Annotated in this window: 48 protein-coding genes and 1 riboswitch (2 of these 49 running past the window's edge); of the genes, 25 read left to right on the top strand and 23 right to left on the bottom strand. The window is 56.3% G+C overall.

Annotated features, from left to right (window positions below):
* The 7 genes from dapB to folA form a co-directional block, all read left to right on the top strand.
* A protein-coding gene (gene dapB, locus UTM25_RS20335) for a 4-hydroxy-tetrahydrodipicolinate reductase (RefSeq protein WP_320715260.1) crosses the window boundary here: on the top strand, positions 1 to 128 show its end. Its footprint begins 694 nt before the window's first position; 128 of the gene's 822 nt are visible here — the last part of the coding sequence; its start codon lies off the left edge, out of view; the stop codon is at positions 126 to 128.
* Positions 129 to 581: 453 nt separating this feature from the next.
* Positions 582 to 1,730 (top strand): glutamine-hydrolyzing carbamoyl-phosphate synthase small subunit, encoded by a 1,149-nt coding sequence (carA, locus tag UTM25_RS20330; protein WP_010427050.1) that lies wholly within the window; start codon positions 582 to 584, stop codon positions 1,728 to 1,730.
* Positions 1,731 to 1,748: 18 nt separating this feature from the next.
* A complete protein-coding gene (gene carB, locus UTM25_RS20325) occupies positions 1,749 to 4,973 on the top strand; it encodes a carbamoyl-phosphate synthase large subunit (RefSeq protein WP_023310356.1) in 3,225 nt (1,074 codons plus the stop codon).
* Between the two features lie 138 nt (positions 4,974 to 5,111).
* Positions 5,112 to 5,345 carry a YgdI/YgdR family lipoprotein gene (locus UTM25_RS20320; RefSeq protein WP_023310357.1) on the top strand — a complete coding sequence of 78 codons (234 nt, stop codon included), beginning with the start codon at positions 5,112 to 5,114 and terminating at the stop codon, positions 5,343 to 5,345.
* Between the two features lie 103 nt (positions 5,346 to 5,448).
* The gene (kefF, locus tag UTM25_RS20315; protein WP_194400790.1) at positions 5,449 to 5,979 is read left to right on the top strand and encodes a glutathione-regulated potassium-efflux system oxidoreductase KefF; all 531 of its coding nucleotides are present in this window, start codon (positions 5,449 to 5,451) and stop codon (positions 5,977 to 5,979) included.
* Positions 5,972 to 7,837, top strand: coding sequence for a glutathione-regulated potassium-efflux system protein KefC (gene kefC / locus UTM25_RS20310; protein WP_194400789.1), 1,866 nt, complete (start codon positions 5,972 to 5,974; stop codon positions 7,835 to 7,837). The genes kefF and kefC overlap by 8 nt, the downstream gene beginning before the upstream one ends.
* Positions 7,838 to 7,951: 114 nt before the next feature.
* Positions 7,952 to 8,431, top strand: coding sequence for a type 3 dihydrofolate reductase (gene folA, locus UTM25_RS20305; protein ID WP_008502023.1), 480 nt, complete (start codon positions 7,952 to 7,954; stop codon positions 8,429 to 8,431).
* Between the two features lie 39 nt (positions 8,432 to 8,470).
* Here folA and apaH read toward each other — a convergent pair whose 3' ends face one another.
* From apaH to lptD, 6 genes are read right to left on the bottom strand one after another with little or no spacing between them, the layout of a single operon-like run.
* A complete protein-coding gene (gene apaH, locus UTM25_RS20300; protein ID WP_320715258.1) occupies positions 8,471 to 9,319 on the bottom strand; it encodes a bis(5'-nucleosyl)-tetraphosphatase (symmetrical) ApaH in 849 nt (282 codons plus the stop codon).
* 4 nt (positions 9,320 to 9,323) lie between these two features.
* Positions 9,324 to 9,701 carry a Co2+/Mg2+ efflux protein ApaG gene (gene apaG, locus UTM25_RS20295; RefSeq protein ID WP_023310361.1) on the bottom strand — a complete coding sequence of 126 codons (378 nt, stop codon included), beginning with the start codon at positions 9,699 to 9,701 and terminating at the stop codon, positions 9,324 to 9,326.
* A 3-nt stretch (positions 9,702 to 9,704) separates the two neighbouring features.
* Positions 9,705 to 10,526 carry a 16S rRNA (adenine(1518)-N(6)/adenine(1519)-N(6))-dimethyltransferase RsmA gene (rsmA, locus tag UTM25_RS20290; RefSeq protein WP_023310362.1) on the bottom strand — a complete coding sequence of 274 codons (822 nt, stop codon included), beginning with the start codon at positions 10,524 to 10,526 and terminating at the stop codon, positions 9,705 to 9,707.
* Complete coding sequence (gene pdxA / locus UTM25_RS20285; RefSeq protein WP_194400787.1) at positions 10,523 to 11,509, bottom strand: 4-hydroxythreonine-4-phosphate dehydrogenase PdxA; 987 nt, start codon at positions 11,507 to 11,509, stop codon at positions 10,523 to 10,525. Before pdxA ends, rsmA begins: the two co-directional genes overlap by 4 nt.
* Positions 11,509 to 12,795: a peptidylprolyl isomerase SurA gene (gene surA / locus UTM25_RS20280; RefSeq protein ID WP_023310364.1), complete on the bottom strand. Its 1,287-nt coding sequence runs from the start codon at positions 12,793 to 12,795 to the stop codon at positions 11,509 to 11,511. Before surA ends, pdxA begins: the two co-directional genes overlap by 1 nt.
* A gap of 53 nt (positions 12,796 to 12,848) precedes the next feature.
* Entirely contained in the window at positions 12,849 to 15,200 is a 2,352-nt protein-coding gene (gene lptD, locus UTM25_RS20275) for an LPS assembly protein LptD (protein WP_194400785.1), read from the bottom strand.
* A gap of 239 nt (positions 15,201 to 15,439) precedes the next feature.
* Here lptD and djlA point away from each other — a divergent pair, with 239 nt between their 5' ends.
* Positions 15,440 to 16,255, top strand: a complete 816-nt coding sequence (gene djlA, locus UTM25_RS20270; RefSeq protein WP_194400783.1) for a co-chaperone DjlA — start codon at positions 15,440 to 15,442, stop codon at positions 16,253 to 16,255.
* Between the two features lie 28 nt (positions 16,256 to 16,283).
* Here djlA and rluA read toward each other — a convergent pair whose 3' ends face one another.
* The 6 genes from rluA to araB all read right to left on the bottom strand — a co-directional run bounded on the left by rluA (position 16,284) and on the right by araB (position 26,427).
* Positions 16,284 to 16,943, bottom strand: coding sequence for a bifunctional tRNA pseudouridine(32) synthase/23S rRNA pseudouridine(746) synthase RluA (rluA, locus tag UTM25_RS20265; protein ID WP_194400781.1), 660 nt, complete (start codon positions 16,941 to 16,943; stop codon positions 16,284 to 16,286).
* 12 nt (positions 16,944 to 16,955) lie between these two features.
* Positions 16,956 to 19,862, bottom strand: a complete 2,907-nt coding sequence (rapA, locus tag UTM25_RS20260; protein WP_194400779.1) for an RNA polymerase-associated protein RapA — start codon at positions 19,860 to 19,862, stop codon at positions 16,956 to 16,958.
* A gap of 128 nt (positions 19,863 to 19,990) precedes the next feature.
* Entirely contained in the window at positions 19,991 to 22,348 is a 2,358-nt protein-coding gene (polB, locus tag UTM25_RS20255; RefSeq protein ID WP_194400777.1) for a DNA polymerase II, read from the bottom strand.
* A 74-nt stretch (positions 22,349 to 22,422) separates the two neighbouring features.
* Complete coding sequence (gene araD / locus UTM25_RS20250; RefSeq protein ID WP_039260840.1) at positions 22,423 to 23,118, bottom strand: L-ribulose-5-phosphate 4-epimerase; 696 nt, start codon at positions 23,116 to 23,118, stop codon at positions 22,423 to 22,425.
* Between the two features lie 86 nt (positions 23,119 to 23,204).
* Positions 23,205 to 24,707, bottom strand: coding sequence for an L-arabinose isomerase (araA, locus tag UTM25_RS20245; protein ID WP_194400940.1), 1,503 nt, complete (start codon positions 24,705 to 24,707; stop codon positions 23,205 to 23,207).
* A gap of 10 nt (positions 24,708 to 24,717) precedes the next feature.
* Complete coding sequence (gene araB, locus UTM25_RS20240) at positions 24,718 to 26,427, bottom strand: ribulokinase (RefSeq protein ID WP_194400775.1); 1,710 nt, start codon at positions 26,425 to 26,427, stop codon at positions 24,718 to 24,720.
* 337 nt (positions 26,428 to 26,764) lie between these two features.
* Here araB and araC point away from each other — a divergent pair, with 337 nt between their 5' ends.
* Positions 26,765 to 27,610 carry an arabinose operon transcriptional regulator AraC gene (gene araC, locus UTM25_RS20235; protein WP_023310373.1) on the top strand — a complete coding sequence of 282 codons (846 nt, stop codon included), beginning with the start codon at positions 26,765 to 26,767 and terminating at the stop codon, positions 27,608 to 27,610.
* A gap of 128 nt (positions 27,611 to 27,738) precedes the next feature.
* Entirely contained in the window at positions 27,739 to 28,506 is a 768-nt protein-coding gene (locus UTM25_RS20230; protein ID WP_023334483.1) for a DedA family protein, read from the top strand.
* Positions 28,507 to 28,550: 44 nt separating this feature from the next.
* On the opposite strand, the gene thiQ is transcribed toward UTM25_RS20230, so the two are convergent.
* The 4 genes from thiQ to sgrR all read right to left on the bottom strand — a co-directional run bounded on the left by thiQ (position 28,551) and on the right by sgrR (position 33,629).
* Positions 28,551 to 29,252: a thiamine ABC transporter ATP-binding protein ThiQ gene (thiQ, locus tag UTM25_RS20225; RefSeq protein ID WP_194400773.1), complete on the bottom strand. Its 702-nt coding sequence runs from the start codon at positions 29,250 to 29,252 to the stop codon at positions 28,551 to 28,553.
* A complete protein-coding gene (gene thiP / locus UTM25_RS20220) occupies positions 29,236 to 30,846 on the bottom strand; it encodes a thiamine/thiamine pyrophosphate ABC transporter permease ThiP (protein WP_194400771.1) in 1,611 nt (536 codons plus the stop codon). Before thiP ends, thiQ begins: the two co-directional genes overlap by 17 nt.
* Entirely contained in the window at positions 30,822 to 31,805 is a 984-nt protein-coding gene (gene thiB / locus UTM25_RS20215; RefSeq protein ID WP_194400770.1) for a thiamine ABC transporter substrate binding subunit, read from the bottom strand. Before thiB ends, thiP begins: the two co-directional genes overlap by 25 nt.
* Before the next feature lie 31 nt (positions 31,806 to 31,836).
* A riboswitch (TPP riboswitch) is annotated at positions 31,837 to 31,937 on the bottom strand.
* A 36-nt stretch (positions 31,938 to 31,973) separates the two neighbouring features.
* Positions 31,974 to 33,629 carry an HTH-type transcriptional regulator SgrR gene (gene sgrR / locus UTM25_RS20210; protein WP_194400768.1) on the bottom strand — a complete coding sequence of 552 codons (1,656 nt, stop codon included), beginning with the start codon at positions 33,627 to 33,629 and terminating at the stop codon, positions 31,974 to 31,976.
* Positions 33,630 to 33,717: 88 nt separating this feature from the next.
* On the opposite strand from sgrR, the gene sgrT reads away from it, so the two are divergent.
* Positions 33,718 to 33,870 (top strand): glucose uptake inhibitor SgrT, encoded by a 153-nt coding sequence (gene sgrT, locus UTM25_RS20205; protein WP_023310379.1) that lies wholly within the window; start codon positions 33,718 to 33,720, stop codon positions 33,868 to 33,870.
* Positions 33,871 to 33,989: 119 nt separating this feature from the next.
* Positions 33,990 to 35,168: a sugar efflux transporter gene (locus tag UTM25_RS20200; protein WP_194400766.1), complete on the top strand. Its 1,179-nt coding sequence runs from the start codon at positions 33,990 to 33,992 to the stop codon at positions 35,166 to 35,168.
* Positions 35,169 to 35,216: 48 nt separating this feature from the next.
* On the opposite strand, the gene UTM25_RS20195 is transcribed toward UTM25_RS20200, so the two are convergent.
* From UTM25_RS20195 to leuL, 7 genes are all read right to left on the bottom strand, one after another.
* Positions 35,217 to 35,798 (bottom strand): cytochrome b/b6 domain-containing protein, encoded by a 582-nt coding sequence (locus UTM25_RS20195; RefSeq protein ID WP_194400764.1) that lies wholly within the window; start codon positions 35,796 to 35,798, stop codon positions 35,217 to 35,219.
* Between the two features lie 106 nt (positions 35,799 to 35,904).
* Positions 35,905 to 36,795, bottom strand: coding sequence for a cation diffusion facilitator family transporter (locus UTM25_RS20190; RefSeq protein WP_194400763.1), 891 nt, complete (start codon positions 36,793 to 36,795; stop codon positions 35,905 to 35,907).
* Between the two features lie 162 nt (positions 36,796 to 36,957).
* Entirely contained in the window at positions 36,958 to 37,563 is a 606-nt protein-coding gene (gene leuD, locus UTM25_RS20185) for a 3-isopropylmalate dehydratase small subunit (protein WP_194400760.1), read from the bottom strand.
* A 10-nt stretch (positions 37,564 to 37,573) separates the two neighbouring features.
* Complete coding sequence (leuC, locus tag UTM25_RS20180; RefSeq protein WP_194400758.1) at positions 37,574 to 38,974, bottom strand: 3-isopropylmalate dehydratase large subunit; 1,401 nt, start codon at positions 38,972 to 38,974, stop codon at positions 37,574 to 37,576.
* Between the two features lie 2 nt (positions 38,975 to 38,976).
* Positions 38,977 to 40,068: a 3-isopropylmalate dehydrogenase gene (gene leuB, locus UTM25_RS20175; protein ID WP_023310385.1), complete on the bottom strand. Its 1,092-nt coding sequence runs from the start codon at positions 40,066 to 40,068 to the stop codon at positions 38,977 to 38,979.
* The gene (gene leuA / locus UTM25_RS20170; protein WP_029741222.1) at positions 40,068 to 41,639 is read right to left on the bottom strand and encodes a 2-isopropylmalate synthase; all 1,572 of its coding nucleotides are present in this window, start codon (positions 41,637 to 41,639) and stop codon (positions 40,068 to 40,070) included. The genes leuB and leuA overlap by 1 nt, the downstream gene beginning before the upstream one ends.
* A gap of 91 nt (positions 41,640 to 41,730) precedes the next feature.
* Positions 41,731 to 41,817, bottom strand: coding sequence for a leu operon leader peptide (leuL, locus tag UTM25_RS22660; RefSeq protein ID WP_071993742.1), 87 nt, complete (start codon positions 41,815 to 41,817; stop codon positions 41,731 to 41,733).
* A 606-nt stretch (positions 41,818 to 42,423) separates the two neighbouring features.
* Here leuL and leuO point away from each other — a divergent pair.
* The 13 genes from leuO to ftsW all read left to right on the top strand — a co-directional run.
* On the top strand, positions 42,424 to 43,368 hold the full coding sequence (leuO, locus tag UTM25_RS20165) for a transcriptional regulator LeuO (RefSeq protein WP_029741223.1): 945 nt from the start codon (positions 42,424 to 42,426) through the stop codon (positions 43,366 to 43,368).
* A gap of 380 nt (positions 43,369 to 43,748) precedes the next feature.
* Positions 43,749 to 45,473 (top strand): acetolactate synthase 3 large subunit, encoded by a 1,725-nt coding sequence (ilvI, locus tag UTM25_RS20160; RefSeq protein WP_029741224.1) that lies wholly within the window; start codon positions 43,749 to 43,751, stop codon positions 45,471 to 45,473.
* Between the two features lies 1 nt (position 45,474).
* Positions 45,475 to 45,966, top strand: a complete 492-nt coding sequence (gene ilvN, locus UTM25_RS20155) for an acetolactate synthase small subunit (RefSeq protein ID WP_023310389.1) — start codon at positions 45,475 to 45,477, stop codon at positions 45,964 to 45,966.
* A gap of 179 nt (positions 45,967 to 46,145) precedes the next feature.
* Positions 46,146 to 47,153 carry a catabolite repressor/activator gene (gene cra / locus UTM25_RS20150; RefSeq protein WP_194400756.1) on the top strand — a complete coding sequence of 336 codons (1,008 nt, stop codon included), beginning with the start codon at positions 46,146 to 46,148 and terminating at the stop codon, positions 47,151 to 47,153.
* A gap of 599 nt (positions 47,154 to 47,752) precedes the next feature.
* Positions 47,753 to 48,211 (top strand): division/cell wall cluster transcriptional repressor MraZ, encoded by a 459-nt coding sequence (gene mraZ / locus UTM25_RS20145; RefSeq protein WP_021240528.1) that lies wholly within the window; start codon positions 47,753 to 47,755, stop codon positions 48,209 to 48,211.
* A gap of 2 nt (positions 48,212 to 48,213) precedes the next feature.
* The gene (gene rsmH / locus UTM25_RS20140) at positions 48,214 to 49,155 is read left to right on the top strand and encodes a 16S rRNA (cytosine(1402)-N(4))-methyltransferase RsmH (RefSeq protein WP_023310390.1); all 942 of its coding nucleotides are present in this window, start codon (positions 48,214 to 48,216) and stop codon (positions 49,153 to 49,155) included.
* The gene (ftsL, locus tag UTM25_RS20135; RefSeq protein WP_008501989.1) at positions 49,152 to 49,517 is read left to right on the top strand and encodes a cell division protein FtsL; all 366 of its coding nucleotides are present in this window, start codon (positions 49,152 to 49,154) and stop codon (positions 49,515 to 49,517) included. The genes rsmH and ftsL overlap by 4 nt, the downstream gene beginning before the upstream one ends.
* A 15-nt stretch (positions 49,518 to 49,532) precedes the next feature.
* Positions 49,533 to 51,299 carry a peptidoglycan glycosyltransferase FtsI gene (locus tag UTM25_RS20130; protein ID WP_109845571.1) on the top strand — a complete coding sequence of 589 codons (1,767 nt, stop codon included), beginning with the start codon at positions 49,533 to 49,535 and terminating at the stop codon, positions 51,297 to 51,299.
* Positions 51,286 to 52,773 carry a UDP-N-acetylmuramoyl-L-alanyl-D-glutamate--2,6-diaminopimelate ligase gene (gene murE / locus UTM25_RS20125; RefSeq protein ID WP_194400754.1) on the top strand — a complete coding sequence of 496 codons (1,488 nt, stop codon included), beginning with the start codon at positions 51,286 to 51,288 and terminating at the stop codon, positions 52,771 to 52,773. The genes UTM25_RS20130 and murE overlap by 14 nt, the downstream gene beginning before the upstream one ends.
* Complete coding sequence (gene murF / locus UTM25_RS20120; protein ID WP_194400752.1) at positions 52,770 to 54,128, top strand: UDP-N-acetylmuramoyl-tripeptide--D-alanyl-D-alanine ligase; 1,359 nt, start codon at positions 52,770 to 52,772, stop codon at positions 54,126 to 54,128. Before murE ends, murF begins: the two co-directional genes overlap by 4 nt.
* Positions 54,122 to 55,204, top strand: a complete 1,083-nt coding sequence (gene mraY, locus UTM25_RS20115; protein WP_008501985.1) for a phospho-N-acetylmuramoyl-pentapeptide-transferase — start codon at positions 54,122 to 54,124, stop codon at positions 55,202 to 55,204. Before murF ends, mraY begins: the two co-directional genes overlap by 7 nt.
* Positions 55,205 to 55,206: 2 nt before the next feature.
* Positions 55,207 to 56,523 carry a UDP-N-acetylmuramoyl-L-alanine--D-glutamate ligase gene (gene murD, locus UTM25_RS20110; protein ID WP_194400750.1) on the top strand — a complete coding sequence of 439 codons (1,317 nt, stop codon included), beginning with the start codon at positions 55,207 to 55,209 and terminating at the stop codon, positions 56,521 to 56,523.
* A protein-coding gene (ftsW, locus tag UTM25_RS20105) for a cell division protein FtsW (RefSeq protein ID WP_023310395.1) crosses the window boundary here: on the top strand, positions 56,523 to 57,671 show its 5' portion. The gene runs 96 nt beyond the window's last position; the window shows 1,149 of its 1,245 coding nt (coding positions 1–1,149); it begins with the start codon at positions 56,523 to 56,525; the stop codon falls past the right edge of the window. Before murD ends, ftsW begins: the two co-directional genes overlap by 1 nt.

Genomic DNA, 57,671 nt, shown 5'->3' with positions numbered 1-57,671 from the left:
AAATTACGCATAAAGCCTCCAGTCGAATGACGTTCGCCAACGGTGCGGTACGTTCCGCTTTGTGGCTTAAAAACAAGAAAGATGGTCTTTATGATATGCGAGACGTGCTCGATCTCAACAATTTGTAAGCATTATTACCCATCGTGATGTGGTTATTGCAGTCGTAATTGTTTGATTGCATAGGGCAATATTTTATTGCCCTTTTATTTTATCTATTTCATGGTTTATTTTTTATTAAAGCTCTAAATATCTATCTCTTATAACGTTTTAACGTTACTGAAATGTAAATTTTGACCATTTGGTCCACTTTATGGTGCTGAGCTAGCTAACTTTTCATTAAACCAGGCGCGCAAGCGTTTTCCGCAGTGATTTACCTGATCTTTTTGTCGCTTAAGCAGTAATCCACTCGTAAGACTTGCAAAAGAGTAAACAAAATATCCGTTTTAAGTTGACTTTTACCCACCAAATCCCCAGAATGCCGCCGTTTGCCAAAAATCCGCTGGCAACACATTTGCATTGATCCATGACATGCTATGAATTAATATGCAAATAAAGTGAGTGAATATTCTCTGGAGGGTGTTTTGATTAAGTCAGCGCTATTGGTTCTGGAAGACGGAACCCAGTTTATCGGTCGGGCCATAGGGGCAACGGGTTCGGCGGTTGGGGAAGTCGTTTTCAATACTTCAATGACCGGTTATCAAGAAATCCTCACTGATCCTTCCTATTCTCGCCAAATCGTTACTCTTACTTATCCTCATATCGGCAATGTCGGCACTAATGCAGCTGACGAAGAATCTTCTCAGGTACATGCGCAAGGCCTGGTCATCCGCGACCTGCCGCTGATTGCCAGCAACTTCCGCAATACCGAAGACCTCTCTTCTTACCTGAAGCGCCATAACATTGTGGCGATTGCCGATATCGATACCCGTAAGTTAACGCGTCTGCTGCGCGAGAAGGGTGCACAGAACGGCTGCATCATCGCGGGTGATAACCTCGATGCGACGCTGGCGCTGGAAAAAGCGAAAGCCTTCCCGGGCCTGAACGGCATGGACCTGGCGAAAGAAGTGACGACCGCTGAAGCCTACAGCTGGACGCAGGGTAGCTGGACGCTGGAAGGCGACCTGCCGGAAGCGAAAAAAGAGAGCGAGCTGCCGTTCCACGTGGTGGCCTACGATTTCGGCGCCAAGCGCAACATCCTTCGCATGCTGGTTGATCGCGGCTGCCGCCTGACGGTAGTTCCGGCACAAACGTCTGCCGAAGACGTGCTGAAGATGAATCCGGACGGTATTTTCCTGTCTAACGGTCCTGGCGACCCGGCGCCGTGCGATTACGCCATCGCCGCTATCAAGTCCTTCCTGGAAACCGACATCCCGGTATTCGGTATCTGCCTTGGCCATCAGCTGCTGGCGCTGGCGAGCGGTGCGAACACCGTTAAGATGAAGTTCGGCCACCACGGTGGTAACCACCCGGTGAAAGACATCGACAACAACACGGTGATGATCACCGCGCAGAACCACGGCTTTGCCGTCGATGAAGCCTCTATGCCGGCTAACCTGCGCGTGACCCATAAGTCGCTGTTCGATGGCACCCTGCAGGGCATCCACCGTACCGATAAGCCAGCATTCAGCTTCCAGGGTCACCCGGAAGCCAGCCCGGGTCCACACGACGCCGCGCCGCTGTTCGATCACTTCATCGAACTTATCGAGCAATACCGTAAGACCGCTAAATAATCAGGAGCCGAGAAGACAATGCCAAAACGTACAGACATAAAAAGCATCCTGATCCTTGGCGCTGGCCCGATCGTCATCGGCCAGGCCTGCGAATTCGACTACTCCGGCGCGCAGGCGTGTAAAGCCCTGCGTGAAGAGGGTTACCGCGTAATCCTGGTAAACTCTAACCCGGCAACCATCATGACCGACCCGGAAATGGCCGATGCGACCTACATCGAGCCGATTCACTGGGAAGTGGTGCGTAAAATCATCGAGAAAGAGCGTCCGGACGCGGTGCTGCCAACCATGGGCGGCCAGACGGCGCTGAACTGTGCGCTGGAGCTGGAGCGTCAGGGCGTGCTGGAAGAGTTCGGCGTGACCATGATTGGTGCGACCGCCGACGCGATTGATAAAGCAGAAGACCGTCGCCGCTTCGACGTGGCGATGAAGAAAATCGGCCTCGACACCGCGCGTTCCGGTATCGCACACAACATGGAAGAAGCGCTGGCCGTCGCGGCTGACGTGGGCTATCCGTGCATCATCCGTCCATCGTTCACCATGGGCGGCACCGGCGGCGGCATCGCCTACAACCGCGAAGAGTTCGAAGAGATTTGCGAGCGCGGTCTGGATCTCTCTCCAACCAAAGAGCTGCTGATTGATGAATCGCTGATTGGCTGGAAAGAGTACGAGATGGAAGTGGTGCGTGATAAAAACGACAACTGCATCATCGTCTGCTCCATCGAAAACTTCGATGCGATGGGTATCCACACCGGCGACTCCATCACCGTTGCGCCAGCCCAGACTCTGACCGACAAAGAGTATCAAATCATGCGTAACGCCTCGATGGCGGTACTGCGTGAAATCGGCGTGGAAACCGGTGGTTCAAACGTGCAGTTCTCCGTTAACCCGAAAACCGGCCGTCTGATTGTTATCGAAATGAACCCGCGCGTGTCCCGTTCCTCCGCGCTGGCCTCTAAAGCGACCGGCTTCCCGATTGCGAAAGTGGCGGCGAAGCTGGCGGTGGGCTACACCCTCGACGAGCTGATGAACGACATCACCGGTGGCCGTACGCCTGCGTCCTTCGAGCCGTCTATCGACTACGTTGTCACCAAAATTCCTCGCTTCAACTTCGAGAAATTCGCGGGCGCGAACGACCGTCTGACCACTCAGATGAAATCTGTCGGTGAAGTGATGGCGATTGGCCGCACGCAGCAGGAATCCCTGCAGAAAGCGCTGCGCGGCCTCGAAGTGGGCGCGACCGGCTTCGACCCGAAAGTGAGCCTGGACGACCCGGAAGCGCTGACCAAAATTCGCCGCGAGCTGAAAGATGCTGGCGCAGAGCGTATCTGGTATATCGCCGATGCCTTCCGTGCGGGCCTGTCCGTCGACGGCGTGTTCAACCTGACCAACATCGACCGCTGGTTCCTGGTGCAGATTGAAGAGCTGGTGCGTCTGGAAGAGCAGGTCGCTGAGCTGGGTATCACCGGCCTGGACGCTGACTTCCTGCGCGTGCTGAAGCGTAAAGGCTTCGCCGATGCGCGTCTGGCTAAGCTGGCGGGCGTGCGTGAAGCGGAAATCCGCAAGCTGCGCGACCAGTACGACCTGCATCCGGTCTACAAGCGCGTGGACACCTGTGCGGCTGAATTCTCGACCGACACCGCCTACATGTACTCCACCTATGAAGACGAGTGTGAAGCGAACCCGTCCGTCGACCGCGACAAGATTATGGTGCTGGGCGGCGGTCCAAACCGTATCGGCCAGGGCATCGAGTTCGACTACTGCTGCGTACACGCCTCGCTGGCGCTGCGCGAAGACGGTTACGAGACCATTATGGTCAACTGTAACCCGGAAACCGTCTCTACCGACTACGACACCTCTGACCGTCTCTACTTCGAGCCGGTTACCCTGGAAGACGTGCTGGAAATCGTGCGCATCGAGAAGCCAAAAGGCGTTATCGTGCAGTACGGCGGCCAGACCCCGCTGAAGCTGGCGCGCGCGCTGGAAGCAGCAGGCGTGCCGGTTATCGGCACCAGCCCGGACGCGATTGACCGTGCGGAAGACCGCGAGCGTTTCCAGCAGGCGGTTGACCGTCTGAAACTGAAGCAGCCGGCGAACGCCACCGTCACCGCCATTGAAATGGCCGTTGAGAAGGCGAAAGAGATTGGCTACCCGCTGGTGGTGCGTCCTTCGTACGTGCTGGGCGGCCGCGCGATGGAAATCGTTTATGACGAGGCCGACCTGCGTCGCTACTTCCAGACCGCGGTGAGCGTGTCGAACGATGCGCCAGTACTGCTCGACCGCTTCCTCGACGACGCGGTGGAAGTGGACGTTGACGCCATCTGCGACGGGGAAATGGTGCTGATTGGCGGCATCATGGAGCACATCGAGCAGGCAGGCGTGCACTCCGGCGACTCCGCCTGTTCTCTGCCAGCCTACACGCTGAGCCAGGAGATTCAGGACGTGATGCGCCAGCAGGTGCAGAAGCTGGCCTTCGAGCTGCAGGTTCGCGGTCTGATGAACGTCCAGTTCGCGGTGAAAGACAACGAAGTCTATCTGATTGAAGTGAACCCGCGTGCGGCACGTACCGTACCGTTCGTCTCCAAAGCCACCGGCGTACCTCTGGCGAAAGTGGCGGCGCGCGTGATGGCGGGCCAGACGCTGGCGCAGCAGGGCGTGACCAAAGAGATCATTCCACCGTACTACTCGGTGAAAGAAGTGGTGCTGCCGTTCAACAAATTCCCGGGCGTTGACCCGCTGTTAGGGCCAGAAATGCGCTCTACCGGGGAAGTGATGGGCGTGGGCCGCACCTTCGCAGAAGCGTTCGCGAAGGCGCAGCTGGGCAGTAGCTCCACCATGAGAAAATCAGGCCGTGCGCTGCTCTCCGTTCGTGAAGGCGATAAAGAGCGCGTGGTTGACCTGGCCGCCAAGCTGCTGAAACAGGGCTTCGAGCTGGACGCAACCCACGGTACCGCGATTGTGCTGGGCGAAGCTGGCATCAACCCGCGTCTGGTGAACAAGGTGCATGAAGGTCGTCCGCACATTCAGGACCGTATCAAGAATGGCGAATACACCTACATCATCAACACCACCGCAGGCCGCCAGGCGATTGAAGACTCCAAGCTGATTCGCCGCAGCGCGCTGCAGTACAAAGTGCACTACGACACCACCCTGAACGGCGGTTTCGCGACGGCCATGGCGCTGAACGCGGATGCCACCGAGAAGGTGATTTCGGTTCAGGAAATGCACGCGCAGATTAGCAAGTAAGTAAAAATGCCCGGTGCCGTTCGGCTGCCGGGCATTCTCCCATCTTCAGAACCTTCTGGTTTTTCATCCGCATTCAGTCAGTTAGCCTAAAATGGTTAGGTCGATAACGAAATTCAACTGAGAGCAGGGGAAAACACCATGCAAAATAAATTACTGATCGCTTCCGTTCTGGCTGCCACGACAATGTTCACCGTTGCGGGCTGTTCGTCTAATCAGGCCGTAAAAACCACCGATGGCAAAACCATTGTCACCGACGGCAAACCGCAGGTAGATGACGATACCGGTCTGGTGTCGTATAAAAACGCCGAAACCGGTCAAACCGAGCAGATCAACCGTGACCAGGTGAAATCCATGGGCGAGCTGGATAACTAATTCAGAATTCTGACGTAAGCCCGTCAATAATATTCACTATTAGCCTGTTGAATTACTGACTACACTCTTTTGTTAAAAGAAAGCAGTAACAACAGGCTAATCAATGATTCTGATAATATATGCCCATCCTTATCCGCAGCACTCGCATGCGAATAAGCGGATGCTTGAGCAGGTAAGGACGCTTGATAACGTAGAGATACGTTCCCTCTATCAACTCTATCCCGATTTTAATATCGATATCGCCGCCGAACAGGAGGCGCTCTCCCGTGCCGATCTGATTATCTGGCAGCATCCGATGCAGTGGTATAGCACGCCTCCGCTCCTGAAGCTGTGGATTGATAAAGTCTTCTCCCACGGCTGGGCGTACGGACACAACGGCAATTCGCTAAAAGGAAAAAGCCTGATGTGGGCGGTCACCACCGGCGGCGGTGAAAGCCATTTTGATATCGGTTCCTTCCCGGGTTTTGACGTTCTGGCGCAGCCGCTGCAGGCGACTGCGCTCTATTGCGGTCTGAACTGGCTCCCGCCGTTTGCGATGCACTGCACGTTTGTTTGCGACGATGAAACGCTGCAGGCGCAGGCTCGCCATTATAAACAACGCTTACTTGAGTGGCAGGAGACGCACCATGGATAGCCATACGCTGATACAGGCGCTGATTTACCTCGGCGCGGCGGCGCTGATTGTACCCGTGGCGGTACGCCTGGGGCTGGGCTCGGTGCTCGGCTACCTGATTGCGGGCTGCGTCATTGGGCCGTGGGGCTTTCGACTGGTCACGGATGCGGAAGCGATTCTCCATTTCGCTGAAATCGGCGTGGTGCTGATGCTGTTTGTGATTGGCCTGGAGCTCGACCCGCAGCGCCTGTGGAAGCTTCGCGCCTCGGTGTTTGGCGGTGGGGCGCTGCAGATGGTGACCTGCGGCCTGCTGCTGGGCGGGTTCTGCATTCTGCTTGGCATGGACTGGAAAGTGGCCGAGCTCATCGGCATGACGCTGGCGCTCTCCTCGACGGCGATTGCCATGCAGGCGATGAATGAGCGGAATCTGACGGTTTCTCAGATGGGACGCAGCGCGTTCTCGGTGCTGCTGTTCCAGGACATTGCCGCTATTCCGCTGGTGGCGATGATCCCGCTGCTGGCGGCCAGCGGTTCCTCTACCACGCTGGGCGCTTTCGCGCTGTCGGCACTGAAGGTGGCGGGCGCGCTGGCGCTGGTGGTGCTGCTTGGCCGGTACGTGACCCGCCCGCTGCTGCGGTTTGTTGCCCGCTCTGGCCTGCGCGAAGTGTTCAGCGCCGTGGCGCTGTTCCTGGTGTTTGGCTTCGGTCTGCTGCTGGAGGAGGCCGGGCTGTCGATGGCGATGGGGGCGTTCCTCGCAGGCGTTCTGCTGGCGAGCTCTGAATACCGTCACGCGCTGGAAAGCGATATCGAGCCGTTCAAAGGACTGCTGCTGGGGCTGTTTTTCATCGGCGTCGGGATGTCCGTCGATTTCGGCACGCTGGTGACGCACCCGCTGCGGATCGTCATCCTGCTCGTCGGCTTCCTGGTCATTAAAATGGTGATGCTGTGGCTGATTGCTCGCCCATTGAACGTGCCGGGCAGGCAGCGCCGCTGGTTCGCCGTGCTGCTGGGGCAGGGGAGTGAATTTGCGTTCGTGGTCTTTGGCGCCGCGCAGATGGCAAACGTGCTCGATCCCGAGTGGGCGAAGGCGCTGACGCTGGCGGTCGCGCTGTCGATGGCGGTGACGCCTGTTCTGCTGGTGGTGCTGACGCGCCTGGAAAAATCGGGCAGCGAGCAGGAGCGCGAGGCCGACGAGATCGACGAGGAGCAGCCGCGCGTCATCATCGCCGGATTTGGCCGCTACGGGCAGATCGTGGGTCGTTTACTGCTGTCGAGCGGAGTGAAAATGGTCATCCTCGATCACGATCCCGACCATGTCGATACCCTGCGTAAATTTGATATGAAGGTGTTTTACGGGGATGCAACCCGCGTCGATCTGCTGGAATCGGCCGGGGCGGCAAAAGCCGAGGTGTTGATTAACGCCATTGACGATCCGGAAACCAGCATGCAGATGGTGGAGCTGGTAAAAGAGCATTTCCCGGCGCTGACCATTATTTCCCGCGCGCGCGATGTGGATCACTACATCCGTCTGCGACAGGCGGGCGTAGAGGCGCCAGAGCGTGAAACCTTCGAAGGCGCGCTGAAGTCTGGCCGCATGGCGCTGGAAAACCTGGGGCTCGGCGCGTATGAAGCGCGTGAACGCGCGGACCTGTTCCGCCGCTTTAATACCGAGATGGTCGAAGAGATGGCGGCGATGGCCGGCAGCACGGCCACCGAGCGTGCGGCGGTGTTCAAACGCACCAGTGCGATGCTGACGGAAATCATTAACGAGGACCGTAACCACCTGTCACTGATCCAGCGCCATGGCTGGCAGGGCACGGAAGAGGGCAAGCATACCGGCGATCCGGCTGACGAGCCCGAGAGTAAACCTTCCGCGTGAAGTGGAGTTGCCAGCAATATTAAAAAATTTCTTTATCTTTACCCTGCCGCCAGTCGACGAAAGATTAAGCTTTCCGTATAGTGGCGGCAATTTTTTGCATCCGGGAAATTTTCAATGATCAGTCTGATTGCAGCGCTGGCGGTGGACCGCGTTATCGGTATGGAAAATGCCATGCCGTGGAACCTGCCTGCCGATCTCGCATGGTTTAAACGTACTACGTTAAACAAGCCGGTAGTGATGGGCCGCCTGACCTGGGAGTCGATTGGTCGTCCATTGCCGGGCCGTAAGAATATCGTTATCAGCAGCCAGCCGGGCACTGACGATCGCGTCGAATGGGTAAAATCAGTAGACGAGGCGATTGCTGCATGCGGCAATGCCGAAGAGATCATGGTGATTGGCGGTGGGCGCGTGTACGAGCAGTTCCTGCCAAAAGCGCAGAAGCTCTATCTGACCCACATTGATGCAGAAGTGGAAGGGGATACCCATTTCCCGGACTACGATCCGGACGAGTGGGAATCGGTATTCAGCGAATTCCACGACGCGGATGCACAGAACTCCCACAGCTACTGCTTCGAGATTCTGGAACGTCGTTAAGTGATTTTCCCTCTCCCGGCCGGGAGAGGGAATAGCGTATCAGGAGGCAACGGCCTCACTTTCCCCTAAGTCCAGCTGTCGGTTGGACGGCTGCACAAAGTAAGCTTTATCTTCCCAGCGTAAGCAGGTTAACTCTCCGCCCCAGCAGCATCCGGTATCCAGACCGTAAATCCCTTCCGGTGTTCCTTTTCCTTCCAGCGCAGCCCAGTGACCAAATACCACGCTGTACTCGCTTGTCACCGGCCCCGGAATGGCAAACCACGGTTTCAGCGGAGCGGGCGCGCTTTCCGGCGTCTCTTTGGAATACATGTCCAGCTGTCCGTTCGGGAAGCAGAAACGCATGCGGGTGAACGCGTTGGTGATAAAGCGCAGACGGGCCAGACTGCTGAGATCCTCGCTCCAGTGGTTCGGCATATCGCCGTACATGGCATCGAGGAAGAAAGGATACGAGTCGCTCGCCAGCACCGCCTCAACGTCACGCGCGCAGGTTTTCGCCGTCTCAAGATCCCATTGTGGCGTGATCCCGGCATGCGCCATGACCAGCTTTTTCTCTTCATCGATCTGCAGCAGGGGCTGACGGCGCAGCCAGTTAATCAGATCGTCTGCGTCCGGCGCATCCAGCAGTGGGGTGAGGCGATCTTTAGGCTTGTTGCGGCTGATCCCGGCGAAAACCGCCAGCAGATGCAGATCGTGATTGCCCAGCACCATGCGGACGCTGTCGCCCAGCGATTTGACGAAACGTAATACTTCAAGGGAGCCGGGGCCACGCGCGACTAAATCGCCCGTCAGCCAGAGCGTGTCCTGTCCTGGCGTAAAGTCGACCTGTTTTAATAATGCGATCAGTTCATCGTAGCAACCGTGAACGTCGCCAATCAGATATGTAGACATTAGATTAATGAATGAGTGTGGTTACGGCGAGACGGAACACAGGAATGGCAACGCGGAAATCATTGCCATCGACGTCGACCATTTCATAATGGCCTTGCATAGTACCCATCGGCGTTTCAATCACCGCGCCGCTGGTGTACTGGTACTCTTCGCCAGGGGCGATGTGGGGCTGTTCACCAACCACACCTTCGCCCTGAACTTCGATTTCGCGGCCATTGCCATTAGTGATAAGCCAGTAGCGCCCGCGCAGCTGCACGGGCATCCGCCCCAGATTGCGAATGGTCACGGTGTAAGCGAAAACAAAACGTTCTTCGTCCGGTGAGGACTGTGATTCAACATAGACGCTTTGTACATGGACACATACGCGGGGCGAATCAATCATGGCTTAACTCTCCTTCGGCGGCGCATTATCGCTGATGTAATTAGCCAGCTTGCAGTACTGCTCTACGGAAATGTTCTCCGCACGCATTGCCGGGTCGATCCCCAGCTCGGCTAACACCTCAACGGTAAACGAATTGCTCAGGCTGTTACGGATCGTTTTACGGCGCTGGTTAAAGGCTTCTGTGGTAATGCGGCTCAGCACGCGCAGATCTTTAACCGGATACGGTTTCGTCTTGTGCGGCACGAGGCGCACAACCGCTGAATCCACTTTCGGTGGTGGTGTGAACGCTGACGGCGGTACTTCGAGTACCGGGATCACGTTGCAGTAATACTGTGCCATAACGCTTAAACGACCATACGCTTTACTGTTCGGGCCTGCAACCAGACGGTTAACAACCTCTTTTTGCAACATGAAGTGCATGTCGGCAATGGCATCAGTATAGCTAAAGAGGTGAAACATGAGCGGCGTGGAGATGTTGTACGGCAGGTTGCCGAAGACGCGCAGCGGCTGGCCCATTTTTTCGGACAGCTCGCCAAAGTTCATGGTCATGGCGTCCTGCTGATAGATGGTCAGCTTCGGCCCGAGGAACGGGTGCGTTTGCAGGCGTGCGGCCAGATCGCGGTCCAGTTCGATGACGGTCAGCTCGTCGAGGCGTTCGCCTACCGGCTCGGTCAGCGCGGCAAGGCCCGGGCCGATTTCGACCATCGCCTGACCTTTTTGCGGATTAATAGCCGAGACAATGCTTTCGATCACGAACTGATCGTTAAGGAAGTTTTGCCCGAAACGTTTACGGGCTAAGTGGCCCTGATGGACTCGATTAGTCATTGAGTATTAACAATCATTTTGATGGCGAAATTAAGCGCCGTAATAAAACTGCCGACATCCGCTTTCCCCTGGCCTGCCAGATCCAGCGCAGTACCGTGGTCAACGGACGTTCGAATAAAGGGTAAACCGAGGGTGATATTCACTCCGCGGCCAAAGCCCTGGTATTTTAGCACGGGCAGACCCTGATCGTGGTACATCGCGAGCACGGCGTCGGCATTATCCAGGTATTTCGGCTGGAAAAGGGTATCTGCAGGCAGCGGCCCGCTGAGGTTCATCCCCTTCGCCCGCATTTCGTTGAGTACCGGAATGATGGTGTCGATCTCTTCGGTGCCCATGTGCCCGCCTTCACCGGCGTGCGGATTGAGGCCACAAACCAGCACGTGCGGCTGCGGGATCCCAAACTTTGTCTGCAGATCGTGATGCAAAATCCCGATGATCTCGCGCAGGAGTTCAGGGGTGATCGCGTCAGGAATGTCTTTGATCGGCAGATGGGTGGTCACCAGCGCAACGCGCATCTCCTCCGTCGCCAGCATCATCACCACTTTCGGGCTGTGCGAGCGCTCTTCGAAGAACTCGGTATGCCCGGTAAACGGTATACCTGCTTCGTTGATGACGCCTTTGTGGACGGGGCCGGTGATCAGAGCGGCAAATTCGCCCTTCAGGCAACCGTCGCAGGCGCGCGCAAGGGTTTCAACGACATAGTGACCGTTTTCCGTGCTGAGCTGGCCCGGGATGACCGGCGTACGAAGGGGAACTGAAAGAAGGGTGAGCGTACCGGCTTGCTGGGGTGCAGGCTGTTGGCCTTCAACGTAAGGGATGAGCGTTAAAGGCAGACCGAGCAGCGTTGCCCGGTCTTGTAACAGTGTTGCATCGGCGCAGACAACCAGTTCTACCGGCCAGCTGCGCTGGGCGAGCTGGACAACGAGGTCAGGCCCAATCCCGGCGGGTTCGCCGGGCGTGATAACAACACGATGCTGTTTCATTAGTTGCTCAGAACTTTCACGTAAGCGCTGGCGCGTTGTTCCTGCATCCAGGTTGCTGCTTCTTCAGAGAACTTACGGTTAAACAGCATACGGTAGGCTCTGTCTTTCTGTGCCGCATCCGTTTTATCAACGTTACGGGTGTCCATCAGCTCGATCAGATGCCAGCCAAACGAAGAGTGGACCGGCGCGCTAATCTGGCCTTTGTTCAGCTTCATCAACGCATCGCGGAAGGCAGGATCGTAGATATCCGCAGCCGCCCAGCCCAGATCGCCGCCCTGGTTAGCTGAGCCTGGATCCTGAGAGAACTCTTTTGCAGCTTTCGCAAATGAGGTTTTACCGCTCTTAATGTCAGCTGCGATCTGTTCCAGCTTCACACGCGCCTGATCGTCAGTCATGATCGGTGACGGTTTCAGAAGAATGTGGCGAGCGTGAACTTCGGTGACGGAGATATTTTGGCTCTGGCCGCGCAGATCGTTCACCTTCAGAATGTGGAAGCCCACGCCTGAACGGATAGGACCGACGATATCCCCTTTCTTCGCCGTGCTCAGCGCCTGGGCAAAGATGGATGGCAGCTCCTGAATACGGCCCCAGCCCATCTGGCCGCCTTTCAGCGCCTGTTGATCAGCGGAGTAGGTGATCGCCAGCTTGCCAAAGTCGCCGCCGTTACGCGCCTGTTCAACAATAGAACGCGCCTGGCTTTCGGCTTCCGCAGCCTGATCGGACGTTGGGTTCTCTGGCAGTGGGATCAGAATGTGGCTCAGGTTCAGCTCTGTGCTCGCATCGTTCTGGTTACCCACCTGTTTTGCCAGCGCGTCAACTTCCTGAGGCAGGATGGTAACGCGGCGACGCACTTCGTTGTTACGCACTTCCGAAATCAGCATCTCTTTACGGATCTGGTTACGGTAGGTGGCGTAGCTGATGCCGTCATAGGCCAGGCGGCTGCGCATCTGGTCTAAAGACATATTGTTCTGCTTCGCGATGTTAGCGATCGCCTGATCGAGCTGCTCGTCAGTGACCTTCACACCCATTTTCTGCCCCATCTGCAGAACGATCTGATCCATGATCAGACGCTCCAGGATCTGGTGGCGCAGCGTGGCGTCATCCGGAAGCTGTTGACCGGCTTCGCCCGAATTGAGTTTCACCGATTTCATCAGACCGTCAACGTCACTTTCAAGCACGACGCCGTTGTTAACCACAGCAGCGACTTTATCAACAACCTGGGGGGCCGCGAAGCTGGTATTCGCAACCATAGCGACACCGAGCAGCAGCGTTTTCCAGTTCTTCATACTTTTTCCATTTCAATTAACCGCAAAGCGGATTACGTTGCAAATCAAGCACATTACAAGGCGCTACTGTACGGCAGAATATTCGAGCGCAGCATTTTCTGCGTACCCAGACCGTAGTTGGAACTCAGGCCGCGTAACTCGAAGTTAAAGCCAATCACGTTATCGTATTTGCTCTGATTGTTTTGAGTATCCCAGCCGTTAAGCTTGCGTTCGTAGCCGACACGCAGCGCGTAACAGCAGGAGTTATATTGCAGACCCACCATCTGGTCAGCAGGTTTATTGGCGTTAGTGTCGAAGTAGTATGCGCCTACGATTGACCAGCGGTCGGCGATTGGCCAACTCGCTGCGCCACCCACCTGCGAAATACCGTCTTTATAGCGTTCTGAGCCAGCATAAGATGGCAATGTTGCCTGAATATATTCCGGGCTGGCGTAACGATACGTCAACTGTACCATACGGTCTTCATCGCGACGGTACTCAATAGCAGCACTACTTGTGGCAATATTATCGAGGCGAGTGTCATATTGCACACCACCGCGCAGACCCCAACGATCGGTCATACGCCAGTAAGTATCTCCCGCCCAGACCAGCGATCCCGTTTTGTTATCTTTCTCCCAGTTAATGTTGTCATCACCGGTGCGTGACTCGGTGAAATAGTAGATTTGACCAACAGAAACGTTAAAACGTTCAACGGCAGCATCATCATAAACACGTGTTGTGACGCCGGTCGTTAACTGGTTAGCAGACGCGATGCGGTCAAGACCGCCGTAAGTACGGTCACGGAACAGGCCGCTGTAGTCAGACTGCAGTAAAGAGGAGTCGTAGTTCTGGATTTTGCTCTGGTCGCGGTATGGCACGTACAAATACTGCATACGCGGTTCAAGCGTTTGGGTATAACCATCCGCCAGCATAGCCATATCACGCTCGAAGATCAGCTTCCCGTCCATTTTGAACTGCGGAAGCGTTCGGTTGACCGACTCTTCAAGGTCGGCATTTCTACTGGCATTGTAATTATCGATATTTTTTTGCTGATAGTGAGTCGCCATCAGCTTGGCTTCGGTATTCAGGCTCGCCCAGTCGTTAGACCACGGCAGATTGATCGTCGGCTCAAGGTGAACACGCGTCGCTTCAGGCATGTCCGAATCCGTGTTAACGAAATGTACCGCCTGAGCGTAAACTCGGGTGTCGAATGGACCCACATCATTCTGATACCAGTTAACGTCCAGCTGTGGTTCTGCCCCATAGGTAGATGTGGACTGGTCAGAAAATACCTGGAATTGCTTGGTCGAGACGGTTGCGTCAAAGTTCTGTACCGCATAGCCTACGCTGAATTTCTGCGTGGCATAGCCATCGGTACTTGAGCCGTATTTGGACGAGAAGTCATTAAAATAAGACGAATCGCTAACTTTGGTGTAGTCAACATTAAAGCGCCATACCTTATCCATCACCCCGGCATGCTGCCAGTAGAATAACCAGCGGTGCTTGTCGCCTTCGGTCGGATGCTCGTCCTGGAAGACTTTATCCGACGGCAGATAATCCAGCTCCATCAGACCCGCACCGGCGTGGGTCAGATAGCGGAACTCGTTCTCCCACATGATGTTGCCGCGCTTGTGGATATAGTGCGGCGTGATCGTCGCATCCATGTTTGGCGCGATGTTCCAGTAATACGGCAGGTAGAACTCAAAGTAGTTCGAGGTGCTGTATTTGGCATTCGGGATCAGGAAACCGGAGCGACGTTTGTCACCGACGGGAAGCTGCAGATAAGGGCTGTAGAATATGGGAACAGGGCCCAGCTTAAAGCGGGCGTTCCAGATCTCTGCGACCTGTTCTTCGCGGTCATGGATAACCTCGCTCCCGACCACGCTCCAGGTATTTGAACCCGGCAGACATGATGTGAACGTACCGTTTTCCAGGATCGTATAGCGGTTTTCACCGCGCTGTTTCATCAGGTCAGCGTCACCGCGCCCCTGGCGACCCACCATCTGGTAATCACCTTTCCAGACGTTAGTATCTTTAGTATTCAGGTTTGACCAGGCTTTCGGACCTTTCAGGATGACCTGATTGTCGTCATAGTGCACATTACCCAGCGCATCCACCGTTCGTACCGGCTCGGCCGCACCTTCCGGCTGCTTCTGGTGCAATTGCACTTCATCTGCCTGCAGGCGGCTATTGCCCTGGTTAATATCGACATTGCCCGTAAACGTGGCATTGTCAGGGTAAGTCCCTTTCGAACTGTCGGCAGTAATGGTTACCGGCAAGCTATTTGTATCGCCACTCACCAGTGGGCGATTATAACTTGGGACGCCAAGCATACACTGCGAGGCGAGATCGGCCGCCAGCCCCTGTTGACTGTACAGGGCGGAGCCAATCATTGTGGCCAGGAGGGTGGGGATACGTTTTTTCATACGTTGTATTTTATTGTTCCGTCATCAGTGGCTACGGCTTACAAACGCTCAGAGACTATCTTACTCATCTGCGCAGTACCAGCGTTAATCCTGCCTGTTTGCGTGCCAGAGTGTTAGGCTCGCTATCGAATGACGAGTATGATAAAGCAAATTATAGGCGATGTCCTTCAATTGACCGTGACTTGAACACAGTGATGATGACGTTGCGTCGGCCAGGAATATGACTATCCGGGGAGTATATGCAGTATTGGGGTAAAATAATCGGCGTTGCGTTCGCCATCATCATGGGTGCCGGGTTCTGGGGAATTGTGCTTGGGCTTATTATCGGCCATATGTTTGATAAGGCGCGCAGCCGCAAAATGGCCTGGTTTGCCAATCAGCGCGAGCGTCAGTCACTCTTTTTCTCCACCACCTTTGAGGTCATGGGGCATTTAACCAAATCCAAAGGGCGTGTCACAGAAGCCGATATTCAGATTGCCAGCGTTTTTATGGATCGCATGAACCTGCACGGCGACTCCCGTCTGGCAGCGCAAAATGCGTTCCGCATCGGTAAGTCGGATAATTATCCGCTTCGCGAAAAAATGCGTCAGTTTCGCAGCATCTGCTTTGGACGTTTTGATTTAATTCGGATGTTTCTGGAAATTCAAATCCAGGCGGCCTTCGCCGACGGCTCACTTCACCCTAATGAACGTGACGTGCTGTACGTCATTGCGGAAGAGCTGGGCATCTCCCGCATGCAGTTCGACCAGTTCCTGCGCATGATGCAGGGCGGGGCACAGTTTGGCGGTGGCTATCATCAGCAGTCGTCCGGCGGTGCCTGGCAGCAGGCGCAGCGTGGTCCGACGCTGGAAGACGCCTGCAACGTGCTTGGCGTTAGGCCCTCTGACGATCAGACCACGATTAAACGTGCCTATCGCAAGCTCATGAGTGAACACCATCCGGACAAACTGGTCGCGAAAGGCTTACCGCCAGAAATGATGGAGATGGCGAAGCAAAAAGCGCAGGAAATCCAGAAGGCGTACGAGCTCATAAAAGAGAAGAAAGGTTTCAAATAAAAAAAGCCCGACGATGTCGGGCTTTTTTTTAGAAGTCCACCGGGGCTTTAAACGTCATCGCGTTACCGAAGGCTGGATGGGTTATGGTGAGCGTCTGCGCGTGCAGCTGCAGACGTGGCGCTAAGGCCAGCGCTTCAGGCGGCGCGTAGAAGCGGTCACCCAGAATCGGATGACCCAGGGCGAGCATATGCACGCGCAGCTGGTGCGAACGTCCGGTAATCGGCTTAAGCAGGACGCGCGCGGTATTATCCGGCGCGTACTCCAGCACTTCGTACTCGGTCTGCGCGGCCTTGCCGGTTTCGTAACACACCTTCTGCTTAGGCCGGTTCTGCCAGTCGCAGATCAGCGGTAAATCCACCAGGCCTTCCGCCTGCGCGGGGTGGCCCCAGACGCGGGCGACATACTGCTTTTTCGGCTCGCGCTCGCGGAACTGACGCTTTAACTCGCGTTCCGCCGCTTTATTCAGCGCCACCACAATCACGCCGCTGGTGGCCATATCCAGGCGATGGACTGACTCCGCCTGCGGATAATCGCGCTGAATGCGCGTCATCACGCTGTCTTTGTGCTCGTCCAGACGCCCCGGCACGGACAACAGGCCGCTGGGCTTGTTGACCACCATAATGTGTTCATCCTGATACAGAATGACCAGCCAGGGATCCTGCGGCGGATTGTAAGGCTCCATCACCATCTTGCGCTCCGTTTACTGATGCGTCACAACGATAAGACGCAGGGCATCCAGACGCCAGCCAGCCTGATTCAGGCTTTCCAGCACCTGCTGACGGTTGCTTTCAATCGCCGCCAGCTCGTCGTCACGGATGTTCGGGTTGACGGCTTTTAACGCCTCCAGACGGGACAGCTCCGCAGACAGTTTCTCGTCTGCTTCACTGCGCGCGGCGTCAATCAGCGCTCTGGCCGCTTTTTCAATCTGGGTTTCGCCCAGTTGCAGAATAGCGTGCACATCCTGCTGTACCGCGTTCACCAGCTTGCTGCCCGTATGGCGGTTTACCGCGCTCAGCTGTCGGTTGAAACTCTCGAATTCAACCTGTCCTGCCAGGTTCGTGCCGTTTTTGTCCAGCAGCAGGCGGACGGGCGTTGGCGGCAGGAAGCGGGTAAGCTGCAGCTGTTTCGGCGCCTGTGCTTCCACAACGTAGATCAGCTCTACCAGCAGGGTGCCCACCGGCAGCGCCTTGTTTTTCAACAGGGAGATGGTGCTGCTGCCGGTATCGCCGGAGAGAATCAGGTCCAGCCCGTTGCGGATCAGCGGGTGTTCCCAGGTGATAAACTGGGCATCTTCGCGGGACAGCGCCACGTCACGCTCAAAGGTGATGGTACAGCCATCTTCCGGCAGGCCCGGGAAATCCGGAACCAGCATGTGATCGGACGGGGTCAGGACAATCAGGTTCTCGCCGCGATCGTCCTGGTTGATGCCGACGATGTCGAACAGGTTCATGGAGAAGCCGATCAGGCTGGTGTCATCATCTTGCTCTTCAATGCTCTCGGCAAGCGCCTGCGCTTTTTCACCGCCGTTGGAGTGGATCTCCAGCAGGCGGTCACGCCCTTGCTCCAGCTGCGCTTTCAGCGCGTCGTGCTTCTCACGGCAGGACTTGATCAGCTCATCAAACCCTTCCGCGTTTTCCGGCGCGGCCAGGTAGCCGATCAGATCGCCATGCACTTGATCATAAATGGTGCGGCCCGTCGGGCAGGTATGTTCAAACGCGTCCAGACCTTCGTGGAACCAGCGTACCAGCACGGACTGCGCGGTTTTTTCCAGATACGGCACGTGGATCTGAATATCATGCGCCTGACCGATACGATCCAGACGGCCGATACGCTGCTCCAGCAGATCCGGGTTAAACGGCAGATCGAACATCACCAGGTTGCTGGCGAACTGGAAGTTACGGCCTTCAGAGCCGATTTCCGAGCACAGCAGAACCTGTGCGCCGCTGTCCTCTTCCCCGAACCACGCCGCGGCGCGGTCGCGCTCGACGATGGACATGCCTTCGTGGAACACGGCGGCGCGAATGCCTTCACGCTCGCGCAGAACCTGCTCCAGCTGCAGCGCGGTGGCCGCTTTGGCGCAGATCACCAGCACTTTCTGGGAGCGGTGCGCGGTCAGGTAGCCCATCAGCCACTCCACGCGCGGATCGAAGTTCCACCAGGTGCCGGTATCGCCTTCAAACTCCTGGTAGATTTGTTCCGGATAAAGCATGTCGCGGGCGCGCTCTTCCTGAGTTTTGCGCGCACCCATAATGCCGGAGACTTTAATCGCCGTTTGATACTGCGTCGGCAGCGGCAGTTTAATCGTATGCAGCTCGCGTTTCGGGAAGCCTTTGACGCCGTTACGGGTGTTTCGGAACAGCACGCGGCTGGTGCCGTGGCGATCCATCAGCATGTCGATCAGCTCTTTACGCGCGGATTCCGCGTTGTCGCTGTCGCTGTTCGCAGCCTGCAAAAGCGGCTCGATATCCTGCTCGCCAATCAGATCGCTCAGGGTGTTGAGCTCGTCATCAGAAAGACGCTTGCCCGCCAGCAGCATGGCGACGGCATCGGCGACCGGGCGGTAGTTATTTTGTTCTTCCACGAACTGCGCAAAGTCGTGGAAACGGTTTGGATCGAGCAGGCGCAAGCGGGCGAAGTGGCTTTCCAGACCCAGTTGCTCCGGCGTTGCGGTCAGCAGCAGAACGCCAGGCACGCGCTCGGCAAGCTGCTCGATAGCCATGTATTCGCGGCTCGGCGAGTCTTCGCTCCAGACCAGATGGTGCGCCTCGTCAACGACCATAATGTCCCATTCGGCATCGCACAGGTGCTCAAGACGCTGCTTGCTGCGGCGCACGAAGTCCAGGGAGCAAATGACCAGCTGTTCGGTTTCAAACGGGTTGTCGGCGTCGTGCTGCGCTTCGGCATAGCGTTCGTCATCGAACAGAGAGAAACGCAGGTTAAAGCGGCGAAGCATTTCAACCAGCCACTGGTGCTGCAGGGTTTCTGGCACCACGATCAGCACGCGTTCTGCAGCGCCGGAAAGCAGCTGTTGATGCAGGATCATGCCCGCTTCGATGGTTTTACCCAGGCCCACTTCATCTGCCAGCAGCACGCGCGGCGCGTGGCGACGGCCCACGTCGTGGGCGATGTTCAGCTGGTGGGGGATCAGGCTGGTGCGCTGGCCGCGCAGGCCGCTCCACGGCATGCGGTACTGTTCACTCTGGAACTTACGCGCGCGATAGCGCAGGGAGAAGCGATCCATACGGTCGATTTGCCCGGCAAACAGGCGGTCCTGCGGCTTACTGAACACCAGTTTGCTGTCGAGCAGCACTTCGCGCAGGACGACATTGGTCTCGTCGGTGTCCAGACGAGTCCCGATGTAGGCGAGCAGTCCATTCTCTTCTTTTACGTCTTCAATCTTGAGCTGCCAGCCGTCATGGCTGGTCACGGTGTCACCCGGATTAAACATCACGCGGGTTACAGGGGAGTCATTGCGAGCGTACAGACGGTTTTCACCGGTGGCAGGGAAGAGGAGGGTAACCATACGCGTATCGATAGCTACGACGGTTCCTAATCCAAGTTCGCTTTCTGTATCGCTGATCCAGCGTTGACCAAGTGTAAAAGGCATAGTTGTTCGGCTCTAATCTTTAATTGCAGGCAATAGTTCGACTACCGTCAAAAAAGACGGTCATCGAAAAATGGGTCCGGGAATGGAAAGGGCGCTATGGTACTGGATGGCAGCCATTTCGTCACGCGTCAAAATAGGCCAAGTTGCCCTGTCACTAGTGTAGCAAAATCATCGTCGATGAAGGGCAAAATTCCGTCGGCAACCGGCTGAAGCTGACGCGTCAGATAGTGTTCGTAATCCAGAGGAGAATGCTGATAATCCACGGGTTCCGGGCCGCTAATGGTCCAGACGTATTTAATGGTTCCCCGGTTTTGATACTGCGGCGCGCGGCCGCGGCGTACGTTTTCTTCATCCGCCAGACGCGCGGCGCGTACGTGCGGTGGAACGTTGCGCTGGTACTCCGCCAGCGGGCGGCGCAGGCGCTTGCGGTATACCAGCTGCGCGTCAAGTTCGCCCGCCATCAGGCTGGCTATCGTCTCGCGCACGTAGTCCTGATAGGGCTCATTGCGAAACACCCGCAGATAGAGCGTCTGCTGGAACTGCTGCGCCAGAGGCGTCCAGTCGGTACGTACCGTCTCCAGCCCTTTAAAAACCATCCGCTGCGCGTCGCCTTCCTGAATCAGCCCGGCGTAGCGTTTCTTGCTGCCCTGATCGGTGCCGCGAATGGTGGGCATTAAAAAGCGGGCGAAATGGGTTTCAAATTCCAGCTCCAGCGCGCTGGTTAACCGCTCTTTTTGCAAATGTTCCTGCCACCAGTCGTTCACGAAGGCGACCAGCGCGTTGCCGATTTGCGCGGCGTCGTCTTCTGAATGCGCGCCCTTAAGCCACACAAAGGTGGAGTCTGTGTCGCCGTAGATGACGTCATAGCCCCGGGACTCAATCAGCGCTTTGGTCTGGCGCATGATCTCGTGCCCGCGCATGGTGATCGAGGAGGCCAGACGCGGGTCAAAGAAGCGGCAGGCGCTGGTGCCCAGCACGCCGTAAAAGGCGTTCATAATGATTTTTAGCGCCTGAGAAAGGGGCTTGTTGCCGTGGCGCTTGGCCTCATCGCGGCCGTGCCAGATGTTTCCCACGATTTCAGGCAGACAGTGTTTTTCCCGCGAGAAGCGTGCGCCGAGGAAACCTTCCGTGCTGTGCTCATCATCCGGCTGGGCTATGCCCTCAACCAACCCGACGGGATCGATGAGGAAGGTGCGGATGATCGACGGGTAGAGGCTTTTGTAGTCCAGCACCAGAACGGAGTCATACAATCCTGGCCGGGAGTCCATGACGTAGCCACCGGGGCTGGCCTGCGGCGGTACGTCCCCGAGGTTGGGGGCGACGTATCCCGCCCGGTGCATGCGCGGAAAATAGAGGTGGCTAAAGGCGGCAACCGATCCACCATGCCTGTCGACCGCCAGGCCGTTTACCGTCGCGCGCTCCAGCAGGAACGGCATGATCTCGGTTTTGTTGAAAATCTGCGTGACCAGCTCGCAGTCTTTCAGGTTATAGGTGGCAAGCGCCGGTTTGTCTTCGTTAAAGCGTCGGTCGATCTCGTCCATTCTGTCCCAGGGGTTGTCGATGGATTTGCCTTCGCCAAGCAGCTCCTGCGCGACGGCTTCCAGGGAGAATGAAGAGAAGCTCCAGAAGGCGGATTTTAGCGCCTCGATGCCGTCGATAATCAGGCGACCGTTAGCCTGCGCAAAGAAAACGCCGTTCTTAAAACCGTGTTCGCGCCATTCCAGCTCGCTGTTTCCGCGCCCCAGCATCAGCGGGATGCGGTAGCGCTCGGCGTGCTTTTGCAGCACGCGCAGGTCGAACTGCACCACGTTCCAGCCGATCAGGACGTCGGGGTCGTTGTCGGCAAACCACTGGTTAAGCTTCTCCAGCAGCTGCGGGCGGCTGTTGACGTACTCAAGCCGGAAATCCAGCGCGGACGCATCGCCATTCGGCGGCCCGAGCATATAGACAACCCGATCGCCGCAGCCTTCCAGACCGATGCAGTACAGTTCGCCGTGACGGGTGGTTTCGATATCCAGGGAGACCCACTTCAGCGGCGGGCGGTAGTGCGGATTGGGCTTCAGGCGCGCGTTAACGAGGCTGCCGCTATGCGCGGTGCCGTCGACCCAGACGGGGGCGGTGATGAACCGCTCCATCAGAAAGCGTTCCGGTGGGCGGATATCCGCCTCGTAGAGCGTCACGCCCGCCTCGCGGAGCAGCTTTTCATAGCGCATCAGCTGGCGATGGGCGCGACAGTAGAGGCCGTAAACCGGCTGGCGATGGAAATCTTTCAGCTCAAGCGGGGTGATGCGCCAGCCGTTTTCGCCGCGCAGCAGCTGCTTCACCTTCTCGACGTGGGCTTCAGGAATAAAGGCCACGGATTCCTGCGGGGGCAGCGTAACGTGCAGCGGACCGTTGTCGGTTGCCAGCCAGAACGCGACCTCGATGCCCTGAGGGGTATCCCGCCAGTGTCGGGTCAGTAAAAAACCTTCTTGCACCTGCGCCACGCCGTTATCCCAGAAAACAAAACCAGGCCTGATTATAGCCTGGTTAAGATTTTAATGCTGGGTTTATATACAGTCTACTGCCCGTAATAGGCCTTCGCGCCGTGCTTGCGCAGGTAATGCTTATCCAGCAGGGTTTGCTGCATATCCGGCAACTGCGGCGCCAGCTGGCGACAGAAGATCCCCATATAGGCGACCTCTTCGAGCACGATGGCGTTATGCACCGCGTCTTCTGCGTTTTTACCCCAGGCAAACGGGCCGTGGGAGTGCACCAGCACGCCGGGCATCTGCGCCGCGTCGATCCCCTGTTTTTCGAAGGTTTCGACAATCACATTCCCCGTTTCCCACTCGTACTCTCCGTTAATCTCAGCATCGGTCATCAGACGCGTGCAGGGAATGGTGCCGTAAAAGTAGTCCGCGTGGGTGGTGCCGGTCGCCGGGATGGACTGGCCCGCCTGCGCCCAGATGGTGGCGTGGCGCGAATGGGTATGCACGATGCCGCCGATGGTCGGGAATGACCGGTACAGCAGGCGGTGAGTCGGCGTATCGGAGGACGGTTTTTTCTTACCTTCGACCACTTCGCCGGTCTCGAGGCTGACAACGACCATATCGTCTGCGGTCATCACCGTGTAATCCACGCCGGAAGGCTTAATCACGAATACGCCTTTTTCCCGGTCAACGGCGCTGACGTTGCCCCAGGTCAGGGTGACCAGATTATGTTTCGGCAGCGCCAGGTTGGCTTCGAGCACCTGACGTTTGAGATCGTCTAACATTGTTGTCTCCTGCCGGATGGCGCTTCGCTTATCCGGCCTACAGAACCGTAGGCCCGGTAAACGCAGCGCCACCGGGCATTCAGGACTTAGCGTTTTGAACCGTAATAGACTTCGTTCCAGCGCAGCGCGTCTTTGAAGGCGGGCAGGCGGGTATCGTTATCAATCACGGTCAGCTCGATGTCTTGCAGCTCGGCGAACTGACGCATGTCGTTCAGATCCAGCGCGTGGCTGAACACCGTGTGGTGCGCGCCGCCGGCCAGGATCCAGGCCTCTGAGGCGGTTGGCAGGTCAGGCTGTGCTTTCCACAGGGCGTTGGCCACCGGCAGTTTCGGCAGAGAGTGCGGCGTTTCAACCGCATCGACGCAGTTCACCAGCAGGCGGAAGCGATCGCCCAGGTCGATCAGGCTGGCGTTGATGGCCGGGCCTGTACGGGTGTTGAAGATCAGACGCGCCGGATCCGCTTTGCCGCCGATGCCGAGGTACTGCACGTCGAGGATCGGTTTCTCTTCCACGGCGATCGTCGGGCACACTTCCAGCATGTGCGAGCCGAGCACCAGGTCATTGCCGTTTTCGAAGTGGTAGGTGTAGTCCTCCATGAAGGAGGTGCCGCCCTGCAGACCGGTTGACATCACCTTCATGATGCGAAGCAGAGCGGCAGTTTTCCAGTCGCCTTCGCCCGCAAAGCCATAACCCTGCTGCATCAGACGTTGAACCGCCAGACCCGGCAGCTGTTTCAGGCCGTGAAGGTCTTCAAAGGTCGTCGTAAAGGCGTGGAAGCCGCCCTGTTCCAGGAAGCGCTTCATGCCCAGCTCGATGCGCGCCGCGTCCAGCACGTTCTGACGCTTGTCGCCGTTGATTTGTGCCGCAGGCGTCAGGCGATAGCTGCTTTCGTACTCGTCCACCAGCGCGCTCACGTCGCCGTCGCTGATTTCATTCACCACCTGCACCAGGTCGCCCACGGCCCAGGTATTCACGGAGAAGCCGAACTTGATCTGCGCGGCCACTTTATCGCCGTCCGTGACCGCCACTTCACGCATGTTGTCGCCAAAACGCACCACTTTCAGATGGCGGGTGTCCTGTTTGGATACTGCCTGGCGCATCCAGGAGCCGATACGCTGTTGCGCTTTGCCATCCTGCCAGTGGCCGGTGACCACCGCGTGCTGCTGGCGCATACGCGCGCCGATGAAGCCGAACTCGCGGCCGCCGTGTGCGGTCTGGTTCAGGTTCATAAAGTCCATGTCGATGCTGTCCCACGGCAGGGAGGCGTTGAACTGGGTGTGGAACTGCAGCAGCGGTTTGTTGAGGATAGACAGGCCGTTGATCCACATTTTGGCGGGTGAGAAGGTGTGCAGCCACACCACCAGACCGGCGCATTTATCGTCGTAGTTGGCGTCGCGGCAGATGTGGGTAATTTCGTCCGGCGTTGTGCCCAACGGTTTCAGCACCAGTTTGCACGGCAGTTTAGCTTCCGCGTTCAGCGCGTTAACGACGTGCTCCGCGTGTTTCGTCACCTGCTGCAGCGCTTCCGGTCCGTACAGATGCTGGCTGCCAATCACAAACCACACTTCATAGTTATTAAAAATGGTCATCATCGTGTCCTTAATGGGTCAGGGTTGCCGTAGTGTCCGCGGTGCTTTTGGCCGGGGCGGCGACAGGGAGATAGTGAAGTTCGGCGCTTTTTGCCCATTGCTGGTAGCGCTGATAAAGCTGTTCAAAGCGCTGTGCCTGCTGGGCGCGCGGCTGGAGCGTGTTTTCGACGGCGCTCGCCATATGCTGCTGTGCGGTCGGGATGTCGGCATGAACGCCCGCGGCCACGGCGGCGAAAATCGCCGCGCCCAGCGCGCAGCACTGATCGGAGGCCACAATCTGCAGCGGACGGTTCAGCACGTCGCAGCAGGCCTGCATGATCACCGGATTTTTACGGGCGATGCCGCCCAGCGCCATTACGTTGTTCACGTCGATGCCCTGCTCGGTGAAGCACTCCATAATGGCGCGGGCACCGAAGGCCGTTGCGGCAATCAGCCCGCCAAACAGCGCAGGCGCGTCGGTCGCCAGGTTGAGATCCGCGATCGCTCCTTTCAGGCGCTGGTTGGCAAACGGCGTGCGGCGGCCGTTAAACCAGTCCAGAACCACCGGCAGGTGTTCGAGAGACGGATTTTTTGCCCAGGCTTCGGTGAGCTGCGGCAGAAGCTGCTTTTTGCTCTCGGCTATCTGGGTTTTCAGTTCAGGATGCGCCGCCGCCAGCTGGTCCAGCGGCCAGCCGAGCACGCGACCAAACCAGGCATAGATATCGCCAAACGCGGACTGACCGGCTTCGAGGCCGATAAAGTCCGGCACCACGCTGCCGTCAACCTGGCCGCAGATGCCTTTCACCGCGCGGTCGCCGACGGTGGCTTTATCCGCCGTCAGGATGTCGCAGGTGGAGGTGCCGATGACTTTGACCAGCGTGTTTGGCTGTGCGCCCGCGCCCACGGCGCCCATATGGCAGTCAAAGGCGCCGCCGGAGATCGCCACGTTTTGCGGCAGGCCGAGACGCTTCGCCCACTCTTCGCAGAGGGTACCGACGGGAATATCGGCGGTGAAGGTGTCGGTAAACAGCGGGTATTTCAGGCTCTTGTTGAGGATCGGGTCGAGCTCATCGAAGAACGCGGCGGGAGGCAGGCCGCCCCAGCTTTCATGCCACAGGGATTTATGCCCGGCGCTGCAGCGACCGCGGCGTATATCCTGCGGGCGGGTGGTGCCGGAGAGCAGGGCAGGCACCCAGTCGCACAGCTCAACCCATGACGCCGTAGCCTGTGCGACGGTTGCATCGGCGCGGGTGACGTGGAGGATCTTGGCCCAGAACCATTCGCTGGAATAAATCCCGCCGATATAGCGCGAGTAGTCTGTTTTGCCCGGCTGATGGCACAGGCGGGTGATGGCTTCGGCCTCTTCCACGGCGGTGTGGTCTTTCCACAGCACGAACATGGCGTTCGGATTGTCGGCGAACTCCGGGCGCAGCGCCAGCACGCGGCCTTCGGCATCCACAGGGGCAGGCGTGGAGCCGGTGCTGTCGACGCCAATCCCGACAATTTCAGCCCGCTGGGCGTCGGTCAGTTCGGCCAGGACGGTTTTGATCGCCGCTTCCATCGACTCGATATAGTCACGCGGGTGGTGACGGAACTGGTTGTTAGGCGCATCGCAGTAGCGCCCCTCTTGCCAGCGCGGGTACCACTCAACGCTGGTTGCTATCTCCTGGCCGGACGTACAGTCCACTGCCAGCGCGCGAACCGAATCGCTGCCAAAATCGAGGCCAATCGCAATTGCCATGGTGTTGCTCCATCGAAAAAACAGGTATGGAAGAACATTAGAGACTGGGGAAAAAAGTCGTCAGGCAGGATCCGCTAATCTTATGGACTAAATCGCTGTTACAACGGAAAGTGTGACGCCGTGCAAATATTCAATGTGGACATTTCTGCCGCACTTATAGACACTTTTGTTACTGGTTATCTGCCTGCTCTGGCGGAGAAATCAGGGGGAAAGGCTGAAACATGGCGGACGTAAAAGCGGCGTGATGCTTTTTGGATCTTTTCGCGGGCCATTTTAAAGCTGCTTTTAGTGATATGGACAATTGGTTTCCTTCAGGACCCTTGGGAGAACTGAATCTATGGCCGAAACGCAAAACGATCCCCTGCTGCCGGGATACTCGTTTAACGCGCACCTTGTGGCGGGACTGACCCCTATCGAGGCTGAGGGATACCTCGACTTTTACGTCGACCGACCGCTCGGCATGAAAGGGTATATCCTCAATCTGACCGTGCGAGGGGAAGGGATCATCAAGAACGGTGACCAGCAATTTGTCTGCCGCCCCGGCGATATCCTGCTGTTCCCGCCGGGGGAGATCCACCACTATGGCCGTCATCCCGATGCCAAAGAGTGGTATCACCAGTGGGTCTATTTCCGTCCGCGCGCCTACTGGCAGGAGTGGCTTTCGTGGCCAGCTATTTTTGCGCACACCGGTTTTTATCGCCCGGATGAGGTTCATCTGGCGCAGTTTCGCGAGCTTTTTGCGCAGATTATCGAGGCGGGACAGGCCGGTGGTCGTTACGCCGAACTGCTGGCGATTAACCTGCTCGAACAGCTGCTGCTGCGACGAATGGAGGCGATTAACGAGTCGCTTAACCCCCCGCTGGACAACCGCGTGCGCGACGCCTGCCAGTACATCAGCGACCACCTGGCCGATAGCCAGTTTGATATCGCCAGCGTTGCGCAGCACGTCTGCCTGTCGCCGTCGCGGCTGTCGCATCTGTTCCGCCAGCAGCTGGGCGTCAGCGTATTAAGCTGGCGCGAGGATCAGCGCATCAGCCAGGCGAAGCTGCTGCTCAGCACCACCCGGATGCCGATCGCCACCGTGGGGCGCAACGTGGGCTTTGAGGATCAGCTCTATTTCTCCCGGGTATTTAAAAAATGCACCGGTGCCAGCCCGAGCGAATTCCGCGCGGGATGTGAATAAACGGTAAAAAAAGATAAACAAACAGGTGAATGCAGAAAGCAACCTGTAAACTATTCAGACAATTGTTGCCTTGACGCGGTGCGGGGCGCTAAGCAGAATCGCTGATTCGTTTTCTGACCGGAATAGTTATGCAGGCATTGCTGGAACACTTTATTACCCAGTCCGTTATGTACTCGCTCATCGCCGTGGCGCTGGTGGCGTTTCTGGAATCGCTGGCGCTGGTTGGGCTGATCCTGCCCGGCACCGTGATGATGGCCGGGCTTGGGGCGCTGATTGGCAGCGGCGAGGTTAATTTCTGGCAGGCGTGGCTGGCCGGGATTATCGGCTGCCTGCTGGGCGACTGGATCTCCTTCTGGCTGGGCTGGCGCTTTAAGAAGCCGCTGCACCGCTGGTCGTTCATGAAAAAGAACAAAGCCTTGCTGGATAAAACCGAGCATGCGCTGCATCAGCACAGCATGTTTACCATCCTCGTCGGCCGCTTCGTTGGGCCGACGCGTCCGCTGGTGCCGATGGTGGCGGGAATGCTGGATCTGCCCGTCGCAAAATTCGTGGTGCCGAACATTATCGGCTGCGTCTTCTGGCCGCCGTTCTACTTCCTGCCGGGGATCCTCGCGGGCGCTGCCATCGATATACCTGACGGTATGCAAAGCGGCGAGTTTAAGTGGCTGCTGCTGGGCACGGCTGTGCTGCTGTGGCTGGCGGCATGGCTCTGCTGGCGGCTGTGGCGCAGCGCGAAAGCCAGCGTCGATCGTCTGACGCGCTATCTTCCGCGCTCTCGCCTTTTGTGGCTGGCCCCGCTGACGCTGGGTGTGGCCGTGGTGGCGCTGGTCGCGCTGATCCGCCACCCGCTGATGCCGGTGTACGGCGAGATTTTATTAAAAGTGGTGAGCCGTTAACGACGATTTCCCTCTCCCTGTGGGAGAGGGCCAGGGTGAGGGCATCAGAGGGCACGAATGCCCAACAGTGAAGACGCCCCCGCCTTACCGCTCAGCAGTTCTTCTGTTTTTCCATCCCACAAAATACGCCCTTCGGCAATCACCACCGATCGCGGGGCGATGCGGGCAGCATCCTCAATACTGTGTGAAACCATCAGCATCGTCAGCTGCTGGCGCTGACAGACGTCCTGCACCAGGGCGAGCATCTCCTGGCGCAGCGCGGGATCGAGCGCCGAGAACGGCTCATCCAGCAGCAGGATCGGCTGCTCGCGCACCAGGCATCGCGCCAGCGCCACGCGTTGACGCTGGCCGCCGGAAAGCTCGCCCGGCAGCCTGTCGATGAACTCGTTGATCCCCATCTGGGCGGCAATGATCTCCAGCTTCTGGCGCTGGGCATCGTTCAGCCTGAGTCCCGGATGCATTCCCAGCGCGATGTTTTGCCGCACTGTCAGGTGGGTAAACAGGTTGTTTTCCTGAAACAGCATTGAGACCGGACGTTTTGCGGGCGGCGTGTGGGTATGATCTTGATTGTTAATGACGATCGCACCGCTTGCCGGCTGCAGAAAACCCGCAATCAGATTAAGCAGCGTGCTTTTTCCCGCGCCGCTTGGGCCAAGCACGGCGATCATCTCCCCCTGGCGCACGGAGAGCGTGAAGCGCATCGGCAGATGCTGGTAAAGCCAGGTTACATCAGTCAGTTTTAACATCACGCCCCGGAAGTTTTTCGATAACGGTAAATAAGGCAAAGCACAGCAGCAGCAGTAACAGCGCGGTGACCGCGCCGTCCTGACTGCGATAAGAGCCGATCTGCTGATAGAGCCAGTATGGCAGCGTGCGGAAATCGTCATTGCCAAAGAGAGCCACTACGCCAAAATCCCCAATCGACAGCACGCAGGCAAACGCCAGCGCCTGCGCCAGCGGGCGTTTTAGCGCGCGGAGTTCGACCACCCTCAGCCGCTGCCAGCTCTGCATACCCAGCGACTGGCACAGCAAACCGTAGCGGCTGTTGACGTCGCGCATCGGGTTTTCCAGCACCTTAAGCGCGTAGGGGATGGCCATTAAGGCGTTGGTAAAAATCACAATGCCATCGGCGCATTCCGGCAGGCCGATGGTGCTGTTGAACAGTAAAAAGAAGCCCGTCGCCAGCACGATGCCCGGCATCGCCAGAATCAGCATGCCCGTCAGCTCCAGCATTTGCCCGGCCTTACGGGCCTGCCGCGCGTAGAGTTCGCGGCTGCTCCACAGCAGCATCATGGTCAGCATGACGCACAGTAATCCTGCCGCCAGCGCGATACGCAGCGAGGTCCAGGTCGCCTGCCAGAGGACGGGCTGTTGCAGGACGGAGATGAGATTGAGGTTCAGTCCGTCAACGATAACGGCCATCAGCGGCGGCAGCAGAAGCAGAAGCGCCAGCGCGATCAGGATAAAATCGGTAACGCGGCTGTGCAGGCTGTCCTGCGGATCGCGCCAGCCGGTTATTTGATTACTGCCCGCGGGAATGGCTTTACTCAGCCGCTGGCTCAGCAGCACCAGCGCAAGGCAGCACGCCATCTGCACCATCGCCAGCAGCGCGGCGCGACCGGGATCGTAGTCGTAACTCAGCGCCTGGTAAATCGCCAGCTCAATGGTGGTGGCCTGCGGCCCGCCGCCGAGCGACAGCACGGTGGCAAAGCTGGCAAAGCAAAGCATGAAGATTAACGCCGCGACGGGCGGGATCTGGCGGCGCAGCCACGGCCATTCGACAAAGCGGAAGAACGACACGCCGCGCATGCCGAGCTGGGCGGCAACCTGACGCTGCTCGCCGGGAATGTTTTCCAGCGCCTGCAAAAAGAGGCGGGTTGCCATCGGCATATTGAAAAACACGTGTGCGAGCAGAATGCCCTGCAGGCCGTAAGGAGAGAATGACCATTCCAGACCAAGCTGGTCGAACAGCGAAGCCAGCCAGCCCTGGCGACCGTAAACGCTGAGGATGCCAAATACCGCCACCAGCACGGGCAGGATCAGCGTCATGGCGCACAGGCGCAGCAGTGCCAGCCTGCCGGGAAAACGCCGCCGATACAGGGCGCGCGCCAGAAAAATGGCCGGGATCACCGACAGCAGGGCTGAAAGCGACGCCTGCCAGAAGGAGAACCGGATAACGTGCCAGAGGTAGCTGTCGTGCCAGAGGGCGAGCAGGTCGCTCTCTGGCGCGTTGAACCACAGTGCAAGAAAAGCCCCCAGGCTGACCGCCACCATCACTGTGGCGGCGAGCAGCCCCGGAAGTAACCAGCCGGGAATCAACGGCTGACGGCGCGTTGCCATTCACTTACCCATGCTGCACGCTGCGCGGCGACCTGCTGCGGCGTAAATTCCAGCGAGGTGTTTGGTTTGGTCAGCTGCTCGAAACCTGCGGGCAGGGTAACGTTAGTGACCGGATACATCCAGTTACCAGCCGGGATGGCATTCTGGAACCCCTGTGAAACCATAAACTTCAGGAACTTCTCGGCCAGCTCCGGCTGTTTGCTGGCGGCGGTACGCGCGGCGACTTCCACCTGCAGATAGTGCCCTTCAGCAAAATTAGCGGCAGCATAGTTTTCTTTCTTCTCGGCGATAATATGGTAGGCCGGAGAGGTGGTGTAGCTCAGCACCAGGTCGCTTTCGCCTTTCAGGAACAGGCCATAGGCTTCGCTCCAGCCTTTGGTGACGGTGACGGTTTTGGCGGCCAGTTTCTGCCACGCATCCGGGGCTTTATCCCCGTAAACCTTTTGCATCCATAGCAGCAGGCCCAGGCCTGGCGTACTGGTGCGCGGATCTTCATAAATCACGCGCCATTTCTGGTCACTTTCCACCAGCTCTTTCAGGCTCTTCGGCGGGTTTTTCAGCTTATTTTTGTCGTAAACAAAAGCAAAGTAGCCATAGTCGAACGGCACAAAGGTGTCGTTTTTCCAGCCACCCGGCACGTTAACGGCATCTGCCGCTACGCCGCTTTTGGCAAACAGTTTGGTTTGCGAGGCGGCTTCCAGCAGGTTGTTATCCAGCCCGAGCACCACGTCGGCCTTGCTGTTTTTCCCTTCCATGCGAAGACGGTTGAGCAGCGACACGCCATCTTCCAGCGCCACGAACTTCAGTTCGCAGTTACAGTCCGCTTCAAAGGCTTTTTTAACCACCGGGCCAGGGCCCCAGTCGGCAGAGAAGGAGTCATAGGTGTAGACCGTCAGGACGGGCTTCGCAAAAGCAGGCAGCGCAAACAGCGCCAGCAGGGGAAGAACTTTTTTTAACACTTTGCACCTCAAAGTTGAGTGGCAAAGGATTTTGAGCGACAGCCTCAAATCCCTTCGCCGGCGTTATCCGGATCAGGTTCGACGGGTATTATCTCAGCGCACATCTGTGATGCAGCACCCCGTTGAGAACGGCGCTATTGTAATGATTTGGTGAATATTACGAAAGCGTTATGGCTCCGGCGGCGCAAACCAGGCGGATTTAAAATCAAACCAGCCCAGGGTGTTCATCCGCAGGCCGCGCATGCTGCGCTGGCCCTGGATCATCAGCCAGTGGTGGATCAACGGTACGATCGCCTGCTCGGCCAGCAGCTGCTGGCACCACGCTGCAAGATTCATTTCGCCCGCGCGCCACAGGGCGGCGTCCTGCTGCCAGTCACGGTCGATGCAGTGCTGGATCAGCGGGACTTCATACAGATGCGAGAAGAGCGAGAAATCGAGCGGCAGGGTAAAGTTGGCGCTGTTGAGCCAGATATCACTGGCGATCTCCCCCTGATGCCATTCGTCATAGTCCACTTCCCTGACGTCTAACGTGACCCCCTCTGCTGCCAGCAGTCGGGTCATGATTCTGGCGATAAAACGATGCTCCACGTGCTCGCGGTAGTAGGTCAGGGTGATGGACTCCAGCCCTGCGGGCTTGTCGCAGTGAACCGGGCGGGCGTGATGCCAGCGCGGAAGCAGGCCGTACGCCGGGAACCAGTATGTCTGGTACTGCTCTTCCGCATGGTAAATCAGATTGGAAGGGGATAAAACGTGGCTGATCCACTTGCGGACGGCCTGGTTTGCCCCACGGTGGGTGCGGCGGTCAAAGAGGAGATAGTAACATCCCTCTTCCAGGCGACTCTCCACGGCTTTTTCTCCCGTGGTGGGGCCTTCAAGCGTTAGCCCGCAGCTCAGGTCTTCATTGAGATCCGGTAATACCCAGACGTTCACTTCGTCGATGAGCGCCCGATAGCCAAAGTAGTCATCGAACGCGCGGATTTTCAGCTGGTTGCTGTTATTGCGGGAGACGGAGTAAGGCCCGGTGCCAATTGGCAGGCTGGCAAAATTGTTCATTGATTCCCACTCGCCGGGCAAAATCATCGACGGCACATAGCCCAGCAGCCAGGGAAGCCACTTGTCCTGCTGCGACAGCTCAATATCCAGCGTCCAGGCCGTGGGCGAGTGGACGCGGGAGATATGCGAGTAGAGCGGGAGCTTGCGGGCACGTTCCAGAGAGGCGATGACGTCGTGCATTTCCAGCTCGCGGCCGTGGTGAAAGTGGATGCCGGGGCGTAAAAAGAAGCGCCAGTGGCGCGGGGAAAGCTGCTGCCAGTGGTGCGCGATATCCGCTTCCAGTTCCCCGTTTTCCTCATTTATCCGCGTCAGGCCGCTGAAGATTTGCCGGGCCATGTGGGTTTCAGAGCGGCGTAAGGCCGTGCCGGGCAACAGATTTTTCATCGGGCGATAGTAGAGCACCCGCAGAATGTGTCGGCCCTGACGAAAGCTGCGCCCGAGATGGGAAACCAGCATCTGGCGCACGGCGGCTTTGTCGCCCACCAGCTGTACGAGCTGGTCGATGCGATCCTGCTCGAGCAGATCTTCCGCGCGCTGCTGCTGCAGCGCCAGCCCGGTATAGAGGAAAGTCAGCCGCGAGCGTTTGCCGCGTCCCGCCTCCGCCTCCCAGCTTAACCAACCCTGCTGCTGCATGGTGTTGAGCAGCGTGCGCATATGGCGGCGGGAGCAGCTAAGCAGGTCAGCCAGCTCGTTGAGCGTGGTCTCCTGCGATTGCCCCTCGCAGCACTGCCAGAGGCGGATAAACTGTTGTTGCAGACGACCGGAAGGCATAAAAGGGGAACTCCTGACAAAAAACCAGCAATTTATTTATCCCTATATTAGGCCAATAATTCTCCCCGATGAAGCGAGGAGGTAAATTATGAAGAGGTCTACCGCACGTCAGTTCTATCAGCAGTACTTTTCAGCGACAAAAGGAGCGTCCTGGCTGGCCCGCCGGTGTGCAGAGCAACGGCTGAAAACGTTAGAAGAATTGATGCAGTGGGACGTTACAGCACCGACCTCTTCCCGCTAACTCGCCTCGATCATGTGTGACTGAGTATTGGTGCTTATCACCCGCCAGCAAAATGTTTTTGCTGGCTTTTTTCGTTTACTATTCACCCAATTTCGATTCGCTTTCACAAGGACTTGCGCATGCTGTGGTTGATGACAATGGGGCGACGCCTGAACGGCGTGTATGCCGCTTTTATGCTGGTGGCCTTTATGATGGGCGTGGCGGGGGCGCTGCAGGCGCCGACGCTGAGCCTGTTTCTCAGCCGCGAGGTGGGGGCGCAGCCGTTTTGGGTCGGCCTGTTTTACACCGTTAACGCTATTGCCGGGATCCTGGTCAGCCTCGCGCTGGCGAAACGCTCGGACAGCCAGGGCGATCGCCGCAGGCTGATCCTCTTTTGCTGCGCCATGGCCGTGGGTAACGCGCTGCTCTTTGCCTTCAACCGTCATTATCTGACGCTCATTACCTGCGGCGTGCTGCTGGCGTCGCTGGCGAACACCGCCATGCCGCAGCTGTTCGCGCTGGCCCGTGAATATGCGGATAACTCGGCGCGTGAAGTGGTGATGTTCAGCTCGGTGATGCGCGCCCAGCTTTCGCTGGCGTGGGTCATTGGTCCGCCGCTGGCCTTCATGCTGGCGTTGAACTACGGCTTTACCACTATGTTTTCCATCGCCGCCGGGATTTTTGTCATCAGCCTGGCACTGATTGCCTTCGCGCTGCCGTCCGTGGCGCGCGTCGAACAGACGACGGATAAACCTGTCACCGAAGTGAGCGGCTGGCAGGACAAAAACGTTCGCATGCTGTTTATTGCCTCCACGCTGATGTGGACCTGCAACACCATGTACATCATCGATATGCCGCTGTGGATCAGCAGCGATCTGGGCCTTCCGGACAAGCTTGCGGGGATCTTAATGGGCACTGCCGCCGGGCTGGAAATCCCGGCAATGATTCTGGCGGGTTACTACGTTAAGCGCTTTGGAAAGCGCAGGATGATGATCGTCGCCGTGGCGGCCGGAGTGCTGTTCTACGCGGGGCTGATCCTTTTCCATTCGCGGGAAGCGTTGCTGGCGCTGCAGCTGTTTAACGCCGTGTTTATTGGGATTGTTGCCGGGATCGGCATGCTCTGGTTTCAGGATCTCATGCCCGGCCGTGCCGGCTCGGCGACCACGCTTTTTACCAACAGCATTTCAACCGGGGTGATTCTGGCGGGCGTGATTCAGGGGGCGCTGGCGCAAAGCTATGGGCATGCGTCTGTCTACTGGATGATTGCGGCGCTATCCGTCGTGACGCTCCTGCTGACCTGCCGTATAAAAGACGTGTGAGCGGATGAACGAAACGGAGCCCGGGAACGCCGGGCTCTGTGAACTGTTTTATTCTGAATACTGATATTTACGCTGCGCGCGTAGCGTCAGGTACATATGAACGAGGCCCATGAAGCCGTGTGCCCAGAAATATGTCTCAATAAAGACCGTCATGAATTTATGCAAATCTAAGGCGGATTCCGTGACGGACGAAACCGGCCCGAGCGTGGCGTTCAGCACGAACCAGGCCGCGCCGCAGAGTGCAACGCCCAGCAGCGCCAGCACGCCCAGACCTTGCACCGTTGCCGCCATACCGCCGGCATGCGCGTCAGGAAGTTGACGCTGCGCGAGGGTGCGAATATCGTCAACAATTCCGCGAAAATCCAGCGCCAGCCAGGCGAAGTAATACTTAAATCCGCGCTGGGTTAACATCCATGCCATCATGGCAATGCCACAAAAAATTAAACCAAATCCAGAGATAACATGGATCCAGGTGACGATTCCGTTCAGCCCGGATTCGTGGAGGTCCTCACTTTCGGTGAAATTAGAATTGATAATCTGAGCAAGGACCAGTACGGCCACGAGAATGTGTAGTATGCGAAGAAAAGGCGTTTCTTTATGGGGAAGCGTATCGCGCAATGTTGGTTTCATCGCTTTTTACCTCAATAATGAGAGAGCTGATGCGATGCAGTGTGACGCAGATTAATTAACGAAACCTTAACGGTCGGTTGCGTCACACTGTATTTATGCGTTCCGGTTAGCGGGTAGGATCAATATGCGTCATCACGTTCAGCACATTGAATTTTTGCATCACATTATTTCTGGCATTCACAGCAATCTGATGTCCTTCTTTTACGCTTAATTCGCCGTTTACTTCCAGATGAACATCGACAAGGGCTAAATCACCCATCTTGCGGGTTTTTAAATCATGGAGTCCGGTGACGCCCTCGGTTGCGAGAAGACACGTTTTGATGTCGTGCTCCAGCTCGGGCTCCAGCGAACGGTCCATCAGATCGTGCAGGGCATCGGCAGCAAATTTGTAACCCATGTGGGCGATGAATACTCCGACAATCAGGGCCGCAATGAGGTCCATCGCGTGAAAACCCACTAAATTCCCGGCAATGCCGATGGCGACAACCACTGACGACGCTGCGTCAGAACGGGCATGCCAGGCATTGGCTATCAGCAGCGAAGACTGAATACGTTTTCCCGTGGCAAACATGTATCTGAACAAGCTTTCCTTTACCAGCAGCGCCAGAATCGCCACCCACAACGCGGCCCCTTTCACCAGTTGATGCGTCTCGGGGTGAAGCAGTTTATTCCCTGCGGACCAGAGCATCCCGACCCCCACAAGCAGCAGAATAGCGCCAATAATGAGCTTTGCACCGTTTTCGAAACGCAGATGACCGTAATGATGATCGATATCAGAAGCTTTCTGACTCTTTTTATTCGCAACCAGAACGACAAAGTCGGAGGATAAATCGGAAAGAGAATGAATCCCATCAGCAATTAAACCCTGTGAGCCTGAAAATATACCTGCAACTATCTGAAAGGCGGTGAGTAAACTATTTATTATCACGCTTACTAATGTGCATTTATGAATTTCCCGAGAACGGATATGAGACTCATTGCCTTTTTTCTTTTCCATGATTATTTCCGCTGCCAGCTGATTGAGCGTTTATTCTGCGCAGGAAACATTAAATTGACATTAAATATAACGTCATTAGTGGCTGGGTTTGGGAAGTATTTACAGAAGGAGGCGGATATCGGGATAAAACGCGGCCTGCAGAATGGACTGCAGGCCGGAGGATTATTTCATAAATGCAGGTTGTTTGTTTTCGTAAGCGCCAATCGCCGCGTCGTGCTGGAGAGTTAAACCAATGCTGTCCAGACCGTTCAGCATGCAGTGACGGCGGAAGGCATCAATGCTGAAGCTGTAGGTCTTATCCCCGGCTTTCACCACTTCGGCTTCCAGATCCACTTCAAACGAAATGCCCGGATTCGCCTTAACCAGCGCGAACAACTCATCGACCTGTTCATCGCTCAGCGTGACGGGCAGCAGCTGGTTGTTGAAGCTATTGCCGTAGAAGATATCCGCGAAGCTAGGGGCAATGACCACTTTAAAACCGTAGTCGGTGAGCGCCCACGGCGCGTGTTCACGGGATGAGCCGCAGCCAAAGTTTTCGCGTGCCAGCAAAATGGAGGCGCCTTTATATTCCGGGAAGTTCAGAACGAATTCCGGATTAGGCACTTCTCCCTTATCGTCCAGGAAACGCCAGTCGTTAAACAGATGTGCGCCGAAACCGGTACGCGTTACTTTCTGCAGAAACTGTTTTGGAATAATAGCGTCAGTATCGACGTTAGCGGCGTCCAGCGGGACAACACGGCCCGTATGTTGGGTAAATTTCTCTGCCATGATTGTCTCCTTATTTCAGGCTGCGAATATCGGCGAAATGGCCGGTGACTGCCGCAGCGGCGGCCATTGCCGGGCTGACCAGATGGGTGCGCCCACCGCGGCCCTGACGGCCTTCAAAGTTACGGTTGCTGGTAGAGGCGCAGCGCTCACCCGGATTCAGGCGATCGTTGTTCATGGCCAGACACATGGAGCAGCCGGGCAGGCGCCACTCGAAGCCCGCTTCGATAAAGATCTTATCCAGACCTTCGGCTTCCGCCTGGGCTTTCACCGGACCGGAGCCAGGTACCACCAGCGCCTGCACGCCTGGTGCCACTTTGCGGCCTTTGGCAATCTCGGCGGCGGCACGCAAATCCTCAATACGGGAGTTGGTGCAGGAACCGATAAAGACTTTATCAATGGTGACATCGGTCAACGGCACGCCGGGCTTCAGTCCCATATAGGCCAGCGCTTTTTCGGCACTGGCGCGCTCGACCGGATCGGTAAAGGATGCCGGGTCCGGGATATTGTCGTTAACGGAAATTACCTGGCCCGGGTTGGTGCCCCAGGTCACCTGAGGCGCAATCTCTTCTGCCTGCAGCGTGACGACGGTGTCAAATGTTGCCCCATCGTCGGTTTTCAGGGTTTTCCAGTACGCTACCGCGTCGTCAAAATCCTGATCTTTCGGCGCGTGCAGACGACCCTTCACGTAGTTGAAGGTGGTTTCGTCCGGCGCGACCAGACCGGCTTTTGCGCCCATCTCAATGGCCATATTGCACAGGGTCATGCGCCCCTCCATGCTCAGCGCCTGGATGGCTTCCCCGCAGAACTCAACAACATGACCGGTGCCGCCCGCGCTGCCGGTTTTACCGATGATGGCCAGCACGATGTCTTTTGCGGTAATACCCGGTGCGGCTTTACCTTTCACTTCAATCTTCATGGTTTTGGCGCGGCCCTGTTTCAGGGTCTGCGTTGCCAGCACATGTTCCACCTCGGAAGTGCCAATCCCGAACGCCAGAGCGCCAAACGCGCCGTGGGTCGCGGTATGGGAGTCACCGCAGACGATGGTCATGCCCGGCAGGGTGATCCCTTGCTCAGGCCCCATCACGTGGACGATGCCCTGATAAGGATGGTTCAGGTCGTAAAGCTCAACGCCAAACTCGTTGCAGTTCTTAATCAGCTCCTGCATCTGGATACGCGCCATCTCACCCGAGGCATTAATGTCTTTGGTCTGGGTGGAAACGTTGTGATCCATCGTCGCGAAGGTTTTACCCGGCTGACGTACCGGGCGCTTGTGCGCGCGAAGGCCGTCAAATGCCTGAGGTGAGGTCACTTCATGTACCAGATGACGATCAATGTACAGCAGCGGGGTTTCGTTTGGCGCCTCGTAAACAACGTGCGCATCAAACAACTTTTCATATAACGTCTTAGCCATGATTACACCCCTTCAGCGACATAGCGGGCAATGATGTCGCCCATTTCATCGGTACTGACTGCCGCCGTGCCGCGTGCTAAATCGCCGGTACGGACGCCTTCTTCTAACGCCCGGTTAATGGCGTTCTCAATTGCGGTTGCCGCATCGCCTGCATCCAGGCTGTAGCGCAGCAGCAGGGCCAGGGAGAGGATCTGCGCAATAGGGTTGGCAATGTTTTTGCCTGCGATATCCGGCGCGGAGCCGCCCGCAGGCTCGTACAGGCCAAAGCCTTCTTCATTCAGGCTTGCGGAGGGCAGCATGCCCATCGAGCCGGTGATCATCGCGCACTCGTCAGAGAGAATATCGCCGAACAGGTTGGAGCACAGCAGCACGTCAAACTGGGACGGATCTTTAATCAGCTGCATGGTCGCATTGTCGATGTACATGTGCGAAAGCGCGACGTCCGGGTACTGCTTAGCGACTTCACTGACGATCTCGCGCCACAAAATGGAGGACTGCAGCACGTTCGCTTTATCAATGGAGGTCACTTTATGGCGGCGTTTGCGCGCCGACTCGAACGCGATGTGGGCGATACGTTCGATTTCGAAACGGTGATACACCTCGGTGTCGAACGCTTTCTCGTGTTGTCCGCTGCCTTCGCGGCCTTTTGGCTGACCGAAGTAGATCCCGCCGGTCAGTTCACGCACGCACAGAATGTCGAAACCGTTGGCGGCGATATCCGCGCGCAGCGGGCAGAACTCTTCCAGACCCTGATACAGCTTCGCCGGACGCAGGTTACTGAACAGCTTGAAATGTTTACGCAGCGGCAGCAGCGCGCCGCGCTCTGGCTGCTCTGCCGGCGGCAGGTGTTCCCATTTCGGGCCACCGACGGAACCAAACAGCACGGCATCGGCATTTTCGCAGCCTTCCACGGTCGCTTTTGGCAGCGGCGTACCGTGGTTATCAATTGCAATACCGCCCACGTCGTAGTGGCTGGTGGTGATTTTCATCGCAAAACGCGCGCGAACGGCTTCCAGTACTTTCAGCGCCTGTGCCATCACTTCCGGACCAATACCATCTCCCGGCAACACAGCAATATGGTAATTCTTCGACATTACACGGTTTCCTTGTTGTTCTCTTTATTCTGAGCTTTGCGTTGCAACTCTTTTTCGACTTCGGCGGCGCGCCAGATGTTGTTCAGAACATGCACCATCGCTTTCGCTGAGGATTCAACGATATCGGTCGCCAGGCCCACGCCATGGAAGCGGCGGCCATTGTGGGTAACAACAATGTCGACCTGACCCAGTGCATCTTTGCCGTGGCCCTTGGCCGTCAGGTCATACTTCACCAGCTCAACGTCGTACTCGGTGACGCGATTAATCGCCTGGTAGATGGCATCGACAGGGCCGTTACCGTTAGCGGCCTCTGCTTTAATTTCATCCCCGCAGGCCAGTTTGACCGAGGCGGTTGCGATGTCGCTGGAGCCGGACTGCACGTTGAAGTAATCCAGACGGAAGTGCTCCGGCTCTTCCTGCTGCTTGTTAATAAAGGCCAGCGCTTCCAGGTCATAGTCGAACACCTGACCTTTTTTGTCGGCCAGCTTCAGGAACGCGTCGTACAGCTGATCCATGTTGTAATCGCTGTCCTTATAACCCATTTCTTCCATACGGTGCTTAACCGCGGCGCGACCGGAACGGGAGGTCAGGTTCAACTGTACCTGATTCAGGCCGATGGATTCCGGGGTCATGATTTCGTAGTTTTCACGATTCTTCAGCACGCCATCCTGGTGAATACCGGAGGAGTGCGCAAAGGCACCGGTGCCGACAATCGCTTTGTTGGCCGGAATCGGCATGTTGCAAATCTGGCTGACGGTCTGGCTGGTGCGCCAGATTTCGTTGTGATTGATGCGGGTGTGCACGTCCATAATATCTTTGCGCACTTTGATCGCCATGATCACTTCTTCCAGCGAACAGTTGCCAGCGCGTTCGCCTATACCGTTCATCGCGCCTTCTACCTGACGTGCGCCAGCGTGGACGGCGGCGATCGCATTACCCACGGCCAGACCCAAATCATCATGGGTGTGGACGGAGATAATTGCTTTATCAATATTCGGCACGCGGTCATACAGGCCGGTGATGATGTTGGAGAACTCAAACGGCATGGTGTAGCCGACTGTGTCCGGGATGTTGATGGTTTTCGCGCCCGCGTTGATGGCGGCTTCCACAACGCGCGCCAGGTCTTCGATTGGCGTACGGCCCGCATCTTCACAGGAGAATTCAACGTCATCGGTATAGTTGCGTGCGCGCTTAACCATGTAAACCGCGCGCTCAATCACCTCATCCAGCGTGCTGCGCAATTTGGTTGCGATGTGCATGGGCGAGGTGGCAATAAAGGTGTGGATACGGAACGCTTCGGCGACCTTCAGCGACTCGGCGGCGACATCGATGTCTTTCTCTACGCAGCGCGCCAGGGCACAGACGCGGCTGTTTTTAATGGTGCGCGCAATGGTCTGTACGGATTCGAAATCACCCGGGGAAGAGACAGGGAAACCGACCTCCATCACGTCGACACCCATACGTTCGAGAGCCAGCGCGATCTGCAGTTTCTCTTTTACACTCAGGCTTGCCTGTAATGCCTGTTCACCGTCACGTAAAGTAGTATCGAAAATAATGACTTGCTGGCTCATGGGTTAGGTCCTTGTCAGTCTTAGGGCGCCTTGCTACGAGCATAAAAAAACCCGCGCAATGGCGCGGGTTTTTAGTCTTACTGGTGACGATTCAACGCTGAATTTCGCCCGCCAGTCTACCGCGCACAGTGGATGCGTTTAGTAGTAGTAGACCGATGAAACGAATGGTGCGTGTCATGAATCGTGCTCCGTTAAATTCAATATGCTTTTAGTGGTACTGGATACAGCTCTTCATGTCAACCCCTGAGGATGAAAACGGGCCCAACAGACGGAATCAACAGAATATTCACTTTAGCTAATTGTGCTGGTTTTAGCTTTACCTACCCGACTAATTGTCTAATTTTGGACTTAAGAAAAGAGTTGCAGAAACAAATAAATATAATTGTTTAAAAATGAGTGAAATGTCTTGAAGAAGATGCTTTGTGCTTAAAGAGTTTGGATATCATTAAGTTATAAATGCAGTGAATCTATTTCTGAGTGCTAAAAAACGAACAGAGATAACAGGTTGTTAACTAACTGTAGGGAGATGGAAATAACAGTTTAATAATGCTTAAGTCATCATTAACCTGATGGCAATTGTATATTTGTTTGGTTTATGGTTTCATTCAGATCCTAAAGTCAAACATATCTTTTTTGCTCATTAATTTTCGTTAATATAGAGTCTTTATATATTCCGAATTTTAAATAATTCTCTTTCGCTGATCGTATTTGCATGATAAATCATATTTTTCGAGATTATTACAGTGCGTTGGCAAAGGAGTGTAGCGTGACAGTGGAGTCAGAAGTGCCAGAAAATAATATTAAACAGTCTCAAGCTACTGATGGGATTAAACCGCAGTTACGCACGGTGGATCTGAATCTTCTGACGGTGTTTGATGCGGTCATGCAGGAACAGAATATCACCCGCGCGGCTCAAGCGTTGGGGATGTCACAACCTGCGGTGAGTAATGCCGTTGCCAGACTTAAACTCATGTTTAACGACGAATTATTTGTTCGCTACGGGAGGGGGATCCAGCCTACGGCACGCGCATTCCAGCTGTTCGGCTCCATCCGCCAGGCGTTGCAACTGGTCCAAAATGAGCTGCCGGGATCGGGCTTTGAACCTTTAAGCAGCGAGCGCGTATTTCATCTTTGTGTCTGCAGCCCATTAGATAATTATTTAACGTCAATTATCTATAATAAAGTTGAAGAGATCGCACCAAATATCCATCTTGTTTTTAAATCATCTCTGAATCAAAACACGGAGCATCAGTTACGCTATCAGGAGATCGAATTCGTTCTGGGATATGAAGAGTTCCGTCGTCCGGAATTTTCCTGCGTGCCGCTGTTTAAAGATGAAATGGTTCTGGTCGCCAGTAAAAAACACCCGCGCCTGAATTCCCCGCTGCGAGAAAACGATGTTTATAACGAGCAGCACGCCGTTGTTGCGCTTGACAGATATGCTTCCTTTAGCCTGCCGTGGTATGACACTGCGGATAAACAGGCGAGCGTGGCTTATCAGGGCATGGCCATGGTCAGCGTATTAAACGTGGTTTCCCAGACACAGCTGGTGGCAATTGCGCCGCGCTGGCTGGCAGAAGAGTTTTCTGACCCTTTAAATCTGCAAATTTTGCCTCTGCCGCTCAAGCTAAATAGCCGTACATGTTATCTTTCCTGGCATGAAGCGGCGGGCCGGGATAAAGGGCATCAGTGGATGGAAGAGTTGCTGGTTGGCATCTGCCGCCGGTAAACGCATCAGGATAAATCGCATCGGTTTATGTGATTTATCCTGAGTTTTTATAGATACTTGCTATTTTGTTCTGTGAATCTTTTTTTCGGGCTGCTCTCCGGCGCGCAAAAATAGATGATTTCCTGCATTGTCGCGGTTTTCAGCGATGATTTATCACCCCATCCTCTATTCCCAGAGGAATTAACCATATCTTCTGATAACGGCTGCTTTTTCTGCTTTACGCACCGTTTATCTCACCGGGTTTGCTAATTGCCTGCCTCATAACGAGCGGTTAAGGTAAAGAACACTCTGCAAAATATAAGATTGGTTTATCCCAATCGTAAGACGGTGCGGAAATGAATTCGGCAGTCCGTCTATAACAAAATGCCTGGAGGCAAAGCATGGAGATGTTGTCTGGCGCGGAAATGGTCGTTCGGTCGCTGATCGATCAGGGCGTAAAGCAAGTATTCGGCTACCCTGGCGGTGCGGTCCTCGATATTTATGATGCGCTGCATACGGTTGGGGGCATTGACCATGTTCTGGTACGTCACGAGCAGGCGGCGGTACACATGGCTGACGGCCTGGCACGTGCGACGGGTGAAGTGGGCGTGGTATTAGTTACGTCCGGCCCCGGCGCGACAAACGCCATTACCGGCATTGCGACGGCCTATATGGACTCCATTCCGCTGGTGATCCTCTCCGGGCAGGTGGCAACCTCACTGATTGGCTACGATGCGTTTCAGGAGTGCGACATGGTCGGGATTTCGCGTCCCGTTGTGAAGCACAGCTTTCTGGTCAAGCAAACAGAAGACATTCCCGGCATACTGAAAAAAGCCTTCTGGCTGGCGGCGAGCGGACGCCCGGGACCGGTGGTGGTCGATCTGCCTAAAGATATTCTCAACCCGGCAAACAAGCTGCCTTATGTCTGGCCGGAATCGGTCAGCATGCGCTCTTATAACCCCACAACGCAGGGGCATAAAGGTCAGATCAAGCGAGCGTTGCAAACGCTTCTGGCCGCCAAAAAACCGGTGGTCTATGTCGGTGGCGGGGCGATCAACTCTGCCTGTGAAGCTCAGCTTCGTGAACTGATTGAAAAGCTTAACCTTCCCGTTGCGTCGTCGCTGATGGGGCTGGGGGCGTTCCCTGCCACCCATCGTCAGGCGCTGGGGATGCTGGGTATGCACGGTACCTATGAAGCCAATATGACAATGCATCATTCCGATGTGATCTTTGCCGTCGGCGTGCGCTTTGACGATCGCACCACCAACAACCTGGCGAAGTATTGTCCGAACGCCACCGTGCTGCACATTGATATCGATCCAACGTCAATTTCAAAAACGGTGTCGGCTGATGTGCCGATCGTCGGCGATGCCCGTCAGGTTCTGGAGCAAATGCTGGACCTGCTGACCCAGGAGAGTGCAACCCAGCCGCTGGATGAGATCCGCGACTGGTGGCAGCAGATTGAACAATGGCGCGCGCGTCAGTGCCTGAAATATGACACGCAAAGTGAAAACATTAAGCCGCAGGCGGTCATTGAAGCGGTGTGGCGACTGACGAAAGGTGAGGCGTACGTGACCTCAGACGTGGGGCAGCATCAGATGTTTGCCGCCCTGTATTACCCGTTTGATAAACCGCGACACTGGATCAACTCCGGTGGTTTAGGAACCATGGGCTTCGGTCTGCCTGCCGCGCTGGGCGTGAAGCTGGCGCTGCCGAATGAAACCGTCGTCTGCGTGACGGGGGACGGCAGTATTCAGATGAACATTCAGGAGCTGTCTACCGCGCTGCAGTATGAACTGCCGGTACTGGTGCTGAACCTGAATAACGGGTATCTCGGTATGGTCAAGCAGTGGCAGGATATGATCTACTCTGGCCGCCACTCCCAGTCCTACATGAAATCGCTGCCAGATTTTGTTCGTCTTGCTGAAGCATATGGCCACGTAGGCATGCGGGTGACCGATCCGGCCGAGCTGGAAACGAAGCTCGCACAGGCGCTTGAGCACGTTAAAAACAACCGCCTCGTCTTTATGGATGTAATTGTTGATGGAACCGAGCACGTTTATCCGATGCATATTCGTGGTGGTGGTATGGATGAAATGTGGTTAAGCAAAACGGAGAGAACCTGATATGCGCCGGATATTATCTGTTTTACTGGAAAACGAGTCTGGCGCACTGTCGCGCGTCATTGGCCTTTTTGCGCAGCGCGGCTATAACATTGAAAGCCTGACCGTTGCCCCGACGGAAGACCCGACGCTGTCGCGCATGACGATCCAAACCGTCGGCGATGCCAAAGTACTTGAGCAAATTGAAAAACAGCTGCATAAGCTGGTCGACGTACTGCGCGTGAGCGAGCTGGGGCAGGGTGCCTACGTTGAACGTGAGGTCATGCTGGTGAAAATCCAGGCCAGCGGCTACGGGCGTGATGAAGTCAAACGCAATGCGGATATTTTCCGCGGCCAGATTATCGACGTCACGCCTTCTCTTTATACGGTTCAGCTGGTCGGGACAAGCGACAAGCTGGATGCTTTCCTGGCGTCCGTGCGGGATGTCGCAAAAATTGTCGAGGTCGCGAGATCGGGGGTTGTGGGTCTGTCACGCGGCGAGAAAATCATGCGTTAGTTGTCAAAAAGGTTCGCCTCTTTCTGCCCGGTCACCAAAGCCGGGCTTTTTTTTGCGTAATCAGCCGACAACGCAGATAAAAGCGGTTGCCGGGAAGGCTTTTCTGCGTTTAGATGTTAAAAGATTTAACCATAACCTTGACAGGGCCATGGACTCTTTTCTTTTTTTAAGGGGCAATTGTGAAACTGGATGAAATCGCCCGGCTAGCCGGCGTGTCACGAACAACGGCCAGCTATGTGATTAACGGTAAAGCAAAGCAGTACCGTGTCAGCGACAAGACCGTTGAAAAAGTTATGGCGGTGGTTCGTGAGCATAACTACCATCCGAATGCTGTCGCAGCCGGTCTGCGTGCCGGGCGTACCCGCTCTATTGGTCTGGTGATCCCTGACCTGGAAAACACCAGCTATACCCGTATCGCCAACTATCTTGAACGTCAGGCGCGCCAGCGCGGCTATCAGTTGCTGATTGCCTGCTCGGAAGACCAGCCCGACAACGAGATGCGCTGCATTGAGCATCTGCTCCAGCGTCAGGTGGATGCCATTATCGTGTCGACCTCCTTGCCGCCAGAGCATCCGTTCTACCAGCGCTGGGCGAACGACCCGTTCCCAATCGTTGCGCTTGATCGCGCGCTCGATCGCGAGCATTTCACCAGCGTCGTGGGTGCGGATCAGGATGATGCAGAAATGTTGGCCGCAGAGCTGAGAACGTTCCCCGCAGAGATAGTGCTGTATCTTGGCGCGTTGCCCGAGCTTTCCGTGAGCTTCCTGCGCGAGCAGGGATTCAGAACCGCCTGGAAAGACGATCCGCGCGAGGTTCACTACCTCTATGCCAATAGCTATGAGCGTGAAGCCGCGGCACAGCTGTTTGAGAAATGGCTGGAAACGCACCCGATGCCTCAGGCGCTGTTCACCACCTCGTTTGCGCTGTTGCAGGGTGTCATGGATGTAACATTACGGCGTGAAGGTAAACTGCCCTCCGATCTGGCGATTGCCACGTTCGGGGATAACGAGCTGCTCGACTTCCTCCAGTGCCCGGTGCTGGCGGTAGCACAGCGTCACCGCGATGTGGCTGAACGCGTGCTGGAGATTGTGCTGGCAAGCCTGGATGAGCCGCGCAAACCGAAGCCGGGCCTGACGCGGATCAAACGTAATCTCTACCATCGCGGAATTTTAAGCCGCCAAAAATGAAATGACTGGGGCGGCGAAATCTGCCCCATTTTGTTGCGATAATTCGTGCGCATAATTCCCGGAGAGAAATTAGGATAATTCTTGAGAGATCCTAATCACCTATTTTCTTAATTCATTCTGACTTTTAAATTGGCCCTTTAAAGAACGTCCGGGCGATTTTAAACAGCTATCTTTGTATTAATTTGTTACAAACCCTCTTCGGCCGATGAATAATCAGACGTTTTTCCTCCTCCTTTGCCAGCTTACGTGGCAACCGCCGCGCTTACCGGGTGCCCGAGTGAATCTGGCGCTGTTATCCCCTGAGAATCTGTCATAAAATGCTGCCCGCGTCGCAAACTGACACTTTATATTTATCTGCGATGATATTGAGTGAGCTTTAACGCTAGTGTGCATATTCGGTTTTTTTCTTACAAATATTCATAACGTTAATTTTGCCTCGCCAGTTGTGCAGTTATTAACCAGGACTGTTTATCTCTGTAAATAGAGGGCTTTCGAGTCCTTATAGGGAGAGTCCTGGCTTGACAAGCTTTTCCCTCGCTCCGTAAACTCCTTTAGGTGGGAATTTGTGGGTTAAAGTGGTGAGGAGGGGTGAGACTGGCATGTTCCGTGGAGCTACGTTAGTCAATCTCGACAGCAAAGGGCGTTTATCGGTACCAACCCGATACCGCGACCAGCTGATTGAGAACGCTGCGGGTCAAATGGTTTGCACCATTGACATTAACTCCCCCTGCCTGCTGCTTTACCCCTTGCCTGAATGGGAAATTATTGAGCAAAAGCTGTCGCGACTGTCGAGCATGAACCCGCAGGAACGCCGCGTGCAGCGGCTGTTATTGGGACATGCCAGTGAATGTCAGATGGATAACGCAGGGCGATTACTGATTGCGCCTGTGTTGCGGCAACATGCCGGTCTGACCAAAGAAGTGATGCTGGTCGGGCAGTTCAACAAGTTTGAACTGTGGGATGAAACGACCTGGTATCAACAGGTCAAGGAAGATATCGACGCTGAGCAGTCTGATTCCGCGACATTATCGGAACGGCTGCAGGACTTGTCTCTATAAATATGATGGAAAATTATAAACATAAAACAGTGTTACTGGACGAGGCCGTTAACGGTCTGAATATTCGTCCGGATGGCATCTACATTGATGGCACGTTTGGTCGCGGTGGTCACTCGCGTTTGATTCTCTCCCAGCTTGGAGAGGAAGGACGTCTGCTGGCAATCGATCGCGATCCGCAGGCAATTGCCGTTGCACAAACCATCAATGACCCACGCTTTTCCATCGTGCATGGACCTTTCTCTGCGCTCGCGGAATATGTTGCCGAGCGCGGCCTGACGGGCAAGATCGACGGGATTCTTCTCGATCTTGGCGTCTCTTCACCCCAACTTGATGATGCTGAACGTGGTTTCTCCTTTATGCGTGATGGTCCGCTGGACATGCGTATGGACCCGACGCGCGGTCAGTCTGCCGCTGAGTGGTTACAGACCGCTGACGAAGCAGATATTGCATGGGTCATCAAAACGTTTGGCGAAGAGCGCTTTGGCAAACGTATTGCGCGCGCCATCGTTGAGCGCAATCGCATTGAGCCAATGACCCGCACCAAAGAGCTGGCTGAGGTGATCGCGGCGGCGACACCGGTGAAGGATAAGCACAAACATCCCGCGACCCGTACCTTCCAGGCGGTTCGCATCTGGGTAAACAGTGAACTGGAGGAAATAGAGCTGGCGCTAAAAAGCTCGCTCGACGTGCTGGCCCCGGGTGGGCGGTTATCCATCATCAGCTTCCATTCGCTGGAAGACCGTATTGTGAAACGCTTTATGCGTGAACAAAGCCGCGGTCCACAGGTGCCAGCGGGGCTGCCGATGACGGAAGAACAACTCAGGAAGCTGGGTGGCCGTCAGTTGCGAGCATTAGGCAAGTTGATGCCGGGCGAAGAAGAAGTGGCAGAGAATCCACGCGCCCGTAGTTCAGTGCTGCGTGTTGCAGAGAGGACGAACGCATGATCGGCAGAGTGACAGAGACCCTAAGCAAAGTTAAGGATTCGTTAGGAAGCAACGAGCGCCATGCCTTGCCTGGCGTGATCGGCGACGATCTTTTGCGGTTTGGGAAACTGCCACTCTGTCTGTTCATTTGCATCATTGTCACGGCGGTTACGGTGGTGACCACCGCCCACCATACACGTTTATTGACTGCGCAACGCGAGCAGATGGTACTGGAACGCGATGCGCTGGATATTGAATGGCGAAATCTGATCCTTGAAGAAAACGCGCTCGGCGATCACAGCCGGGTTGAACGGATCGCAACGGAAAAGCTGCAACTGCAGCATGTTGATCCTTCGCAGGAAAATATCGTAGTACAAAAATAAGGGAAAACGCGACGCATGAAAGCAGCGGCAAAAACGCTAAAACCAAAACGTCAGGAAGAACAGGCCAACTTTGTCAGTTGGCGTTTTGCGTTGCTTTGCGGCTGCATTTTACTCGCTCTGGGTTTTCTGCTAGGACGCGTGGCCTGGCTGCAAATCGTCGCTCCTGACATGCTGGTGCGCCAGGGCGACATGCGCTCCCTGCGCGTCCAGGAAGTGTCGACATCCCGCGGGATGATCACCGACCGCTCGGGTCGCCCGCTGGCGGTGAGCGTGCCGGTGAAGGCGATCTGGGCCGATCCTAAAGAACTGCATGATGCAGGCGGGATCACGCTTGATAACCGCTGGAAGGCGCTTGCGGACGCGCTGAAGATGCCGCTTGACCAGTTAGCTTCACGCGTGAATACCAACCCGAGAGGGCGGTTTATCTATCTGGCGCGTCAGGTGAACCCTGACATGGCGGACTACATCAAAAAATTGAAGCTGCCGGGGATCCATCTGCGTGAAGAATCTCGTCGTTACTATCCTTCCGGCGAAGTGACTGCTCACCTCATTGGCTTTACTAACGTGGATAGCCAGGGGATTGAAGGCGTTGAAAAAAGCTTTGATAAATGGCTGACCGGCCAGCCGGGCGAACGCATTGTGCGTAAAGACCGCTACGGTCGCGTGATCGAGGATATTTCCTCTACGGACAGCCAGGCCGCACACAACCTTGCACTGAGTATCGATGAGCGGCTACAGGCGCTGGTTTACCGCGAGCTGAACAATGCCGTGGCCTTCAACAAAGCGGAATCGGGCAGTGCCGTGTTAGTCGACGTCAACACGGGTGAAGTGCTGGCGATGGCCAATAGTCCTTCCTACAACCCTAACAATCTCACCGGTACGCAGAAGGATGTTATGCGTAACCGTACCATCACCGACGTATTCGAACCGGGTTCGACCGTTAAGCCGATGGTGGTCATGACTGCACTTCAGCGCGGTATCGTCAATGAAAACACCGTACTGAATACCATTCCATACCGAATTAACGGCCACGAAATCAAAGACGTGGCGCGCTACAGCGAATTGACCCTGACCGGGGTGTTACAGAAGTCGAGTAACGTCGGTGTTTCAAAGCTGGCGTTAGCGATGCCGTCCTCAGCGTTAGTAGAGACTTACTCACGTTTTGGACTTGGAAAGGCGACCAATTTGGGGTTGGTCGGAGAACGCAGTGGCTTATATCCTCAAAAACAACGGTGGTCTGACATAGAGAGGGCCACCTTCTCTTTCGGCTACGGGCTAATGGTGACACCGTTACAGTTAGCGCGAGTCTACGCAACGATCGGCAGCTATGGCGTTTATCGTCCGCTGTCGATTACCAAAGTTGATCCACCAGTTCCCGGTGAGCGTATCTTCCCGGAATCAACCGTCCGTACTGTTGTTCATATGATGGAAAGCGTAGCGCTGCCCGGCGGCGGCGGCGTGAAGGCGGCAATCAAAGGTTATCGCATCGCTATCAAGACCGGTACGGCGAAAAAAGTAGGGCCGGACGGCCGCTATATCAACAAATACATTGCCTATACCGCAGGCGTTGCGCCTGCAAGCAATCCGCGTTTTGCGCTGGTGGTCGTGATAAACGATCCACAGGCGGGTAAATACTACGGCGGCGCCGTCTCCGCGCCTGTGTTCGGGGCTATCATGGGCGGCGTGTTACGCACCATGAACATCGAACCGGATGCGCTGGCGACGGGCGAAAAAAGTGAATTTGTAATTAATCAAGGCGAGGGTACAGGTGGCAGATCGTAATTTGCGCGACCTTCTCGCTCCGTGGGTGCCAAATGCACCGGAGCGAGCACTGCGAGAGATGGTACTGGACAGCCGCGTGGCTGCTTCTGGCGATCTTTTTGTGGCGGTGGTTGGTCATCAGGCGGACGGGCGTCGTTATATCCCGCAGGCGATTGCGCAAGGTGTGGCTGCCATTATTGCTGAGGCCAAAGATGAGGCAACCGACGGTGAGATCCGTGAAATGCACGGGGTGCCGGTCATCTATCTCAGCCAGTTAAACGAGCGTCTTTCCGCGCTGGCAGGACGTTTTTATCACGAACCTTCCGACCAGCTGCGCCTGGTAGGCGTCACGGGTACCAACGGTAAAACCACTACCACGCAGCTGATGGCGCAGTGGGCCCAGCTGCTGGGTGAAACCAGTGCGGTGATGGGTACCGTGGGTAACGGGCTGCTGGGCAAAGTGAGCCCGACGGAAAACACTACCGGCTCGGCGGTAGACGTACAGCATGTGCTTGCCGGTCTGGCAGGGCAGGGGGCAACCTTTGCTGCGATGGAAGTCTCTTCGCACGGTCTGGTTCAACACCGCGTCGCGGCGCTGAAATTTGCTGCTTCCGTGTTTACCAACCTGAGCCGCGATCATCTTGATTATCACGGTGATATGGAGCATTACGAAGCCGCGAAATGGCTGCTGTTCTCTACTCACCATTACGGACAAGCCATCATCAACGCCGACGATGAAGTGGGCCGCCGCTGGCTGGCGAAGCTGCCGGATGCGGTTGCCGTGTCGATGGAAGACCATATCAATCCGAACTGCCATGGCCGCTGGCTGAAGGCGGTTGAGGTGAATTATCACGACAGCGGGGCGACAATCCGCTTTACCTCTTCCTGGGGGGAAGGTGAAATTGAAAGCCGCCTGATGGGCGCGTTTAACGTCAGCAACCTGCTGCTGGCGCTGGCAACGCTGCTGGCGCTGGGTTATCCGATGGCTGAACTGCTGAAAACCTCAGCGCGTCTGCAGCCGGTTTGCGGCCGTATGGAAGTGTTCAGCGCGCCGGGCAAGCCGACCGTTGTGGTTGATTATGCCCACACGCCGGATGCGCTGGAAAAAGCGCTGGAAGCGGCACGCCTGCACTGCACCGGTAAGCTCTGGTGCGTGTTTGGCTGCGGCGGAGATCGCGATAAAGGCAAACGCCCGCTGATGGGGGCTATTGCCGAGCAGTTTGCAGATATTCCGGTTGTGACCGATGACAACCCGCGTACCGAAGAGCCGCGCGCCATCATTAATGACATTCTGGCGGGCATGCTGGACGCGGGCCGCGCTCGCGTGGTGGAAGGGCGTGCGGAAGCCGTGACCAACACCATCATGCAGGCGCGGGAGAATGATGTTGTCCTGCTGGCGGGCAAAGGCCATGAAGATTATCAGATCGTTGGCAATCGCCGTCTGGACTACTCGGACCGCGTAACGGCAGCACGCCTGCTGGGAGTCGTGGCATGATTAGCATCACGTTAAGCCAGGCCGCTGCTATTCTGCAGGGCGACCTCCACGGGCAAGACCTGACCATTGATGCCGTAACGACGGACACCCGCAAAATCACCGCAGGCTGTCTGTTTGTGGCGCTGAAAGGCGAGCGTTTTGACGCGCATGATTTTGCGGAACAGGCCAAAGAGAACGGCGCTGGTGCGCTGCTCGTCAGCCGCAGGCTCGATATCGAACTGCCACAAATTGTGGTGAAAGATACGCGTATCGCGTTCGGTGAGCTGGCCGCCTGGGTTCGTCAGCAGGTCCCTACTCGCGTTGTCGCCTTGACCGGTTCATCAGGCAAGACGTCGGTGAAAGAGATGACGGCGGCGATCCTCAGCCAGTGCGGGAATACGCTTTATACCGCGGGCAACCTCAATAATGACATCGGCGTGCCGATGACATTACTCCGTCTGACTAAAGAACACGAATTTGCGGTGATCGAGTTAGGGGCGAACCACCAGGGCGAAATCGCCTGGACCGTGAGCCTGACTCGCCCGGAAGCCGCGCTGGTGAATAACCTCGCGGCGGCGCATCTGGAAGGTTTTGGCTCGCTGGAAGGTGTAGCGAAAGCCAAAGGTGAGATTTACAGCGGCCTGCCGGATGACGGTATCGCCATCCTGAACGCCGACAACAACGACTGGCTGAACTGGCAAAGCATCATTGGTTCGCGTAAAACCTGGCGCTTCTCGCCGAATGCGGCCAACAGTGATTTTACCGCGACCAATATCCACGTGACGTCGCACGGCACGGAGTTCACCCTCTCCACCCCAACGGGTGGCGTTGATGTGCTGCTACCGCTGCCGGGTCGCCATAACATCGCCAATGCGCTTGCGGCGGCGGCGTTGTCGACGGCGGTGGGCGCGTCGCATGAAGCGATTAAAACCGGGCTGGCGAACCTGAAAGCCGTGCCGGGACGTCTGTTCCCGATTCAGCTTTCGGAAAACAAGCTGCTGCTGGATGACTCCTACAACGCGAACGTTGGCTCAATGACGGCGGCGGTGCAGGTGCTATCTGAAATGCCGGGCTACCGCATCATGGTGGTGGGCGATATGGCAGAGCTGGGCGACGAAAGCGAGGCCTGCCATACCCAGGTCGGTCAAGCGGCGAAAGCGGCGGGGCTGGACTGCGTGCTGAGCGCAGGAAAACTGAGCCAGGCGATTAGCCATGCCAGCGGCGTTGGCGAGCATTTTGCTGACAAAACCGCGTTGATAGCGCGCCTTAAGGCGTTGATTACAGAAAAACAAATTGTGACTGTGTTAGTGAAAGGTTCACGTAGTGCCGCCATGGAAGAGGTTGTGCACGCATTACAGGAGAACGGGACATGTTAGTTTGGCTGGCCGAACATTTGGTCAAATATTATTCAGGCTTTAACGTCTTTTCGTATCTGACGTTTCGCGCCATCGTCAGCCTGCTGACTGCGCTGTTCATCTCGTTGTGGATGGGCCCGCGCATGATTGCCCGTCTGCAAAAACTCTCTTTCGGCCAGGTTGTGCGTAACGACGGTCCGGAATCGCACTTCAGCAAGCGCGGCACGCCGACCATGGGCGGGATCATGATCCTGACCGCCATCGTCGTTTCTGTACTGCTGTGGGCGTATCCCTCCAACCCGTACGTCTGGTGCGTTCTGACGGTACTGGTGGGTTACGGGATCATCGGTTTTGTGGATGATTACCGCAAAGTCGTTCGCAAAGATACCAAAGGCCTGATCGCGCGCTGGAAGTATTTCTGGATGTCGGTGATCGCGCTGGGCGTGGCTTTCGCGCTGTATCTGGCAGGCAAAGACACGCCAGCTACCGAGCTGGTCGTGCCGTTCTTTAAAGATGTGATGCCGCAGCTGGGGCTGTTCTACATCCTGCTGGCCTACTTTGTGATTGTTGGTACCGGCAACGCCGTTAACCTGACCGACGGTCTGGATGGTCTGGCGATTATGCCAACCGTCTTCGTGGCCGCCGGTTTTGCGCTGGTGGCGTGGGCGACCGGTAACATGAACTTTGCAAATTATCTGCACATCCCTTATCTGCGTCACGCGGGTGAGCTGGTGATCGTCTGTACGGCGATTGTCGGCGCGGGGCTGGGCTTCCTGTGGTTCAACACCTATCCGGCGCAGGTCTTTATGGGTGACGTCGGTTCTCTGGCTTTGGGCGGTGCGCTCGGCATTATCGCCGTACTGCTGCGTCAGGAGTTCCTGCTGGTGATCATGGGCGGCGTGTTTGTGGTTGAAACCCTGTCGGTGATTTTGCAGGTCGGTTCCTTCAAGCTGCGCGGTCAGCGCATCTTCCGTATGGCGCCGATTCACCACCACTATGAACTGAAAGGCTGGCCGGAGCCGCGCGTGATTGTGCGCTTCTGGATTATTTCGCTGATGCTGGTGCTGATTGGCCTGGCAACGCTGAAGGTACGTTAATCATGGCAGATTACCAGGGCAAAAAAGTCGTTATCATCGGGTTGGGCCTCACGGGGCTCTCCTGCGTGGACTTTTTCCTCGCACGCGGCGTGACGCCACGCGTGATGGATACGCGTGTCTCTCCGCCGGGTCTGGACAAACTGCCGGAACAGGTTGAACGCCACCTTGGTGGTCTGAATGATGACTGGCTGCTGGCAGCCGATCTGATTGTCGCCAGTCCGGGTATGGCGCTGGCGCATCCTTCGCTGAGCGCTGCCGCGGATGCGGGCGTTGAGATTGTTGGCGATATCGAGCTGTTCTGCCGCGAAGCGCAGGCGCCCGTTATCGCTATTACCGGTTCTAACGGTAAAAGCACCGTCACCACCCTTGTGGGTGAAATGGCGAAAGCGGCGGGAATGAACGTCGGCGTTGGCGGTAACATTGGTTTACCTGCTCTGATGCTGCTGGACAAAGGCTGCGAGCTGTATGTTCTCGAGCTTTCCAGCTTCCAGCTGGAAACCACCTCCAGCCTGCATGCTGCGGCTGCGACGATCCTCAACGTAACTGAAGACCATATGGACAGGTATCCCTTTGGTCTGCAGCAGTACCGTGCCGCCAAGCTCCGCGTTTATGAAAATGCTAAAGTCTGCGTTGTTAACGCCGATGACGCGCTGACCATGCCGGTGCGTGGCGCAGACGATCGCTGCATTAGCTTCGGTATCACGATGGGGGATTACCACCTGAACCGTCAGCTGGGCGAAACCTGGCTGCGCGTGAAAGGTGAGAAAGTGCTGAACGTGAAAGAGATGAAGCTCTCAGGTCAGCACAACTATACCAATGCCCTGGCGGCGCTGGCGCTGGCCGATGCGGTAGGGCTGCCGCGCTCCTCCAGCCTGAAAGCGTTAACCACGTTTTCTGGTCTGGCGCACCGTTTCCAGCTGGCGCTGGAGCACAACGGCGTGCGCTGGATCAACGACTCCAAAGCCACTAACGTGGGCAGCACCGAGGCCGCGCTGAACGGTCTGCACGTTGACGGTACCCTGCATTTACTGCTGGGCGGCGACGGTAAATCAGCTGATTTCTCCTCCCTGAAGCCGTATCTCGCCGGAGATAACATCCGCCTGTACTGCTTCGGCCGTGACGGCAGCGAGCTGGCTGAACTGCGCCCTGACGTTGCCGAGCAAACCGAAACCATGGAACAGGCGATGCGGCTGATTGCTCCTCGCGTGAAGCCAGGCGATATGGTGCTGCTCTCTCCGGCCTGTGCCAGCCTCGATCAATTCAAGAATTTCGAACAGCGTGGTGATGTCTTTACCCGCCTGGCGAAGGAGTTAGGCTAATGCGTTTATCTCTCCCTCGCCTAAAAATGCCGCGTCTGCCAGGATTTGGGATCCTGGCATGGGTGTTTGCGGCGCTCAAAGGCTGGGTGATGGGCTCTCGTCAAAAAGATAACGACAGCCTGGTCATGTACGATCGCACGCTGTTCTGGCTCACGATGGGGCTAGCGGCGGTCGGCTTTATTATGGTGACGTCAGCCTCAATGCCTGTCGGGCAGCGTCTGGCGAATGATCCTTTCCTGTTTGCCAAGCGTGATGGTCTTTACATCATCCTGGCGTTCTGCCTGGCGCTGGTGACCTTGCGTCTGCCGATGGAGTTCTGGCAGCGGCATAGTACGGCGATGCTGATCGCCTCGATTATTATGCTGCTGATCGTACTGGTGGTGGGGAGCTCTGTTAACGGGGCATCTCGCTGGATCGCCTTTGGCCCGCTGCGCATTCAGCCTGCGGAATTTACCAAGCTCTCCCTGTTCTGCTACCTCGCTAACTACCTGGTGCGTAAGGTAGATGAAGTGCGTAACAACCTGCGCGGCTTCTTAAAACCGATGGGCGTGATTCTGGTGCTGGCGGTATTACTGCTGGCGCAGCCTGACCTCGGTACCGTTGTCGTGCTGTTCGTTACCACCCTGGCGATGCTGTTCCTGGCGGGCGCGAAGCTGTGGCAGTTCATCGCTATCATCGGGATGGGGATTTCAGCGGTTGTGCTGCTGATCCTCGCCGAGCCTTACCGTATTCGCCGTGTGACCTCATTCTGGAACCCTTGGGAAGATCCGTTCGGCAGCGGTTATCAGCTGACGCAGTCGCTGATGGCCTTTGGTCGCGGTGAAGTCTGGGGGCAGGGGCTGGGTAACTCGGTACAGAAACTGGAGTATTTGCCGGAAGCGCATACTGACTTCATCTTCTCCATTATTGCGGAAGAACTGGGTTATATCGGTGTGGTATTAGCGCTATTAATGGTATTCTTCGTCGCTTTCCGTGCCATGTCCATCGGGCGGAAAGCGCTGGAGATCGATCACCGCTTCTCAGGATTCTTAGCCTGCTCAATTGGTATCTGGTTTAGCTTCCAGGCATTGGTTAACGTCGGGGCCGCAGCGGGTATGCTGCCGACCAAAGGTCTGACGCTGCCGTTGATCAGTTATGGTGGTTCCAGT

Source organism: Enterobacter sp. 61D5, assembly GCF_034107965.1.
GTDB lineage: Bacteria > Pseudomonadota > Gammaproteobacteria > Enterobacterales > Enterobacteriaceae > Enterobacter > Enterobacter cloacae_M.
Note: the sequence above shows the minus strand (reverse complement) of the source record. Positions and strands in the feature narration are given on the sequence as shown.

What these genes read in the sequence shown, in the direction of transcription:
- UTM25_RS20320 (WP_023310357.1), top strand. Translation starts at nt 5,112, where the DNA reads ATGCAAAATAAATTACTGATCGCTTCCGTTCTGGCTGCCACGACAATG.
- murD (WP_194400750.1), top strand. Translation starts at nt 55,207, where the DNA reads ATGGCAGATTACCAGGGCAAAAAAGTCGTTATCATCGGGTTGGGCCTC.
- lptD (WP_194400785.1), bottom strand. Translation starts at nt 15,200, where the DNA reads ATGAAAAAACGTATCCCCACCCTCCTGGCCACAATGATTGGCTCCGCC.
- kefC (WP_194400789.1), top strand. Translation starts at nt 5,972, where the DNA reads ATGGATAGCCATACGCTGATACAGGCGCTGATTTACCTCGGCGCGGCG.
- murF (WP_194400752.1), top strand. Translation starts at nt 52,770, where the DNA reads ATGATTAGCATCACGTTAAGCCAGGCCGCTGCTATTCTGCAGGGCGAC.
- sgrT (WP_023310379.1), top strand. Translation starts at nt 33,718, where the DNA reads ATGAAGAGGTCTACCGCACGTCAGTTCTATCAGCAGTACTTTTCAGCG.
- leuB (WP_023310385.1), bottom strand. Translation starts at nt 40,068, where the DNA reads ATGTCGAAGAATTACCATATTGCTGTGTTGCCGGGAGATGGTATTGGT.
- pdxA (WP_194400787.1), bottom strand. Translation starts at nt 11,509, where the DNA reads ATGAAACAGCATCGTGTTGTTATCACGCCCGGCGAACCCGCCGGGATT.
- leuC (WP_194400758.1), bottom strand. Translation starts at nt 38,974, where the DNA reads ATGGCTAAGACGTTATATGAAAAGTTGTTTGATGCGCACGTTGTTTAC.
- carB (WP_023310356.1), top strand. Translation starts at nt 1,749, where the DNA reads ATGCCAAAACGTACAGACATAAAAAGCATCCTGATCCTTGGCGCTGGC.
- ilvN (WP_023310389.1), top strand. Translation starts at nt 45,475, where the DNA reads ATGCGCCGGATATTATCTGTTTTACTGGAAAACGAGTCTGGCGCACTG.
- ilvI (WP_029741224.1), top strand. Translation starts at nt 43,749, where the DNA reads ATGGAGATGTTGTCTGGCGCGGAAATGGTCGTTCGGTCGCTGATCGAT.
- apaG (WP_023310361.1), bottom strand. Translation starts at nt 9,701, where the DNA reads ATGATTGATTCGCCCCGCGTATGTGTCCATGTACAAAGCGTCTATGTT.
- rluA (WP_194400781.1), bottom strand. Translation starts at nt 16,943, where the DNA reads ATGGTGATGGAGCCTTACAATCCGCCGCAGGATCCCTGGCTGGTCATT.
- UTM25_RS20230 (WP_023334483.1), top strand. Translation starts at nt 27,739, where the DNA reads ATGCAGGCATTGCTGGAACACTTTATTACCCAGTCCGTTATGTACTCG.
- sgrR (WP_194400768.1), bottom strand. Translation starts at nt 33,629, where the DNA reads ATGCCTTCCGGTCGTCTGCAACAACAGTTTATCCGCCTCTGGCAGTGC.
- rsmA (WP_023310362.1), bottom strand. Translation starts at nt 10,526, where the DNA reads ATGACTAATCGAGTCCATCAGGGCCACTTAGCCCGTAAACGTTTCGGG.
- araD (WP_039260840.1), bottom strand. Translation starts at nt 23,118, where the DNA reads ATGTTAGACGATCTCAAACGTCAGGTGCTCGAAGCCAACCTGGCGCTG.
- apaH (WP_320715258.1), bottom strand. Translation starts at nt 9,319, where the DNA reads ATGTCTACATATCTGATTGGCGACGTTCACGGTTGCTACGATGAACTG.
- surA (WP_023310364.1), bottom strand. Translation starts at nt 12,795, where the DNA reads ATGAAGAACTGGAAAACGCTGCTGCTCGGTGTCGCTATGGTTGCGAAT.
- rapA (WP_194400779.1), bottom strand. Translation starts at nt 19,862, where the DNA reads ATGCCTTTTACACTTGGTCAACGCTGGATCAGCGATACAGAAAGCGAA.
- folA (WP_008502023.1), top strand. Translation starts at nt 7,952, where the DNA reads ATGATCAGTCTGATTGCAGCGCTGGCGGTGGACCGCGTTATCGGTATG.
- UTM25_RS20190 (WP_194400763.1), bottom strand. Translation starts at nt 36,795, where the DNA reads ATGGAAAAGAAAAAAGGCAATGAGTCTCATATCCGTTCTCGGGAAATT.
- UTM25_RS20130 (WP_109845571.1), top strand. Translation starts at nt 49,533, where the DNA reads ATGAAAGCAGCGGCAAAAACGCTAAAACCAAAACGTCAGGAAGAACAG.
- djlA (WP_194400783.1), top strand. Translation starts at nt 15,440, where the DNA reads ATGCAGTATTGGGGTAAAATAATCGGCGTTGCGTTCGCCATCATCATG.
- leuL (WP_071993742.1), bottom strand. Translation starts at nt 41,817, where the DNA reads ATGACACGCACCATTCGTTTCATCGGTCTACTACTACTAAACGCATCC.
- mraY (WP_008501985.1), top strand. Translation starts at nt 54,122, where the DNA reads ATGTTAGTTTGGCTGGCCGAACATTTGGTCAAATATTATTCAGGCTTT.
- leuA (WP_029741222.1), bottom strand. Translation starts at nt 41,639, where the DNA reads ATGAGCCAGCAAGTCATTATTTTCGATACTACTTTACGTGACGGTGAA.
- mraZ (WP_021240528.1), top strand. Translation starts at nt 47,753, where the DNA reads ATGTTCCGTGGAGCTACGTTAGTCAATCTCGACAGCAAAGGGCGTTTA.
- rsmH (WP_023310390.1), top strand. Translation starts at nt 48,214, where the DNA reads ATGATGGAAAATTATAAACATAAAACAGTGTTACTGGACGAGGCCGTT.
- leuD (WP_194400760.1), bottom strand. Translation starts at nt 37,563, where the DNA reads ATGGCAGAGAAATTTACCCAACATACGGGCCGTGTTGTCCCGCTGGAC.
- kefF (WP_194400790.1), top strand. Translation starts at nt 5,449, where the DNA reads ATGATTCTGATAATATATGCCCATCCTTATCCGCAGCACTCGCATGCG.
- thiP (WP_194400771.1), bottom strand. Translation starts at nt 30,846, where the DNA reads ATGGCAACGCGCCGTCAGCCGTTGATTCCCGGCTGGTTACTTCCGGGG.
- araB (WP_194400775.1), bottom strand. Translation starts at nt 26,427, where the DNA reads ATGGCAATTGCGATTGGCCTCGATTTTGGCAGCGATTCGGTTCGCGCG.
- araA (WP_194400940.1), bottom strand. Translation starts at nt 24,707, where the DNA reads ATGACCATTTTTAATAACTATGAAGTGTGGTTTGTGATTGGCAGCCAG.
- UTM25_RS20200 (WP_194400766.1), top strand. Translation starts at nt 33,990, where the DNA reads ATGCTGTGGTTGATGACAATGGGGCGACGCCTGAACGGCGTGTATGCC.
- thiQ (WP_194400773.1), bottom strand. Translation starts at nt 29,252, where the DNA reads ATGTTAAAACTGACTGATGTAACCTGGCTTTACCAGCATCTGCCGATG.
- UTM25_RS20195 (WP_194400764.1), bottom strand. Translation starts at nt 35,798, where the DNA reads ATGAAACCAACATTGCGCGATACGCTTCCCCATAAAGAAACGCCTTTT.
- araC (WP_023310373.1), top strand. Translation starts at nt 26,765, where the DNA reads ATGGCCGAAACGCAAAACGATCCCCTGCTGCCGGGATACTCGTTTAAC.
- ftsL (WP_008501989.1), top strand. Translation starts at nt 49,152, where the DNA reads ATGATCGGCAGAGTGACAGAGACCCTAAGCAAAGTTAAGGATTCGTTA.